General features: G+C 33.1%; 52 protein-coding genes and 1 pseudogene (2 of these 53 cut by a window edge). 14 read left to right on the forward strand and 39 right to left on the reverse strand.

The genetic code is table 11. The features are described from left to right. The 27 genes from IPM51_02660 to IPM51_02790 form a co-directional block, all read right to left on the reverse strand. A protein-coding gene (locus tag IPM51_02660) for an FkbM family methyltransferase (protein ID MBK9283199.1) crosses the window boundary here: on the reverse strand, positions 1–52 show its 5' portion. 590 nt of this gene lie to the left of the window's left edge; 52 of the gene's 642 nt are visible here — the first part of the coding sequence; the start codon lies at positions 50–52; its stop codon lies off the left edge, out of view. Between the two features lie 55 nt (positions 53–107). Next, positions 108–800: an NAD-dependent epimerase/dehydratase family protein gene (locus tag IPM51_02665; GenBank protein ID MBK9283200.1), complete on the reverse strand. Its 693-nt coding sequence runs from the start codon at positions 798–800 to the stop codon at positions 108–110. Continuing rightward, positions 801–1760: a GDP-mannose 4,6-dehydratase gene (locus IPM51_02670; protein ID MBK9283201.1), complete on the reverse strand. Its 960-nt coding sequence runs from the start codon at positions 1758–1760 to the stop codon at positions 801–803. It lies immediately after the preceding gene. Continuing rightward, positions 1757–3400: a hypothetical protein gene (locus IPM51_02675; GenBank protein ID MBK9283202.1), complete on the reverse strand. Its 1644-nt coding sequence runs from the start codon at positions 3398–3400 to the stop codon at positions 1757–1759. Before IPM51_02675 ends, IPM51_02670 begins: the two co-directional genes overlap by 4 nt. Then, the gene (locus tag IPM51_02680) at positions 3397–4272 is read right to left on the reverse strand and encodes a glycosyltransferase family 2 protein (GenBank protein MBK9283203.1); all 876 of its coding nucleotides are present in this window, start codon (positions 4270–4272) and stop codon (positions 3397–3399) included. The genes IPM51_02675 and IPM51_02680 overlap by 4 nt, the downstream gene beginning before the upstream one ends. Before the next feature lies 1 nt (position 4273). Continuing rightward, on the reverse strand, positions 4274–5008 hold the full coding sequence (locus IPM51_02685; GenBank protein MBK9283204.1) for a class I SAM-dependent methyltransferase: 735 nt from the start codon (positions 5006–5008) through the stop codon (positions 4274–4276). Next, positions 5008–5781, reverse strand: coding sequence for a class I SAM-dependent methyltransferase (locus IPM51_02690; GenBank protein ID MBK9283205.1), 774 nt, complete (start codon positions 5779–5781; stop codon positions 5008–5010). The genes IPM51_02685 and IPM51_02690 overlap by 1 nt, the downstream gene beginning before the upstream one ends. Next, positions 5778–7547: an asparagine synthase (glutamine-hydrolyzing) gene (gene asnB, locus IPM51_02695; GenBank protein MBK9283206.1), complete on the reverse strand. Its 1770-nt coding sequence runs from the start codon at positions 7545–7547 to the stop codon at positions 5778–5780. Before asnB (IPM51_02695) ends, IPM51_02690 begins: the two co-directional genes overlap by 4 nt. Before the next feature lie 76 nt (positions 7548–7623). Next, complete coding sequence (locus IPM51_02700; protein MBK9283207.1) at positions 7624–8460, reverse strand: glycosyltransferase family 2 protein; 837 nt, start codon at positions 8458–8460, stop codon at positions 7624–7626. Between the two features lie 4 nt (positions 8461–8464). Continuing rightward, positions 8465–9523: an NAD-dependent epimerase/dehydratase family protein gene (locus tag IPM51_02705; protein MBK9283208.1), complete on the reverse strand. Its 1059-nt coding sequence runs from the start codon at positions 9521–9523 to the stop codon at positions 8465–8467. A 3-nt stretch (positions 9524–9526) separates the two neighbouring features. Next, positions 9527–10465 carry an NAD-dependent epimerase/dehydratase family protein gene (locus IPM51_02710; protein ID MBK9283209.1) on the reverse strand — a complete coding sequence of 313 codons (939 nt, stop codon included), beginning with the start codon at positions 10463–10465 and terminating at the stop codon, positions 9527–9529. Positions 10466–10471: 6 nt separating this feature from the next. Then, positions 10472–11416: an NAD-dependent epimerase/dehydratase family protein gene (locus IPM51_02715; protein ID MBK9283210.1), complete on the reverse strand. Its 945-nt coding sequence runs from the start codon at positions 11414–11416 to the stop codon at positions 10472–10474. Positions 11417–11419: 3 nt separating this feature from the next. Beyond that, positions 11420–12358, reverse strand: a complete 939-nt coding sequence (locus tag IPM51_02720; GenBank protein MBK9283211.1) for an NAD-dependent epimerase/dehydratase family protein — start codon at positions 12356–12358, stop codon at positions 11420–11422. An 11-nt stretch (positions 12359–12369) separates the two neighbouring features. Further along, positions 12370–14286 (reverse strand): asparagine synthase (glutamine-hydrolyzing), encoded by a 1917-nt coding sequence (asnB, locus tag IPM51_02725; protein MBK9283212.1) that lies wholly within the window; start codon positions 14284–14286, stop codon positions 12370–12372. A 4-nt stretch (positions 14287–14290) separates the two neighbouring features. Further along, the gene (locus IPM51_02730) at positions 14291–15598 is read right to left on the reverse strand and encodes a hypothetical protein (protein ID MBK9283213.1); all 1308 of its coding nucleotides are present in this window, start codon (positions 15596–15598) and stop codon (positions 14291–14293) included. Beyond that, a complete protein-coding gene (locus IPM51_02735) occupies positions 15598–16902 on the reverse strand; it encodes a hypothetical protein (GenBank protein ID MBK9283214.1) in 1305 nt (434 codons plus the stop codon). Before IPM51_02735 ends, IPM51_02730 begins: the two co-directional genes overlap by 1 nt. Positions 16903–16936: 34 nt before the next feature. Beyond that, entirely contained in the window at positions 16937–17587 is a 651-nt protein-coding gene (locus tag IPM51_02740) for a hypothetical protein (protein MBK9283215.1), read from the reverse strand. Positions 17588–17608: 21 nt separating this feature from the next. Beyond that, positions 17609–18409, reverse strand: a complete 801-nt coding sequence (locus tag IPM51_02745) for a class I SAM-dependent methyltransferase (GenBank protein ID MBK9283216.1) — start codon at positions 18407–18409, stop codon at positions 17609–17611. Positions 18410–18414: 5 nt separating this feature from the next. Next, the gene (locus IPM51_02750; protein MBK9283217.1) at positions 18415–19743 is read right to left on the reverse strand and encodes a hypothetical protein; all 1329 of its coding nucleotides are present in this window, start codon (positions 19741–19743) and stop codon (positions 18415–18417) included. An 11-nt stretch (positions 19744–19754) separates the two neighbouring features. Next, positions 19755–20519, reverse strand: a complete 765-nt coding sequence (locus IPM51_02755; protein ID MBK9283218.1) for a class I SAM-dependent methyltransferase — start codon at positions 20517–20519, stop codon at positions 19755–19757. Positions 20520–20528: 9 nt separating this feature from the next. After that, positions 20529–21158 (reverse strand): SGNH/GDSL hydrolase family protein, encoded by a 630-nt coding sequence (locus IPM51_02760; GenBank protein ID MBK9283219.1) that lies wholly within the window; start codon positions 21156–21158, stop codon positions 20529–20531. Then, positions 21151–22446: an ABC transporter ATP-binding protein gene (locus tag IPM51_02765; GenBank protein ID MBK9283220.1), complete on the reverse strand. Its 1296-nt coding sequence runs from the start codon at positions 22444–22446 to the stop codon at positions 21151–21153. Before IPM51_02765 ends, IPM51_02760 begins: the two co-directional genes overlap by 8 nt. Continuing rightward, on the reverse strand, positions 22446–23324 hold the full coding sequence (locus IPM51_02770) for an ABC transporter permease (protein ID MBK9283221.1): 879 nt from the start codon (positions 23322–23324) through the stop codon (positions 22446–22448). Before IPM51_02770 ends, IPM51_02765 begins: the two co-directional genes overlap by 1 nt. Further along, positions 23303–24262: an NAD-dependent epimerase/dehydratase family protein gene (locus IPM51_02775; protein MBK9283222.1), complete on the reverse strand. Its 960-nt coding sequence runs from the start codon at positions 24260–24262 to the stop codon at positions 23303–23305. The genes IPM51_02770 and IPM51_02775 overlap by 22 nt, the downstream gene beginning before the upstream one ends. Next, positions 24259–24756, reverse strand: a complete 498-nt coding sequence (locus IPM51_02780; GenBank protein MBK9283223.1) for a UpxY family transcription antiterminator — start codon at positions 24754–24756, stop codon at positions 24259–24261. The genes IPM51_02775 and IPM51_02780 overlap by 4 nt, the downstream gene beginning before the upstream one ends. Before the next feature lie 84 nt (positions 24757–24840). After that, positions 24841–25371 carry an ArsR family transcriptional regulator gene (locus tag IPM51_02785; GenBank protein MBK9283224.1) on the reverse strand — a complete coding sequence of 177 codons (531 nt, stop codon included), beginning with the start codon at positions 25369–25371 and terminating at the stop codon, positions 24841–24843. A gap of 38 nt (positions 25372–25409) precedes the next feature. Next, positions 25410–27803, reverse strand: coding sequence for a polysaccharide biosynthesis tyrosine autokinase (locus IPM51_02790; GenBank protein ID MBK9283225.1), 2394 nt, complete (start codon positions 27801–27803; stop codon positions 25410–25412). A gap of 83 nt (positions 27804–27886) precedes the next feature. On the opposite strand from IPM51_02790, the gene IPM51_02795 reads away from it, so the two are divergent. The 4 genes from IPM51_02795 to IPM51_02810 are packed head-to-tail and all read left to right on the forward strand — an operon-like array spanning position 27887 to position 30420. Further along, on the forward strand, positions 27887–28111 hold the full coding sequence (locus tag IPM51_02795) for a hypothetical protein (GenBank protein ID MBK9283226.1): 225 nt from the start codon (positions 27887–27889) through the stop codon (positions 28109–28111). A 12-nt stretch (positions 28112–28123) separates the two neighbouring features. Then, a complete protein-coding gene (locus tag IPM51_02800) occupies positions 28124–28666 on the forward strand; it encodes a hypothetical protein (protein ID MBK9283227.1) in 543 nt (180 codons plus the stop codon). Next, positions 28653–29150 carry a hypothetical protein gene (locus IPM51_02805; GenBank protein ID MBK9283228.1) on the forward strand — a complete coding sequence of 166 codons (498 nt, stop codon included), beginning with the start codon at positions 28653–28655 and terminating at the stop codon, positions 29148–29150. The genes IPM51_02800 and IPM51_02805 overlap by 14 nt, the downstream gene beginning before the upstream one ends. Continuing rightward, positions 29143–30420 carry a serine hydroxymethyltransferase gene (locus IPM51_02810; GenBank protein MBK9283229.1) on the forward strand — a complete coding sequence of 426 codons (1278 nt, stop codon included), beginning with the start codon at positions 29143–29145 and terminating at the stop codon, positions 30418–30420. Before IPM51_02805 ends, IPM51_02810 begins: the two co-directional genes overlap by 8 nt. Before the next feature lie 9 nt (positions 30421–30429). Here the strand turns inward: IPM51_02810 and IPM51_02815 are convergent, their stop codons facing one another. Continuing rightward, entirely contained in the window at positions 30430–31281 is an 852-nt protein-coding gene (locus IPM51_02815; GenBank protein MBK9283230.1) for a hypothetical protein, read from the reverse strand. A gap of 84 nt (positions 31282–31365) precedes the next feature. Here IPM51_02815 and IPM51_02820 point away from each other — a divergent pair, with 84 nt between their 5' ends. Beyond that, on the forward strand, positions 31366–32598 hold the full coding sequence (locus tag IPM51_02820; protein ID MBK9283231.1) for a NupC/NupG family nucleoside CNT transporter: 1233 nt from the start codon (positions 31366–31368) through the stop codon (positions 32596–32598). A gap of 21 nt (positions 32599–32619) precedes the next feature. Here IPM51_02820 and IPM51_02825 read toward each other — a convergent pair whose 3' ends face one another. Continuing rightward, positions 32620–33213, reverse strand: coding sequence for a hypothetical protein (locus IPM51_02825; GenBank protein MBK9283232.1), 594 nt, complete (start codon positions 33211–33213; stop codon positions 32620–32622). 321 nt (positions 33214–33534) lie between these two features. On the opposite strand from IPM51_02825, the gene IPM51_02830 reads away from it, so the two are divergent. Next, positions 33535–34593, forward strand: coding sequence for a T9SS type A sorting domain-containing protein (locus tag IPM51_02830; protein MBK9283233.1), 1059 nt, complete (start codon positions 33535–33537; stop codon positions 34591–34593). Positions 34594–34595: 2 nt separating this feature from the next. Continuing rightward, on the forward strand, positions 34596–34997 hold the full coding sequence (locus IPM51_02835; GenBank protein ID MBK9283234.1) for a hypothetical protein: 402 nt from the start codon (positions 34596–34598) through the stop codon (positions 34995–34997). Between the two features lie 40 nt (positions 34998–35037). Here IPM51_02835 and queG read toward each other — a convergent pair whose 3' ends face one another. Next, positions 35038–35961: a tRNA epoxyqueuosine(34) reductase QueG gene (gene queG / locus IPM51_02840; protein ID MBK9283235.1), complete on the reverse strand. Its 924-nt coding sequence runs from the start codon at positions 35959–35961 to the stop codon at positions 35038–35040. 252 nt (positions 35962–36213) lie between these two features. Between queG and IPM51_02845 the strand changes: the two genes are divergently transcribed. From IPM51_02845 to phaC, 3 genes are all read left to right on the forward strand, one after another. Next, positions 36214–37569, forward strand: coding sequence for a hypothetical protein (locus IPM51_02845; protein MBK9283236.1), 1356 nt, complete (start codon positions 36214–36216; stop codon positions 37567–37569). Positions 37570–37647: 78 nt separating this feature from the next. Then, positions 37648–39441, forward strand: coding sequence for a hypothetical protein (locus tag IPM51_02850; protein ID MBK9283237.1), 1794 nt, complete (start codon positions 37648–37650; stop codon positions 39439–39441). Between the two features lie 39 nt (positions 39442–39480). Then, positions 39481–40530: a class III poly(R)-hydroxyalkanoic acid synthase subunit PhaC gene (gene phaC, locus IPM51_02855; protein MBK9283238.1), complete on the forward strand. Its 1050-nt coding sequence runs from the start codon at positions 39481–39483 to the stop codon at positions 40528–40530. A gap of 6 nt (positions 40531–40536) precedes the next feature. On the opposite strand, the gene IPM51_02860 is transcribed toward phaC, so the two are convergent. The 8 genes and pseudogenes from IPM51_02860 to secA all read right to left on the reverse strand — a co-directional run bounded on the left by IPM51_02860 (position 40537) and on the right by secA (position 53406). Next, the gene (locus IPM51_02860) at positions 40537–42441 is read right to left on the reverse strand and encodes a glycosyltransferase family 39 protein (GenBank protein MBK9283239.1); all 1905 of its coding nucleotides are present in this window, start codon (positions 42439–42441) and stop codon (positions 40537–40539) included. Between the two features lie 12 nt (positions 42442–42453). Next, positions 42454–43520: pseudogene (locus tag IPM51_02865) on the reverse strand (branched-chain amino acid aminotransferase). A 101-nt stretch (positions 43521–43621) separates the two neighbouring features. Next, positions 43622–44371 carry a UDP-2,3-diacylglucosamine diphosphatase gene (locus IPM51_02870; GenBank protein ID MBK9283240.1) on the reverse strand — a complete coding sequence of 250 codons (750 nt, stop codon included), beginning with the start codon at positions 44369–44371 and terminating at the stop codon, positions 43622–43624. Continuing rightward, the gene (locus IPM51_02875; GenBank protein ID MBK9283241.1) at positions 44368–44940 is read right to left on the reverse strand and encodes a hypothetical protein; all 573 of its coding nucleotides are present in this window, start codon (positions 44938–44940) and stop codon (positions 44368–44370) included. The genes IPM51_02870 and IPM51_02875 overlap by 4 nt, the downstream gene beginning before the upstream one ends. Before the next feature lie 76 nt (positions 44941–45016). Beyond that, the gene (locus IPM51_02880; protein ID MBK9283242.1) at positions 45017–47446 is read right to left on the reverse strand and encodes a M1 family metallopeptidase; all 2430 of its coding nucleotides are present in this window, start codon (positions 47444–47446) and stop codon (positions 45017–45019) included. 33 nt (positions 47447–47479) lie between these two features. Continuing rightward, positions 47480–48319, reverse strand: coding sequence for a TlpA family protein disulfide reductase (locus tag IPM51_02885; GenBank protein MBK9283243.1), 840 nt, complete (start codon positions 48317–48319; stop codon positions 47480–47482). Positions 48320–48637: 318 nt separating this feature from the next. Further along, entirely contained in the window at positions 48638–50095 is a 1458-nt protein-coding gene (gene gatB, locus IPM51_02890; GenBank protein MBK9283244.1) for an Asp-tRNA(Asn)/Glu-tRNA(Gln) amidotransferase subunit GatB, read from the reverse strand. A 23-nt stretch (positions 50096–50118) separates the two neighbouring features. Then, entirely contained in the window at positions 50119–53406 is a 3288-nt protein-coding gene (secA, locus tag IPM51_02895) for a preprotein translocase subunit SecA (protein MBK9283245.1), read from the reverse strand. A 144-nt stretch (positions 53407–53550) separates the two neighbouring features. Between secA and IPM51_02900 the strand changes: the two genes are divergently transcribed. Genes IPM51_02900 through IPM51_02910 form a run of 3 tightly spaced genes read left to right on the forward strand, consistent with a single transcriptional unit; the run spans position 53551 to position 56441 of the window. After that, positions 53551–55302, forward strand: coding sequence for an agmatine deiminase family protein (locus IPM51_02900; GenBank protein ID MBK9283246.1), 1752 nt, complete (start codon positions 53551–53553; stop codon positions 55300–55302). A 57-nt stretch (positions 55303–55359) separates the two neighbouring features. After that, positions 55360–55641 (forward strand): ATP-dependent Clp protease adaptor ClpS, encoded by a 282-nt coding sequence (locus IPM51_02905; GenBank protein ID MBK9283247.1) that lies wholly within the window; start codon positions 55360–55362, stop codon positions 55639–55641. Further along, positions 55638–56441, forward strand: coding sequence for a M48 family metallopeptidase (locus tag IPM51_02910; GenBank protein MBK9283248.1), 804 nt, complete (start codon positions 55638–55640; stop codon positions 56439–56441). Before IPM51_02905 ends, IPM51_02910 begins: the two co-directional genes overlap by 4 nt. Here the strand turns inward: IPM51_02910 and IPM51_02915 are convergent, their stop codons facing one another. Then, positions 56442–57563, reverse strand: coding sequence for an acyloxyacyl hydrolase (locus IPM51_02915; protein MBK9283249.1), 1122 nt, complete (start codon positions 57561–57563; stop codon positions 56442–56444). It lies immediately after the preceding gene. Between the two features lie 88 nt (positions 57564–57651). Between IPM51_02915 and mazG the strand changes: the two genes are divergently transcribed. Then, positions 57652–57671 carry the 5' portion of a nucleoside triphosphate pyrophosphohydrolase gene (gene mazG / locus IPM51_02920; protein ID MBK9283250.1) on the forward strand. It continues 751 nt past the right edge of the window, so only the first 20 of its 771 coding nucleotides appear in the window; it begins with the start codon at positions 57652–57654; the stop codon falls past the right edge of the window.

The following is a 57671-nucleotide window of genomic DNA, read 5'->3' on the forward strand; positions in this document are numbered from 1 at the left end:
CATACCATTTTACTTTATTGATTTCAGAGGGCATGGCATTTTTCAGCTCCATGTCTTTTGCTTTGTTAAAGAAAAAGCGGTGCAGATGATAAAAAAGTGCCGAAAATTTATAAAGTAGCTTCACGATTGTAATATTTTTTTAAAACCTTATTAAAGTATTCCAATGAAGAGCTTTGAAACTCATGAAGTATTTCAAATTCCGATGAATTTTTAATTTCATATTTATTACCTCGGGGAACGATATTATAATTAGCTTTAATTCCTGTTAATTGCTCGAAAATATTGACCAATTCAATAATGGTTAAAGGGTTTGGGAATGTTAATTCATATATTTTATTGGTTAATATATTTCCCTCGATAGCTTTCGTTAAAACATTTACCACGTCTTCTATGTCAATAAAGTATCGAATTGTATTTTGATAAATGTCAAATTTATTTTGTTTTACAATGGCATTAAATATATAATTCGTAAGTGTGTTAGGATTATTAGACGGGCCTATTACATTGGGTAGGCGTATTATGGAGTACTGTTTAAAGTTATTTTTAATGTAAGATTCAATTTCAAGCTTATGATGAATATATAAGGAGTTAGTAAGTTCAGGATCATGTAAGCTGCAAGTACTGAAGTAAATAAACCGAGATGCTGTTTGCTTACAGTTTTCAACCATTTTTCTCTCTCTTTCAAATTCTTTAGAAGCTGTTTCTCGTGAATTGCTCACTCCTGAAGCAAATAGGGTTACAGAATCGTTCTTAGCTAAATTTTTAAAAGCCTGAGCCAACATTCCGTTTCCTACTACCATTTAATTAATTTTGTTTTGCGTTAAATACCACTTATTAAAGCTTTGCAGTCCTTCTTCTATTGCGGTTTTTGGATTATACTTAAGATATTTAGCGGAGTTATTAATATCGGCACATGTTGATCTTACATCTCCTTGTTGTTCCGGCAAGTAATTTAATATGGCTTTTTTGCCAATTATTTTTTCAATGTTTGTAACTAATTCTGCAAGAGAAATTTGTTTATTATTTCCCAGATTAAAGCACATAAAGTTTTCATTAAGTTCTTCAGAAAACAAGGCGCCTATTAGTCCATGTATAATATCATCTATGTACGTGTAATCTCTATATGTTTTACCATCGCCATAAAAATCAATGGCTTGATCATTATAAATTTTATGAAAGAATTTATGGATAGCTAAATCCGGTCTTTGTTTTGGTCCGTATACCGTAAAAAAACGTAAGGCAATAAATTGAATATTATATAAGTGGGCATAAACTTTACCAATAGATTCTGCAGAAATTTTGGAGGCTGCGTAAGGACTAATAGGCATCAATTCCGAATCTTCTTTCCAGGGGGAATTGGGATTTTTACCGTAAACACTACTCGAGGAGGCAAAGATAAAACGTTTAATTTTTTCTCGTTTAGCAAATTCAAGTAATTCAATTGTTCCAATGGCATTGGATTCGTAATATTTGTCAGGTATTTCTAAACTCGGTCTTACGCCGGCTCTTGCGGCTAAGTGTACAACGATATCGATGTGTTTAAATATTTTATTTTTATACAGTTCTTTATTGCAAATATCACCTTCTAGAAATGTGAAATTAGCTGATTGCATTAAATTATGGAGGTTACTTAATTTTGTTTCTTTTTTATAAAACGTATCGAAGTTATCTACTCCAAAAACAGAATGTCCCAATTCAACAAGTTTTTCAGCTAAACTGCTTCCTATAAATCCTGCAACCCCGGTAATTAAAATGTTCATGTTAAGTCTACTTTCACAATTAATTCTTGATCAAAAACTTTAAGTACCTTAAATGCATGTGTATTTAGAAATTTTTTTTCGTTAGGCGATAAATTTTTAGGCATGGTAATAATGAGTGTTACGGGCGATGAGTTTTTAAATTCATTACGCATAATTTTTTCGTAATCATCACAAGGTGTAGCAGCTGAATAATTGGTAACTAAACCTTCGGCTTTTTTATTTTTATGATGAATACTTACAATTTGGGCACTTAGATTTTCGGATTTAATAGTTTGAATTTCACGAAATGTCGCAATGGCTACTTTTTCATTCACCCATTCTGAGCCGCCACCATTTCCTTTTTTGGAAAGGAATTGATAATTGATAAATCCCCAATACAGTATGGCCCATACTAAAAAAATGGAGTAGGTGAGCTTGTACAATTTAAGGCTTTTATTGCCGACATTTTGATTTTCCGAATAGCCAATAAAATATAATACAATAATAATAAAATGCAGGTAAACAAAGTAACGTGTTGCGTAAACGAAAGTCCAAAGTGGTGGCATCCAAGATGGTCCAAAAGAATTATTTTCGGGTCCGGTAGTTAGTGATTGCATAGCAATAAATCCGGTAATTACTGCAAAGCTTACCAAAAATAACAGCGTTAATAAATAGTTTTTATTCGCCATATTTTTTTTGAAATTTTTTATCCAAGCCTTGAATTTAAGATTGGGAATAAAATTATTCAGAATCAAAGCCAGAAAGCCGAAAGAGATTAATAACAGTGAAATTCTATATGTAAGGATTAAAGCGGATAGATGGGGTAAGTGAAATTCAATGGGCCTGGTAAAAAGCAGGGCTTTAATTGGAAACGGATCAAACCATTTTAAGTGATTAAAAAATAAGTTACCATGAATTAGGTTACTTAAAAACCCTGTTCTTTCACTATTAAACGGATATATTTTATAAAAAATAAAAGTGAGAATTACAGAAATAGAAAGAATAGTTACACTTTGCCAAAGATGTTCCTTACGCTTTGAATATAGATAAACTACAAAAAAGAATAGTGGAAGAATAATTAGATTGGGTATACAGGCTAGTCTTACTGTAGCAGTTATAAAAGAAAGAATAGAAATAAGTAGTAAAGCTTTTAATCGAAATTGGGCCGCTCTAACTTCCCAAAAACTATGATAAATAATCCATAGGAAAAGAGAAGCCGTGAATAAATCAGTAGGACCCAAATAATAGAATGGAGAAGGATTGAATGCGAATAAAAGTAAAAATAGATTGATGTGGTAGTCTGAAACAGAGAAGTAGCGTAATAATTTAACAGATGCTATTAAAAATAAAAGTACTCCAATGCATTGAAATAGTATTTGAGAATAAATTAAATTACCGGTAAACCAGTTCAGCAGTACATAAATAAATGATGATCCAACAGGCCAGCCATTCATGGGCTGAGATTGAATTTGAGAAAGATTCTCTGCATTTACCCAATTAAGATTAAATTTTCCGGAGTTGTGGTAATTTTTTGCGGCTTCAAGTTGTATACTATAATCAGAAGTTAATATTGGATTGAAGCTGGCGCTTAAAATTCTTAAGAATATGGCAAGAACAAAAAATAAATAAAAGAATTTCGACTTTTTCAGCAGCTGAATCACGTTTTAAATCTAGAATTAAATAAAATTTGTTTTAACAACACTGATACCATTCCTAATCCAAATAAAATGAAAGTAACTAAAAGGCAGCCAACGCTTAAATAAAACGCACTTTTAATTTGCCAAACAAAACCTATGGCTAAACTTATCATGGATGATAAAAATGTACAAAAGCAAAATATCAAAAATATTTTTATTGGGTTGTAAAATAAAATGGCTTCAATAATATACTGTAATGTTCTGAGTGTATCTTTAAAAAGTTTAACGTGTGATTTTCCTACCCGTTTATGATATTCAATGGGAATGTATTTTACAAATTTTCCGGTCATCATATAAGCGAGTGTTACTGATGTGGTAAAACTAAACGTATCACATAGGGTATCAAAGTAATTCATGATTGTTTGTTTCGAAAATATTCTGAGCCCTGAATTAATGTCGTCGATTTTTCGGCCTGCCGTATATTCAACTAAAAATTTTAAAAGTTTTCTTAGAATTTTTTTCTTAAACGATTCATCATAGTTTTTACCTTGCCTTGCTCCAACCACCATATCAAATCCCTTTAAATATTCCTGATAAAGCTGAGGAATACTTTCGATGGGATAGGTTCCGTCACTATCGGTGATTACAATGATATCGTATTTGGCTGCGCTAATTCCATCTTTTAAGGAACGGCCATAACCGGCGTTATGTGGGTGAGTTAAAACAGTAATGCCTGTGCTTTTTGCAAGCTCGTATGTTTTGTCTTTTGAACAGTCATCAACAACAATTACTTCTCCTTCTGATCCAAAAAGTTCTGCTAAAACTTTTTTACATCTGTCGATTGTTTCGATAATTACATCTTGTTCATTATAAGCCGGAATAACGATGCTAATCATTTTATTTGTTTTTTTGAATGATACAATAGAGTGACTGACCCCAAAATTGTTTAAAGAGCGGATTGAAAAATTTGGAGAAGGGAACAACAAACTTATCGAAGAAAATAACCTGGTTATTTACGTTTTTGGAATTAATATTTTTGTGTTTTTTAAATTTATTAATCCACCAACCAAATGCGCCTACCGGATTGAAGTATTCATTTACTATAATTTTACAGTTGGGATTATCCTGAATTAAATTTTCTACATCTTTTTTAGTATATCTCCTTAAGTGTCCGGCTAATTTGTCCAGATCATTGTATAAATGCATAAATGAAGGAACGTAAAGTAGCAGATGTCCGCCCGGTTTTAATAAATTAATCATATTATTTAAACCGGCTTTATGATCAGGAACATGTTCTAATACATTCACGCAAATTATAGAATCAAAATTGTATTTATTTTTCAATGCTAAAATACTTTGATCTGAAATATCGGCTACTTCATAATGTCCGTTAGGATCTCTTAGTTTAGCCCTTTCAATAACTTTTTCATCAATATCCAGAGAAACATAAGTCTTTACATTTTTCTGCAGATATTTCTTAAAATTTCCTTGGCCTGTTCCTATTTCTAATAAAGTATCACCGGCATAGGGGAGGAATTTGGATAAAACCCAACTGTTGTAGTTGTCTGCAAACTCCATGGAATCGGCCATTGTTTCAAAACCGGAAACTTCTATTTGATTATTTTTAGTCATTATTTTTTTGTTCCGCTTCCTCTCCAGCTAACTCCTTTATAAGCGCTAATATGAATATCCGTAAAATCATTGTCGTTGAACCATTTGGAGATTCTTTCTTTACTGATAAAATCTACTTGAGGTGCATTTAATTTATCAAATACATTTAAGGTATTTCTGTAAAAACTCAATTTTCTAAAATTTTGAAAATATTCATAAAATGGCAGAAACGAAAGAGGAAGCAAATAAATGGTATAAATAGGTAAGTACATACATGCGGTAATTATTTTTGAAAGTAGCAGTAGGCTTTTTCTTGACATATTTACCAGGAATTTCTTACGAATAGGTTCAACAATTTTATCTACCATCCAATTTCCTTCTTTTGAATATACCCAAACCACTGTTTTACCACCGCTTTTTGTGTGTTTCTTCATATTTTCAAACGTGAGATCAGGGCTATCGGTATGATGAACAACACCTATTGAAAAAACAATGTCATATTTTTTATCAAGATTCATTTTAGCTATATCAACTTCCACATAAATAATATTGCTTTTATCTTTATTTCTCTCTTGGGCTAGGTCGGTCGTATTTAAATCAACAGCAGTATGCGTTTTTGCGAATGGAGCAACATAGGCAGTGTGTTGACCCCCGCCGCATCCGCACTCAAGCGAATCTTTTTCTTTAAAATCCTCCAGCGTTAAAGGATAAATCCAGTCTTTGAATAAGAATAATTCGTCATCTTGCAGCATTTTCCACTGCTCATGCCATTCACTTTGTTTTTTTTGAATCATATTTTTTTATCGTAAACAAATTTATTGAACGCCTTAAATTCATCGGTTTCATTATTTTTTATCCATTTTCCAACGGGCGCATTAAATCCGCTTTTCTTTTTGTACAGAACGCTTTCCGGTAGTAGTTTTTCCAGAGCTGATTTGAGTATGTATTTTGTTTTAGCATTTTTAAATTTTAATTCAGCAGGAATGCTTGCTGCGTAGTTTACAAAATTTACATCAAGGTACGGAGCTCTCGCTTCTAATCCGGAATGCATAGTAGTGCGGTCAACTTTAGTTAGTATATCATCCGTTAACCAAGTCATGGCATCTACATACAAATGTTGATCAAGCCAATGTAAATCTTTTACCTCGTTATAATATTTTTTGAAGGTGTGAATTGGATCAGTGGCTTGAACTAATTCTCTATTTTTTTCCCCTAATATTTTAATTCTTTCTTCCGTATTAAAATATAATCGCCAAGAATAGTGTGCCTTTATTTGATCAGAATCAGAACCTGCCAAAAACTGTTTTAATTTATATTTAAAATCAATTTTATTATTGCCGGCCCGTAAATTCCCTGCTAAAGTGGCAAAACCTCTTCGAAAAGCCAAGGGAGTTTTTCTGTAAAAATTAAAATAGTGATCCGCTTTATAAGTAATATAACCCGCAAATATTTCATCAGCCCCATCGCCTGATAATACTACTTTAACTTTTTCGCTGGCCATTTTGGAAACCTGATACATGGGAATTAATGAATTATCCGCAAATGGTTCATCAAAAACGTCAATAGATTGATTAATTAAATCTAAAGTGTCTTCGTTTTGAATAAGGGCTGCGTGATGCGAAGTTTTAAAAATCTGACTTACTTTTAGCGCATCATCGTATTCATTGTATGATTTTTCCTCAAATCCGATATTAAAGGTATGCAGTTGTTTATCTGATAATTTTTTTATTTGTGCAACAATGGAAGAAGAGTCAATACCACCACTCAAAAAAGCGCCAACTTCTACATCTGCAATTAATCGATATCGCACACTTTGTTCGAGGTGATTTAAAATATTTTCTTTTATTTCACTTTCAGATTGTTTTGTTTTTATTCTGAATGAATCGGCATAATTCCAGTAATTAGTTTCTTCAAAGGTTTTACCTTGGTTGGTAATTTTAATAAAGTGACCGGGTTTTAATTTTAAAATATCGGAATAAAAGGATAGGGGAGCTAAAATATAACCCAGCGCCAAATAACAATTTAAGGCTTCTAAGTTTTTTTCTTTGCTAATTGTTTCATCTTCTAAAAGGGCTTTAATTTCAGAGCCAAAAGTAAAACACAAATTTTTGTAAGTGTAATAAAATGGTTTTTTCCCGAATCGATCTCGGGCCGCAAAAAGTTCCTTGTTTTCGTTATCCCAAATGACAAAAGAAAACATACCGTTAAATTTATTTAAACAGGAAGATCCCCATTTGATGTAGGAATTTAAAACTACTTCTGTATCCGATTTGTTTTTAAAAATATAGCCTTCTGCTTCCAGATTTTTTTTTATTTCCAGATAATTATAGATTTCGCCATTAAAAACGATATGATAACGATTAGTTGTTTCCGACATGGGTTGTTTAGCATCGGAAGAAAGATCGATGATAGATAGACGTCTGTGACCCAGTGAAATTTCCCCTAATTCTAATTTTCCTTCATCATCCGGACCCCGATGCGCGATAGCTTTATTCATTTTAGAGATCAGATTGGGATCATAATTTTTGCCCCAATGTAATTTTCCGGTTATGCCGCACATTTTTTAAATTTATTGGAATACTGCTGATTTAGAGAAAAAACATCTTTACTTAATATATTATTGCAAATCAATATACTCAGTAGAAAGAAACAATTTTTAATTTGAAACAAATAAATAGTATGTATGATTTTATAAAAATTAAAAAATTTTTACTTTTTTTCGAGATTTCTATACTCCATTTTAATCTTCTTTCGAATAGATTATTTACGGTATGTCGATTAACTATTTTTTTAACTTCAGGAATAGAAAAGGTTATGGAGAACGATTTTACATAATCAAGGTGAATGGTGACGTTTTCACTACTTGAAGTCCTATAATTAATAACACAACTATCAAAATCACCAAATAGAATAGGGTATTGGCAGGCAATTCTCATCCACAAATTAGTATCTTCAGCATATTTAAGTGTTTCTTCAAATTTATTTTTTTTCAGAATTATCGTTGAAACGCAAATTGCACAAAGGGGTGAAAATTCTTTTAGAAATCTATCTATTGTGGAAGAAAATTTAATTGTATTTGTATTTGTTTTTAAATTTTTATTTTCAACATTAAGAATAGAATTACATCGAACTAAGCAGTCAGGATTACTTTCTTTGATTAAAAAAGAATTCAAATTTGTTAAATAATCTTGTACGTACTTATCATCGCTATCAAGAAAACAAGTATAATTTCCTGCAGCCATTTCAATACCTTTGTTTCTTGCGGCTGATCTTTCTTTGTTTTCTTGATAAAAGTATTTGATTCGTTTATCAAGAAAACTATTTACAATTTTTTTGGTGTGATCATGAGAGCCATCATCAATAATAATTAATTCCCAATTCTGATAATTTTGATTTAAAACACTTTCAATAGCTTGTGAAATTATCTCAGCTCTATTATAAGTTGGTATTATTATTGAAAAATAATTGTTCAAGCTTTTAAAGTGCTTTCAGACTTTTTTCGTGTTTCTTCATTGTGCTTTCAATTCTGCTGATATTCTCTTTAGTCCATTTGATGGTATTAGTGAGCCCTTCTCTGTAATCGATACTTGCTTTGAAACCAATTTCATTTTCGGATTTATCGGTGCTACCAAATCGTTTGCCAGAGTTGTCCCAGTTTCTTTTGGGTAATAATTCAACTTTTGATTTACTTTCAGCAACTTCTACAATCATGTTTGCCCATTCTGCAATCGTAATATCTTTTCCTGTGGCAATATTGTAAACTTCACCGGCTTTGCCGTTAAGTGCGCAGGCAATTAATCCCCTGCAAATGTCATCTACATAAATAAAATCTCTAGAAGCAATTCCTCCGTTTTCTAATGGCAAATCTATTCCTTTAATAGCCTTATAGATAAAAGTAGGTGTTACATTTCGCCAAACAGTGGCCGGTGTACCTCTCCACTGTCCGGCACCCAATACTTCACCGGGGCCATATACATTTTGAAAACGCGCACGAACGGTTGGTAATTGATGTTGATTGAAATAATAAACCGAATAAAACTCGCCTATGATTTTGGAAATAGAGTAGGGCGAATCGTGTTTGATGTTGGTGAATTCTTGTTCAGTGGTAGCCTTGGCTGTATCAAAAGTTTTTTCGGCAACGGAACAACCTGCGGAGGAGTATACTAATTTCTTTAAGTTTTTGAAATTTTTAACCCATTCCATTAAACGCAATGTGGTATAGGTATTATTGGCGTGGTCGGCAAGGGGATTGTGAATGGAACTTTGATTGCCATGATAGGTAGCTAAATGGAAAATATAATCTACATCATCTTTCATTTGATCTAAAATATTTTGATCTGTAATGGAGCCCTGTAAAAATGTTAAGTCCGGATGATCTAATGGTAAATTTTCTTTTTCGGCGCTCATTAAGTTATCAATGGCCACTACTTTATTGTTTTGATTTTGATTTAATATCATTTTACAAAGGTTGCTGCCTACAAATCCGGCTCCGCCTACTACAATGATTTTCGAATTGTTAAATTTTGTTTGTTTCATGTGCTATGATTTAGGTTCTGATAAATGTGAAAAAATATCGGTTACGCCATATTTGTCGTACCATTCTAATTGTCTTTTTATGGTTTGTTTAAAATTATATTTTGGCTTCCATTCAAAAACTTTTTCTGTGTGACTTGGATCCAACACAACTTGCGGAACGTCGTCGGCACCAACCGGAACGATAGGTACTTCCGGAGCCTTTATATTTAAATGGGCAACCACTTCGTCAAACACTTCTTTAATTGAACTGCCAACGCCGGTAGAAATATTATAAGCTCCGGTTGGTATTTCCTTGGTAATAATTACATCCAAAACATTTAAAAAATCCTCCATGTCTATAAAATCTCTAGTGCTGTCACTGCAAAAACAATTTTTTCCGTCTTTCAATCTGGTGTAAAAGGTTGGTATGGGTCCAATGGCTAAACGAGGACCACAAATGTTGGCAAGGCGTAATGAGATCACATTTAATTCTGAACTCAACAAAAATTGTTCTCCGGCGGTTTTTGAAATGCCATAGCTTGTAAATGGTTTTGTTGGAGCAGTTACCGGAATAGGAACTTTATCCGGCCTTCCATAACACAGGGCCGTTTGAAAATTTATTATTTTTTTTATTTGATATTTTATGGCTGATTTAGCAATATTTATGGAGCCTATAACATTAGTCAAAGTATCTTCACTCCAGTTGGAAGGATCTTTGTATGCAGCTGCGCTATTAATAATTAAATCCGGTTTAAATTCAGCAATACAATCGTCTACTAATTTTTCATTAGTAATGCTGCCTTCTATTATTTTTAAATTTTTGTGTTCCGGTAGATTCTGTTTTTTGCCGGTTGCAAAATTGTCTATTATAAGAAGTTGATAATTTTTAGGTAAATAAGCGTCGATAATGCTTGTGCCTAAACAGCCTGCACCACCTGTAATTAGTATTTTTTTTGTACTCATTTTTTTTTAATAAATGTTTTTTAAGTGTGTATAATTTTCGGAAATTTTGTGATTTTTATACCAATTCACGGTAACGTTTATGCCTTGATGAATATCCATTTCCGCCATCCAATTAAAATCTTTTTTTGTCTTACTGATATCTAAGGATATGAAAGAAGTATCATCTGCATTAGGTTCTTTTTCTTCGATTTCAAAATTTTCAATATTTAAAGCTGATTTAATAAAGTTAAAAATTTCAGGAACAGAATATTCGCTTCCGGAACCGGCATGATAAGTTCCGGTGATATCCGGATTTTGTATTGCTAATATTAAAAGCGAAACTAAGTCATCAATAAATAAAAAGTCACGTTTCGAGTTTACCAAAATGCATTTTTGTTTATTTGTTAATCGTTGATAAAAAGTAGGAATTGGTCCGCTTAAATTTCTAGGTCCATAAATATTACTCAATCGAAAAATAAGCAACGGTATTTCGCTCAATTTTAAATAAAGTTCAGCACTAGTTTTTGAAAGCGCGTAAGACGAGCCTGCATCAAATTTTCCTCCAAACAAAGCGTAATTTAATGTTATAGGTTTTTCTGAAGGATTAAGGCCGTAACAAAGTGAAGTTTGCAGATAAATTATTTTTTTGACTTTGTATTTTTGAGCAACATCAATTAAATTAATTGTACCTTCAATATTAGTATGTACATCTTTCATCCAATTGTTAGGATCTTTGTAAGATGCTGCAGCATGAACTACTTGATCGGGTAAAAACTCAGAAAATACCTGATGCATTAGTTTTGAATCTGTAATGGAACCTTGCACCAATTTTAAATTAGGTTGTTCTGAAACATTTAAATTATTTCCTGTTTCAAAATTATCTATTACTAAAACCTGATGATTCAGTAAACAAAGTCGATCAGCGAGCGCTGAGCCAATAAAACCTGCGCCGCCCGTAATTAAAATTTTCAAAATTTATTTACTTTTTTCATGCTTTAAGTGAGTATACTCGCCCAAGGTACCATGAACTTTAAAATAATCGATCGCCGCTTTTACGGTTTCTTCAATAGGAGTGAATTCAATTTTCCCAAAATCCTGAAAAGTTCTGCTCGGATCTAATAATATCGAAGGTGCATCATCGGCCCCTAATTCTTTAATTTCTACTTCCGGATAAGGAGAAATTCCCATGGCTTTCACTACTGCATCATATAATTCAATAATCGCTACATCACTTCCTGAAGAAAAGTGATAAGCACCTTTGCCAATACCATCGCAAGCTTTCACCACATTTTTAGCTAAATCCATAACGTAAACAAAATCTCTTCTGGCTTTGGTAACGAAACATTTTTTTCCGTCTTTGAGTCTTTGGAAAAAGATTGGAAGTGGACCACTCACATTTCTAGGTCCAACAACATTGGCTAAACGGAAAGTAACAAAATCTAATCCTGAAATTTCAAGAAAATCTTCATTGGCTGTTTTGGTAATGGCATAACTACTATTAGCCGGAAATTTAGGGTGATCCAGGCGAATTGGTTGATGAAGTGGTTTTACTCCATAACATAAAGCAGTTTGGAAATAAATAAATCGTTTCACCCCAAATTCTTTTGCGGCATGAATTAAATTACTACCGCCAACGCAATTGGTTAAGGTATCATTATACCAATCATCCGGATCTTTGTAAGAAGCGGCCGTGTGAACAATAGCATCCGGTTTAAATTCTTTTATAGTTTGATCGATTAATTTTTTATCCGAAATGGTGTCGATTATTACTTTAAGATTCGGGTGATCTGTTAAATGTTCTCGGCGGCCGGTGGCCAAATTATCAATGGTAATTACCTGATCGCCTCTTTTTAATAAGAGTTCGGCAACATGGGATCCTATTTGTCCGCAACCGCCTGAGATTAGTACTTTCATGTTTTTTGATTTTAGTTTTTAGTTATTAATTTTTTATATTGATGATGTTTATCTATAAATTGTTTATGCCACAATTCAAGGGATAATAATCCCCATATTTTTCGTCCAAATTTACTTTCTGTTTTTAATCCGTTTAATACTTCATCGCTATTTATATATCCTCTTGTTCTGGCTTTTTCGCTGGTAAAAATATCTCCAATAAATTCTTTTAGTTCATTACCAATCCAATCGTTTAAAGGAACCGGGAAACCCATTTTGTGTTTACGGTTTATAATTTCATCGGGCAGTTCACTTTTCATGGTATTGGTTAAAATCATTTTCAGTGTTCCGTCTTTAAATTTCACATCGGCCGGAATAGTTGCTGCAAATTCTATCAATGGATGATCCAAAAACGGCACTCTGGATTCGAGTCCATGTGCCATGCTCATTCTGTCTTCAACCTGTAAAAGTGCAGGAAGTAAAGTTTTGAAATCAAAATGAGTCATTTTATCAAAGTATGATTCTTTACCTACATTATCACCATTAAATATTTTTGCGAAGGACTCGAAAGGTTTATACCCATCTAATTGGTCCCACTTAATTTCTTTATTTAAATCCGGTGCTCGATTTATTAGTCTAAAATAACGTTTATCAATAGGGTCGAATAATCCGTCTTTAAAAAATTCTTTTAAGAGCGGTTTGTAATTTTGAAGTGAAATCAAATTAGGAATTATGGATTCATAAGTTACTACAAAGTTTCCATTGTGAAGCGTATTGTCAATGGCGCCTTTAATACATTGTTCAAAGTAAGCAATTAAGTATCTGGTGTATCCTCCAAAAATTTCATCTCCGCCTTGTCCGCCTAACACTACTTTACGATGTTGAGCTGCGAGTTTAGAAACGTGATATTGCGGAAAAGAACCTGGCCCGGCAATAGGAAAATCGAGGTGATAAATTACGTTTTCAATGGAGTCAACAAAATCTTTATGGTTGATATCAATTTCGTGCAAGCCGATTTTGGCTTTTTCCGCTAATTTCCTGGCGTAAAAACTTTCGTCGTACATTTCACCATAAGTAAATTTACCGGTGAATCCTAAAAATTCATCTTTATTGGTAGATACTTTTGAAGCTATTGAAGCAATGATGGAAGAATCGATACCACCGCTAATGTAAGCTCCTATTGGCACATCGCTTCTGGTATGAATTTTCACCGATTCGTAAATGAGTTCGTGTAAAGTTTCTTCAAAATAAGAAGCCTTTTTGCCGTGGTTGATGTTGTAATATATTTCCCAATACTTTTTGATTTGAATTTTTCCGTCTTGAATAATTAAAGTATGCGCAGGAGGTAATTCTTTTATGCTTTGTATTAAGGTATGCTCACCGAGGTAAAGTTGAAAATATAAATAATCTTTAAGTGCGGTATTATTTATTTCAATATTATCGATAAAGGGAAGTAGTGTTTTAGCTTCGGATGCGAAATAAAAGTTATTATTTTGAATGGTGTAGTAAAAAGGTTTAATACCAAATCGGTCTCTGGCTATAAACATTTGTTGTGTATTCTCATTCCAAACAGCAAATGCGAACATACCTCTCAAATGGTTAACACAATCGTGTCCCCATTTTTGAAAAGCGGCCAATATCACTTCGGTATCCGATGAAGTTTTGAAAGGATAACCTGTCAATTCTTTTTTAAGTTCCAGGTAATTGTAAATTTCACCGTTGTAACAAATGGTAATGCCATATTCATTGGTCATTGGTTGATCACCTGTACTTAAATCAATGATGCTTAAACGCTGATGTGTGAAACCTATTGAGTGATTTGCATTTTCAAAAAATCCTGAACCGTCCGGTCCACGGTGTTTTTGAATTTGATTCATCACTCTTAATGAGTTATTTAATCCGGGTATTTGTTGTAGATTTAATTGTAATTGTCCTGCTATTCCACACATGATGCTACACGAGTTTAGTTTGAGAAAATTTTGAAATAATAAATTTGTATATTTTTTTAGCAACAATTTCAGGCAAAATGTACAAGCCGATTTTTCCAACGGCATAATATTTTGTCAACTGCTTACTTCTAAGCTCTAAAAAATAAAGTTTTAATGAATTGTTTCTGCTTGTTGCATTTGCTGCATTAATATTGAACCAATCTTTGCAGGTGTTTAAAACATTCTGTGTGTACTTTTGATAAGTGAATTCATTTGACTCAACAATTTTTTGATATGCATTTTCGGTAATTTCTTTTCTTAATTTCTCATCCTTTAATAATAGAAGAACTTCATTTAAGTTCGAAAAATCTTCTTTGAGTTCGATGTAATGGATATTCGGCTTCAGTATTCCATTATATTCGCCCTCAGTTAATACCTGGCAGGTTTTTGTCAAACATGCTTCTAGGTGACGAGGTGAGATGGCCATAAAGTGGATACTACCGTCTTTTCCTTTAAAGCAATGATTTTCTATTTCTTCAAAAGTAGCTTGTGGATTTCGCATTAAAAATTCTGAGCCACATTTCCATATTTGTCCGTCCGGATCATGCAAACATGTTCCGCTTTCAACGCCCAAGGTATATTTGCAATTCAATAAAAAGTCAAACCAATGATTGCCTGTTATAGTATCTTTAGCTTCATTGGATATATCACACATAAAGCCTTTTTTAGGCGCATTATCTTTGAAAATTTCAGCAATCCTTGTTTTCAGAAATCCCTTTTTACCAAACCAGGGCTGTGCTTTGGTTGCTCTGTATCCAATATCAATTGACCGTGTTTCATTTAGATTTAATTTAGAATTCACATAATTTATCACTTCATCATCTAAATATCCGGTAAGCACTTGTTTAAAATGAATCTTTAAGAAATCTACTTGGTGAAATAATTTTTTCCACTCGCTTTCCGGAGAAACAGTAAATACACCCGAAATTTGAAATTCATTAATGAAGAAATTGATTGCATTTGATTGGAACCATTCGTCTTGGGTAAACAGCACTTTTGGTACGTTCACTTTTTTTAAAGCATCTACATTCTTTAAGGTAATATTATGAAAGAAATTGATGTTACCATGAGTCCACCTATCACTTAAAAATAAATGATGAAAAAAAATCAGATCATACCGGTCCGGATTTATACTATTTGGAAATTTGCCGGTTGATGCGTTAAAATAATCTACAGTAGTTTCGTTAAGATATTTTTTGAATGAGTATAAATTATCTCGAAATGCCACACGAATTGGATAACCTGTTTGACCGTATATGATTAGTATCCGCACTAATTTCTAAATTTTTTAAATTGATTATAAACTATTTTGGCACCCAATCCTTTGGCCAGAATTACTGCCCCGTATCTGAGTTTACCTTTATACCTCGCGTAATATCTATACCAGGCATGGGTATACAATTCAGCATAGCGCCAATGTTTTTCATCCTGTTTAATATTTATCAAAAGTTCATCTGGTTTTTCTTCCTTAATGGAAAGGTATTCATGGGAACTGACATCAACACCAATTGCATCATTGATCAAATCTTTTACAGCCTGTTTATACGACCATTTTTCTGAAAGCACAATATCATTATAAGCTCGCTCTGTAATCTCTTTTCTTTTATTGTCATCTTTTACTAGTTGCATTACTTCGTTAACATTGCTATAATCTTCTTTAAGTGGAATATAGTGTAGATTAGCTTTTAAGATTCCATTAAATGTACTTTCAATTAGTATCTGACATGTTTTGGTTGCGCAAGCTTCAAGATGTCTTGGCGAGATGGCTATTAATTTTAGTTTTCCATCTTCATTAGGAAAACATTCCTTTTCAACTTCTTCAAAACTTGCGTTTGGATATTTTGATATGTAAGTTTCACCTTTTTTCCATATATCGCCTTTTGGATCATGCACAGTAGCGCCACCTTCAACACCGATAAAATATTTGCAACTAAGCATAAATTTATACCATTCATCTCCCAGAAATGTATCTTTTGGGTCAATAGAGATATCTACTTTTAAGTTGAATTTGTTAGCTGCATTTTTAATTATACCGGCAATCTCAGTTTTCGCATAACCGTGCTTTCCTAACCAAGGAGGTAAATTTCTTGCGCGATATCCAATATCTATGTTTCTAGTAACGGAATTGGAAAGAGAATTTAGCTTTTTTACGGAATCATCATCCAAGTAACCGGTTAATACCTGGTAAAACCTAACCTTTTTTCTATCGACAGTTGGGTAAAGGATAGGCCATTCAGATTGGGGACTTACCGAGAACAAACAATCAATATTGTATTCATTAATAAACCAACAAATGTCTTCAGAATTTTTATACTCATCCTGTGGCATCACTATTTTTACGGCTTTTGAACCAAAGATCGGCTCAACCTGTTTTACTGCTCTCAGCAAATGTTCTTTACCTGACCATCGTGATGAAATAAAGCCGTAATGAAAAATTATGAGGTTAAAATCAATTTTAAGCAAATATTCAGGGATTGTATCAACAGAATCCAAGCCTAAATAATAACAATGAGAATTGGAGTATTTCTTAAACGAATAGAGATGTTCTTCTATTGTGCTTCGAAGCGGATAACCCAAACATTTGTATATAATTAATATTTTTAGTTTCGATTTAATTAGAAATTTGAGATAGAATTAATAAATGGCTTTGATGATAGTGATTAACAAACTTGCTGTAATTAAGTTTTAACATAAATTTATTATAAAAATTATTTATCGATTTATCTGATTTCAAATATTCAAGCCCAGATAACTGATTGAAAGGGTCAAAATTCTCTAATACACATTTTCCAATTATTTTATTATTAAAACCCCGTGTAAGCAACAATTCTAGTGAACTGATGTCGAATTGATTAACGTGTTTAGGTTTATTCTTTTCGAAATTGGTATTTTTATTTAAATCTTCTTTATTATTAAGAATAAATAAAAGACATGAATCTTCAGATAAGTCACTCTCGAATTGAGAAATTAAATCATTTAATTCAAACACACTTTCTAAAATATTAATACAAATAAACAATTTTTTTCCCGAAGTTTTATTATTGATAATATGTGGAAACGAACCGATATCGCAGTTAAAATCTTTTATTGAATATTTTCTATATATGCGTTCAGTATTTTTAAAATCTGAATCTAATTTTTTTTCAAAATAATTTCCTAATTCAGAGTTCTTTTCCGAAACCACCGATATAGAACAAAATGAATTTATATCAGGAATTAATTTGAGCGAGTTATTTATAATTTGGTCTTGATATTGGGACATTTATTTAATAAATAGGGAATATTAAAGCGTTTTTTGGATTACTAAGTTTATTTCACATTTATAATGCATGTTTTTAAACAGGGTTGGAAAATGTTTTTTAATGAATTTATATTTCCATTGATAAAATTTCCAAAATCTGCCGTAGTATTTTACCTTTTCTATCATGCGGTTTTCACTTATTACATCACCCACCGAATTCCATTCGATAACTTTACAATTAAATTTGTATTTAAATAATATATTTAACTGATGTTCATCAAAGTTTCTTATGTGTACAAAGTAAAAGGGATAATCTTCTTTCAAGTATTGAGAAAGATCTTCCCGATATGGAACCCGCATAATAAAGTGACCACCCGGTTTAAGGATATTTAAAATATTTTTAATAGCGATATTTAAATCAATCATATGTTCAAGAACATCCGTACAGACTATTAAATCAAAATAGTTATTATTATAAGGAAGTTCTTCAATTTTTGCTAAAGCACAATCAATTCCTTTAGATTTTGAAATTTTTAAATAATCTAAGCTAATATCAACTCCGTGTTTTTTTATATTTTGAAAGTGACTTAATGTTCTACCCAATCCTACACCGATATCTAAAGTTTTATCATTTTCTTTAACGTATTTACGAATCAATCTAACCGTACTTAATTCTAGTTCCATCCATTGCGATTCAGGAATAAAGGGATTGTGACCGGTATTGCTCAGTTCAGTAATATGGACCTTAGAAATTTCTTCGTAATTATTAATGTACTTATCTGTCTCCGAAAACACCGGAATTTCATCTACAAACTTTAAAGGAGAATTTTTATACAGATTCATTTAATTTATTTATTCAATAGTAATTTCAATTTATTTAATCCTATTAATTTCCCATATTTGGTAGCCATTGTTATGAAATACCATTTAGTTGGAATACGAGGTTTAATAATGAAAAAATAATAGTCTATTTTCCAAGAAAGCCAATCGGTAAATCTATTATAAATGAATAAATGTAAATCGGTTAATTTAGGTTTATTGATCTTAAAAGCCAGTTCAGCAGATTTATTTGTAACAAATTCTACGAATGTCTTGTAACTGTATTTTCCTGACAAGACTATGTCTTTATAAGCATTATTCACTATTTTCTTTCTGTTAACGTCATTTTTTATCTGCATCATAACTTCATCTAAATTGCTAAAGTCATTTTTAACAGCGATGTAATGTTTCCCTCCGATCAAGATATCATTAAATGTGCTTTCTAACATTACTTGACATGTTTTTGTAACACAACATTCCAAATGTCGGGGCGAAATATTAATTAATTTTAATTTGCCATCCAATCCGGGAAAGCATTCTTGTTCTATTTCTTCAAAACTGCAATTGGGGTTTTGCTTTAAATATTCACTTCCTTTTTTCCATATTTCGCCATATTTATCTAATACAGTTGCACCGCCTTCAACACCTATCATGTATTTGCACTTATGTAAAAACTTCGGCCATTTATTTCCAAACAAAGTGTCTTCTGGTTTAATAGAAATATCATTATTTATACTATACTTGTCACAAGCTTTTTTAAAAACATCGGAGATTTGCGATTTCATGTACCCATGACGTCCTAACCATTGAGGTAGATTACGAGCTCTATAACCAACATCAATAACTCTTTTAATAAATAGAGATCGCAACCTAGAACGAAATATTGATTTAGGATCTATGTAACCGGTTAATACCCGGTGAAATTTAACTTTATTATGATCTACTTCATCAAAAATTTTTAAAGCCTCTTCCATTGTTGCCAAAGTAAACACAACTTGAATATTTAGTTCATTTATTATGTGACTTAGTTCAAATGAGTTTTTATATTCATCTTGTGTTATTAGAGCTTTAACAGCTTTTGATTTTGAAAAATGCCTTACCTGATTTAAAGTTAAATCTAGAAATTCTCTTCCGGCCCATCTTGATGAGGCAAAGCCGTAATGATAAATAATTAAGTCAAAATCAATATTATTTAGATAATCTGGAATTGGTTCAGCTTTATTAAAACTATCAACTCTATGATCTAATTTATAATAATAACATCGTGCATTAGAATAACGTCGGAAAGAATACAAATGCTCATTAACTGTAGTACGAAGTGGAAAGCCAAGGCATTTATAAAGAATGAGAATATTCAAAATTTTGAATTCTATTTTTTGACTAAGACTAACCCCCTTATTCTAGACAGATGTTTGAAGTCATCCGGGTTGAAGGCGCGAGCTAATTGTTCAGATTTTTCGGAAAATGATGTGTTGTGTTTTACGTTATTCTCACCTACCAAAGTTGGATAAACAACTCTGGTTAGATAGTCATATGCGCCTAAGTGAAATTCATCAACTAAACTATAATTTTCTTCAAGCAATGGTTTAATTTCCGAATAGTTAGAATAATAATTAATTTTAGCGGGTACGAGGTCAGAAAGGTTTAATTCCTTTCTTAATTTATTCATTTCATAAAAACCTTCATTAAAACCTTCAACTAAAATTAATTTACCTCCTTTTTTAAGAAGTTTTGTCATGTTGAGTATGGCTGTTTTTTGTTCATTGAAGTTCGCCAAGTTAATTAATACTCTTACACAAGTTATTGCGTCATATTGATTGGTCAGTAATTTAGGTTCTAGAATATTATCATGAATAAATTTATTGTTTTTTTCTCCATAAAGAGTTTTAGCACGATCTATCATATTGGTTTCATAATCAAATGCATCAACCCATTTAACTTTATCACGGAATAAATTGGTGCTTATTCCCATTCCACATCCTACTTCGAGTAAATGCATGGATGGTTCTAAATATTTTATAATATAATCGTATTCTAGATTTCTTTGGAACACATCCATAATGTTTACCTCCAAATCATTTTCTACTGTTTTAGCTCTTTCATTCCAGTAGTTATTTGTTTCTGTTTTTTTCATACTTGATATTTATATAATTTTATGTTTTTTAAAGTAAGGAAATACTATTTTGTAGTACAATTTGTGTCCTTCTTCATTTAAGTGAATCCCATCTTTTAGCAGATAATGGGAAATGGTCTTATTTATTTTATTTAATTCGATTAAGAAGTATCTTTCAATGTCAATCAATTGGACTTTCTTTTCTAAAGCGACTTGTCTTATTATTTGATTATATTTTCTGTTACCAATTTGATGTTCTATTTTTTTATTTTTTACTGTAATTTTTTTATTGGTTGGGTGATTTGTATCAAGAAATATTTTTTTTGCGCCAAATGCTTTTGCACGATCAATTATCTCAATTAAATTAGCTTTAAAGGCAGCTTGGCTTACTCGCTGTAAACCATTATCAGAAGCCCAGTAGTTACTGTCATTAATTCCATATTGGATTAGTATGCTAAATATACCATGCTGTTGTACATCAAAAGGCATTTTTTCTAAAACCATTCGAGTTGTATCGCCGCTATGAGAGGGATTAAATATAATATAATCTGAATCATGCTTGTTTAATTCCACAGATAATTTACTTACCCAAGTTTTATGCGGACTTATAAATTGTCCAAAGCATATTGAATCTCCAAAAAAGAAAATATTTTTACTCATAGTTATTTATATTTGAACTCTTCCAATTTAAAAGTGGCCTTAAATAACCACCAAAATTACCTTTGTAATCGTTAGCGAGTATACCGTCATCAAAAGCTTCAAAACTTATAGGGCTATCAATGCAAAAATGTTGACCATAATTTTCGCAATAACCATTTATAGTTATATAATATTTACCGTTATTAAATGTGTGAGGAGGAATCTCGCATTCTATATTATAATAACCGGATTTATTTCGAATAATTGGATATTTTGGTTCCACATTGCTTATTGAACCAAAAATTAATTCACCGTTGGAATAAAATAGGCCAAATGAAAATATTGGCAATACATTATCAGAAATAGTTTCATATTCAATTACAAGCTTGTAACTACTTGAAATATTTACTATTGAAGGTGTAGTGTTTTTTGAATCTTGTATAGATACTTTATTTATTTTAATTTTTAAATTTCCGGGCCTTTCTTCTTTCAGCCAAGTTTTTCCATAAGTTGAATATGTCTTTTCTCCAAAATAAAGTTCAATGGCCTTGTCAAGATTTCCTTTTGATTTCAACAACCCATTTTCTAAGTATATTCCCGACGTACATAAATTCTTTATAACAGAAACATTATGACTAACAAACAATACTGTTTTCCCCTGACCAGAAACATCTTTCATTTTTCCAAGACATTTCTTTTGAAACTCCATGTCTCCAACAGCTAAAACTTCATCCACAATGAGAATATCAGATTCTAAATGTGCAGCTACAGCAAAAGCTAAACGAACATACATTCCTGAAGAATATCTTTTAACGGGCGTATCTATGTAGCCCCCAACTCCACTAAATTCAACTATTTCATCAAATTTTTTTGCAACTTCTTTTTTTGTCATTCCTAAAATAGCACCATTGAGAAATACGTTATCCCTTCCACTAAGGTCTGGGTGAAATCCTGTTCCAACTTCCAAAAGGCTAGCTATTCTTCCTTTTATTTTATAAGTTCCTCTGGTGGGTGCAGTGGTTCGGGAAATTATCTTAAGCAAAGTAGATTTTCCAGCACCATTTTTACCTAGAATCCCAAGAACTTCCCCCTTTTTTACTTCAAAATTAATATCATTTAATGCCCATATTGATTGAGATTTACTTATTAAAGTCCTGTCATTTTTTTCTGCAATAATTGATAACGGATCTTCTTTACTTTGCAATGACGCCCACCAACGTTTAATATCGTTGCCAAAGGAGCCGCTTCCAACTTCGCCCAATCGATACATTTTACCTAATCCTTCAATTTTTATTGCTATATCACTCATTATATTGTGTCCATAAATGATTTTTCTATTTTATTGAATATCAGAATTCCAAGGAGAAGGGTTATAATGCCAATAGTAATGGAGTAAATTATCCATTTGGGATCAGGCATTTCGGTGGATATCATTATAGCTCTGAATAATTTAACTATATGCGTCAAAGGATTAAGATTAAAAAGCAATTGAAACTTGCCAGCAAATCCATCTAAAGGGAATACAACTGAAGAGAAATAAAGGATAAACTGAAGCATAAATGAAATTAAAAATGAGAGATCTCGGTATTTTGTTGTAAGAGCAGATGCTATTAAACCCAAACCCATTCCATAAAAAGCAAAAATTATTAGTATAAATGGCAATAAAAAAAATAATTTAATATTTGGTTGCCAATTAAAATCTTTAAAATAAGTATAAATAAATAAAAGGCATAATAAAACAATGAATTGAATAATAAAAGAAATAGCATTAGATAAAACAATAGATATTGGCACGGTTAATCTTGGAAAATAAACTTTTCCAAATATTCCAGCATTACTCAAAAAAACTGAAGAGCTTTTGCTAAGTGAAGTTGAAAAGAAATTCCAGATTGTTAAACCCGATAATGTATAAATAGCATAGGGTATTTCTCCGGTTTTAAATTTAGCAAACCAGCCAAAAATTACCGTAAAGAAAACTGTTGATAGAATTGGTTGAATGATTAACCAAAGAGGGCCAAGGATGGTTTGTTTGTACTGGGAAATAATATCACGTTTTGTGAAAAGTAAAATTAGATCTCTATAATTCCATACTTCTCTTAAATTTAATTCAAGCAAGGAGGACTTAGGACTAACAATCAAATCCCAATTATCTTCTTCTTCATTTTTCACAGGGTAGTTTTCATCCATTTAATAGTTTCTCTGATTCCATCGATCAGATTAACTTCCGGTTTGTAATTTAGATATTCCGTTGCAAAATCTATTGATGCAAAGCTGTCTTTAATTTCCCCTTTTCGTGGTGCCAAATAATTAACGGAAGAATTTGATTTTAATTCGTCGGCTATGAACTTGTACAATTCATTTACGCTTTTAGTTGAACCAAATGCTATATTGTATACTTTATTAAATGCATTTGAATTAGTGCTTGAAGCGGCGAGTAAATTAGCATGTACTACATTATCAATAAATGTAAAATCGCGTTGGTTGGTTCCGTCGCCATAAATGTTGCAAGGTTTGCCAGTAAGTAAATTATGAATAAAAATCGGAATAACTGCAGCATACGGACCGTTAGGGTTTTGTTTAGGGCCAAATACATTGAAATACCTTAGGCCTATAATTTCCATTCCGTATAAGTCGGCATATACTTTGGCGTATAATTCATTTGTTTTTTTACTGATGGCATAGGGTGAAAGTGGATTTCCGACTATATCTTCTTTTTTGGGAAGTGTAAGGTCGTCTCCATACACCGATGAAGAAGAGGCGTAAACAAATCTTTTCACTTTATTTATTCGTGCAGCATCGAGCATATTATTAAACCCATTCACGTTTACATGCAGGGTATTCATTGGGAATTCAATGCTTCTGGGCACACTTCCCAACGCAGCCTGATGCAGAATAATTTCTTTGCCCGCGGTAACATTAAGACAAGTTTGGTAATCGGTTATATCTCCTCGTATAAACTCAATTTTATTTTCTTCAATGAATTCCTGTATGTTTTGAATAAATCCGGTTTCTAAGTTATCCAGCACGCTAATATTTTTGTATCCTAAGCTTACTAATTTAGCCACGATATTACTTCCAATAAATCCGGCACCACCAGTGATTAGTATTTTAGAATCTGCATTCATGCTTTTGTTTTAGATAATATTTCAGCCGGTAAATTAACCCGTAAAGAAAAGCCAATACTTTCAAGGGCAATGGTATAAATTTCTTTTCCGGAGTTTCTTTCAATTATCCCCCGCATACCTTTGAATTGTCCGTGTGTAATTAGTGTGCGATCGCCGATTTTGAAATCGGCAAGAGGTCCGGCTTCGGCATAATAACCTTTTTGTTCTATATCTTTTAATATTTGAATTTCAATATCTCGAATAATCGCGTCTTTGCCATTGTATCTTACATATTGAATTACGCCACTGGATTTAAATACCAATTCTCTTTGTTTTTCATTAAGATGCACGAATACATATCCATTTAGCAAAGGCGTGTAAACAGTTTTTTTGCGGTCGCTCCATTGCTTGCGTTCTTTTTTTAAAGGCACATAAGCTTCAATTCCCAATTCGGTTAAACGCAGTTGAATTTTTTTTTCTGCTCTTGATGAAACGTATAATGCCTTCCAGTTCATTTTATTCAAAGCTTCGCCACCTCAGTCACATCCTGAATTTTTAATTGAATAGTGGGAGGAAAAATTCATCCCAGTATTTATGTTTTACTTTTGATAAATCAAAAGCGGGTGCAAACCGGGTTCTGTTATTTTTTCAATTACAAATTCCGATGGCAAGTAGCAGATGAATTTAATTTTTTTATTGAGTTTCTTTTCAGCCTTAGCTATCAATTCTACCAAATAAGGCTTGTTAATATCTCCAACTAATACAATGTCTATTATTTCGCTGTCAATCCCTTCAGCCAATTTACCAACCAGGTAAACCATTTCTAAATTTCCAATGCGTTGCAAAATGTAATCCACCACATATTCTATCCCTACCAATTTGAAGACAATGCGGTGTATATCAGAGAATAAGGGGTGATTGGTGTTGGCTCTAAAATATTTTTTATTACCGTAAGTTTGCGAGGTTAAAAAGCCGGATTGTTCAAATTTATTGAGCTCAAGCCGGATGGAGTTAGTAGATTCATTAAACTCTTCTTCCAATCCTCTTAAATAAGACGTATTATTACTATTGATGAAGAACTTGTAGAGTAGCTTAATTCTTGTTTTTGAGGATATTAGGGTCTCTAACATTGAGTAGTAAAATTACTCAATTTTGTGTAAATCGCCAATTATTTATTTAAATAACCTGAGTTTTTTCCATATCCTTTTCCGTAGCCATAACCATAGCCATAACCGTAACTATATCCGTAACCCCGATAATAATACTTCCGACCCAGGTTTTTGACCCCGTTCAATAATAAATTAATATTTTTAAGGTTATTGTTTTCAATTAGTTCCTCAATAAAAGTGATTACTTTTTTGTTGCTGCTGCGGGTGTTTAATACGAAGATAGAAGCATCCACATATTGAATCATAAATACAGAGTCAGATAATAATCCGGCTGGTGGGGAATCAATAATTACATAATCATAATTATTTTTAGCAAAGGCAATTAATTCCTTGAGCTTTTCCGAAAGGATAAACTCAGATGGATTCGGTGGGATAGGACCCGAAAAAATACAATGTAAATTTTCAATTCTGGTTTCGGTAATAATTTCTTCTAAAGAATTTAATCCGGATATAAATGTAGTAATTCCTTTATCCTGATTCTGTAAATTAAATCTTTTAAAAATGCGGGGTTTGTGTAAATCTAATTCTAATAATACTGTTTTTTTACCGCTTTTAGCAAGGATGGTGGCGAGATTGGTGCTGGTAAATGTTTTACCTTCTCCAGGCAAAAAGGAAGTAATTAAATAGGTTTTCGCGTGTGAATCGACATTGGCGTATTGTAAATTTGTTCTGAAATTCCGAAATGATTCGGAAATTAATGAATTTGGGTTATTATCTACAATAATTCCTTCCGTTTCTTCCTTTTTAATAAAAGGTAAAACACCTAAAAGTGGTAAACTAGTTAATTCTTTTAAATGTTCAACGGATTCAATTCTTGAAAAATAAAACATGCGTATGAATATGATGAATAAGGCTAAAAATAAACCCGCACTAACAAATTGTTTTTGAATTTTAGTAATGCGATCGGGGTCATCGGCTCCTATATAGCGTGGAGACTCCACTATTTTAATATCAGAAATAATACCTGCTCTGGCAATTTTGGTGCTGGCCTTTTTTTCCAATAAAAAGTTATAGAGTTGTTCGCTTACCACTGTTTTACGTTGAATATTTAATAGATCTCTTTGTTTACCCGGAATTTGTCTAGCCTCATTTAAATAGTTTAATATTTCTTTTTCAACATTTTCAATTTGTTGCTTTGTTGCTTTACGACTATTATTGATGTAAACCAATAGGTCTTGTTTGGTTTTTTTAATACTGTTTTTAAGTTCGCTGATTAATGGATTATTCTCTTTCGCAACACTGTACATTCTATTCAAGTCAATTTGTTTATTGTAAAGTTCATTCACTGCTTTTAACATAAAGCCACTTTTTTCGGTAATAAAAACATTGGGCGGTAAAAACTGGGGATCTCTATCCTCAATGATATATCTTTCCAAATCATTTAAGGCTTCAATCTGCATTTTAAAATCAGAACGTTGATTGTCATAACTTCCTATTTTGCTTAAAAAATCACCTTGCTCCCAATTTAAATCAATAATATTTTTGCGCTGTTTGTAATTCTGCATGGTATCTTCCAAACCTTTTAAGGAAAACGTAATTTCACTCAACTGTCTGTCGATATACTCAATAGTTCTTTCGTTTAAATCAAATTTGGATTTTAACTTACCCATCGCATAAACCGTATTCATGGTGTCTAAAATCAATACGGCTCTTTCCGGTAAAATATCCACTAAATCAACTTTAAGGATATTGGTATAGGTAATGTTTTCAGCAGTTAAATTACTTCTGATTTTATTGATTAAAAATTCTTTGGTGTGAATGGTGAATTGATAGAGCATGGATTGAAAATCCTTTTCTTTGTTTTTTGTAAACAGATCAATTCTACTAACATTAATTATTAAATCGGTATCAATTAAATCGGTATTAAATTTTCCGCTTAATGTTTTTATGTTAGAACCTTCACCAATCGATATTTGATAATTATCAAAGTCAACAACACGTATATCAATAGGAACTTCATAATAACCCGGGTTTATTTGCTTAACAGTTACTTTAAACGGCATTCCGTTAAACTGTTCGGTGGTTCTTACTTTCCCTACAATAAAATAAGAAACCTGTAATCGATCCATTAATTTTTCTACTACTTTACTAGCCAGGTCATAAGATTGTATAATTCTGATTTCATTGAGATTGTCAACATAACCCCCGTAATTGTAAAAGTTAGCATCACTTAAAACGTTGCTTTGATAATAAGTATCGTTATTTTTAAGTAAAAACTCTGTAGAAGCCTTGTAGCTAACGGTTAGCCGATATACATAAAAAGACCCTATAGCATATGCCAAGGGAAGTATAATCAAAGGAATCCACCAATTGGCCTTAATTACTCTATAAATAAGACTTAGATCTTTGGCTGAAACAAGAGATTGTTTTTTATTAACGCCGGAGGTAGCCACTTGTATTGCAAATATATGATTTTAAAGCCAATTGTTGTTTTATAATTGATTTTTTTATACTTTTATACACTATATTTGCCTCAATGACAACACTTAGGTTCTTAATCATTTTCATCCTTGTTTTAATTGGAAGTCAATATATGTTTGGAGCGCCCCCTCCACCTCCACCGCCGGTGGGAACGCCCTCCTGTTGGCCCCCTCCTTGCATTCCTATTGATGGAGGAATCTCTTTTTTAGTTGCAGCCGGGGCAGCTTATGGTGCTAAAAAGTTGTATAAAGCACACAAAAAAAAGTCATCTATTCAATAATATTAAACGCTAATGAAGGCATCCTTTAAACAAAACGCCTTTGTTCAGTTTATTTTCAAAGCCGGAATTATTTACTTAGTTCTTTTTCTGCTTTATCAGTTTATTGTTAAACGATATACTTATTATGATCAGAAGTTTATAGGAAGTATTATTTCCGCCGCTGATTTTATTGTGCAATTATTCGGTTATAAAACATTCAAAAGCTTACAAGATATAGATATGCAGGTGATAGGATTGGATGGTTCAACAGGGGTTTGGATAGGTTCAAACTGTAATGCGATAACCTTATTTACCCTTTTCAGTGTCTTTATTTTTGCTTATCCCGGTAATCAAAAAGATAAATGGTGGTATATTTTAGCCGGAAATTTAGCTATTCATGTATTGAATATTTTTAGGGTGGTAGCTTTAATGTTTATCAATCTGAAATTTCCAAGTTATCTGGATTTTAATCATACTTACACTTTTACGTTTTTGGTGTATGCGTTTATTTTTTGGTTGTGGATTATTTGGGTTAATAAGTTAGCAGATAAAAATAGGCAAAGTGAAAAAACGTAAATACTTTTTATTGCTTAGTATATTGGTATTCGGAGTTCTGGGCTATTTCCGGGAAAGGTTTTTCGAACATTTAAATATTATTTTGGCCAGTGTTTACAGAGGAACAAATGAGTACGAAATTGTGCACCAGGAAATGCCGCAAATTTTAGCTCCTTTAATGTCATGGTCATATATTAATTTATATTATTCAAAGTACGCGTTTACTCTTGGCTGGACTTTTATATTTTATGCATGCAGTTATGTTTCATTAAAATTGCTTTTAACGGAGGCGGGTTTATTATTGAAATATTTAACCCGAGCATACCTGCTCATACTAATTTTAGCCGCTATTTCGATGATTTTTGGGTATTTTATTAACGGAAACTTGAAAAATGATGAGTACACTTTTAGCCGTTGGTTATTGGGTATTGGACAATCACCTATAATTTGCTTAATTTTACTTGCATCAGAAAAATTAAACCTCAAATCTATATCACATGATTAGTAAAGATTCAACAGTATTTAAACTCATCAAAGAAGAATTACATCGCCAAACAAACGGGATAGAATTAATTGCCAGTGAAAATTATGTAAGTGATCAGGTAATGAAAGCAATGGGCAGTGTGTTAACAAACAAATATGCCGAAGGATTGCCATTTAAAAGATATTATGGGGGATGTGAGGTAGTTGACCAGGTAGAACAATTAGCCATTGACAGAGCTAAACAACTATACGGTGCGGCTTGGGTAAATGTGCAACCGCATTCCGGAGCGCAGGCTAATGCCGCCGTAATTTTAGCCTGTTTAAAACCAGGCGATACGATATTAGGACTAGATTTATCTCACGGCGGACATTTAACACATGGTTCACCGGTAAATTTTTCGGGAAAAACATATCGGGCTACATTTTATGGGGTAGATAGAGAAAGTGGAAAGATTGATTGTGAAAATGTAGCAGAAATAGCCAGAAGAGAAAAACCTAAAATGATTATTTGCGGAGCAAGTGCCTATTCTCGCGATTTTGATTATAAGCGATTGAGAGAAATTGCTGATGAGGTAAATGCTATTTTATTGGCCGATATTTCTCACCCCAGTGGTTTAATTGCTAAAGGAATTCTGAATGACCCTTTACCGCATTGTCACGTTATCACATCAACCACGCATAAAACATTAAGAGGACCAAGAGGGGGCATGATTATGATGGGCCAAGATTTTGAAAATCCGTTTGGAGAGCGAACACCTAAAGGTGAATTAAAAATGATGAGCAACGTGTTGGATATGGCTGTATTCCCTGGTACTCAGGGCGGTCCGCTGGAGCACGTTATAGCTGCAAAGGCAGTGGCTTATCACGAGGCTTTATCGGATGATTATTTAAAGTATTGTATACAAGTTGTAAAAAATGCGGCTACTATGTCAAATGCATTTAAAGAATTGGGTTACAATATTGTTTCCAAAGGAACAGACAATCATATGTTTTTAATCGACTTAAGAAATAAAAATTTAACCGGTAAAGACGGCTTAGCTGCATTGGAAAAAGTAAATATTACAGTGAATAAAAACATGGTTCCGTTTGATGATAAGTCGGCTTTTGTGACTTCCGGAATTAGAATTGGGTCAGCTGCTATAACCACTCGCGGTTTAAAAGAAAAAGATTGCATTAAAATTGTGGAATTACTTGATCAAGTACTAATGAAACGAGATAATGATACCGAATTAGCAAAAATTAAAAAGAAGGTAAATACCATGATGGTTAAATACCCTCTTTTTAAAGCTTGATTTTAGTTTTCAAATCTCAAAACTTTTTTGAACCACTTGTTCGCCATTTTCTGTTTTAAGTTCAATGGTATATTTGCCTTTAGCCATCCCTTTTACCGGAAGCTTTAAGTCATAAATTGTATTTGACTTTAAACTCCATTGTCTGATTATTTTACAAACTTCCCGCCCTTTTTTATCAAACACATGCAAGGTGGTGTAGCTATCTTTTGGAATGATATAATTAAACTGACCGCTTAATTCAGTTGCAAAATTTTGCATCACTCCACTTTGATAAACCAAAGTTTTAGTTTCTAAAGAATACCAGGGCAACTCTTCACCTTTTAAGGTACAAACCAGATTTCTTAATTTTTTAACGAGCGTATCCACTTTAGAATAGACTTGCGCACTGGGTTGTTGATCGCTTAAGGCCCATATCGCCTGTTGTGTAACATTATTATCAAATTGATTTGAATTAAGAAATCTGGCCAGGGTTACCAAACTGCTATCTCCTAAATTATTTAAGCCGTATTTGGCATTTTTCTTAGGACAATGATTACTGGCCTGGCAACAATATCCATAAACCGGAACCCATTTTTGTTCTTTCTTTTTAAGTACAATAATTTCCTGGCGGGTGATTAAGATATCCTGATCCTTTTCTTCGAGTGAATTTAATCTACGTCCTGCTTCAATTAAAATAAATAAGGAATCCGAACTCATATTAATCAAATTCATTTGAATGCAAAAGCCCTGGTATCCGCCTAAACTATTAGCGCTTGCTTTAATGTAGTGTTCATCCAAAGCTTTCTGTAATTTCATTTTTAAATGTTTTGCATTAGCCAATGCCGAACAAATCATTAGTGTTATTAAAATTGCTTTTTTCATTTTTCCTCCTCTTTTACAAATAACTTAGGTTTTAAACTTTGGTTACAAAAATTAATTTTTGTAATTTTCTAATCTTATCTAAGCATGGAAAGATTCACAGGTATTATCGGTATAGTTGTCATTTTTGCAATAGCATTTTTGATGTCTAATAATAAAAAGGCCATTAATTTGCGATTGGTATTTAGTGGTCTTGCCCTACAAATATTAATTGCCATATTGGTTTTAAAAGTTCCTTTTATCACAAACTTCTTTGCTTTATTGGGAAGGGGGATGGCTAAAATTGAGCAATTTGCCACCCAAGGTGCAGCTTTCGTTTACGGGGGAATAATGGTAGACACGCATGATGGGGGAGCGGCTGCATTTGGAATGAAACACACCTTTGTTTTTGCGTTTAGTGTTACGGCAACAATTATTTTAGTTTGTGTTTTGGTAGCAATATTATATCATATTGGCATTATGCAACGAGTAGTTGCTGTTATTGCCCGAGCTATGAATTTTGTGATGCGGGCAAGTGGGGCAGAAGCGCTAAGTAATATTGCCAGTGCTTTTGTTGGACAAGTAGAAGCACAAGTGATGATACGTCCTTATTTACCCACAATGACTAAAAGTGAATTACTTTCATCGATGGCCGGCAGTATGGCTTGCATTGCCGGAGGAATATTAATTGTGTATGTGAATATGGGTGCCAAGGCTGAGTATTTACTCACGGCAAGTTTAATGGCAGCTCCCGCCGCTTTGGTTATTTCCAAAATAATTTATCCCGAAACGGAAGAGCCGGTGACAAAAGGAAGAGTGAAACTTGAAGTAAAAAAAGAACATACCAATTTAATAGATGCGATTTCGCACGGAGCATCCGATGGTATGAAGATTGCTATAAATGTAATTGCTATGTTAATTGGATTTATTGCTTTGATTGCATTTATCAATTATGGTTTAGGGAAAATTTACCCCGAACTTTCCTTAGACTATATTTTCGGAAAATTATTTTATCCATTAGCTTGGTCGATGGGAGTACCTTTGGATGATGTACAGCAAGTAGCTACTTTAATGGGACAAAAAATCACCATCAATGAATTTGTGGCCTTTGATACTATGACTCATCATTTGGCAAAACCGTTAAGTGAAAAAGGATTGATTATTGCCAGTTTTGCCATTTGCGGTTTTGCAAATTTTGCTTCCGTGGGCATGCAAATTGGGGGTATAGGAGCGCTTGTTCCGGAGCGCAGAGCAGATTTGGCCAAACTAGGCATTCGAGCCTTAATCAGTGGCACGCTGGCCAGTTATTTATCGGCTACGATTGCGGGAATGCTGATCTGAATTTTACCAAAACAAATCTTTTTATTGCTTGGACAAAGATTCTATAAACAAAGAATTTATTTTGTACATTTTATTTAGCGAGTCGTAAGCATTGATGTTTCTGTTGTTGATTTGGGTATCCATTAATTTATGAAAGGTCTTATTCGTGGGATATGCTTTCTTAAGATTAGATACATTTAATGGTTTTATTACGCTACCCGGCTCCGTGCTAAAAAAGAATGCATCACTGGAGCTACCCGCCTTTTCAGTAAACATAAGTTGCTCTTGGAAATACAAATAAATTTTACCTGCTTCTACTAATTGAAATTCCATATTCTCATAAAAACGAAATGTGCGATCGTGACAATCTTTAAAACCGTAAACCTGATTTTTTTGTAATCGAAATTTCTCTCCCTGATAGTAAACATCAAAATAAGGCTTGGTGAAAAAATTAAATAGTTTTATTTTTTGTTTCTCTGTTGAACAATCAATGTCATACATGAGTTTTCCTTTTTTAAAATCATCCGTGGTTAAGTAAACTCCTCCCATGGTTTCTGAAGTATCTTTTTGAGAGAAAATTGGATTATTGAAACAGGATAAAATAACTATCCAATAAATAAAATGTTGCTTAATCATAATTAAATTTCAAGTAAAAGTATATAGATTTCGCTCAAATCAAAATGATGTGCTGCAGGCCTTGAGTTGACTTTCGTCATCCATTATGTTAGAATAAATAAAACCTCAGGGTTGTGGAACTGATCTGCCAAATTAGATTTTCGGGTATCAATTAGTGACACCTTATGTGGTTATATCGGCTAAAATTGTGGGGATATTCGTTTCATTCAAGAGCCATAAATCAAAGCTGGCGCTTTATTTTGAATATTTATGTGCTCTTAGGCTAATACTGTCATTAATTTACCTAATTTTATGTTGGTTAGATTAATAACCAATTGGTTTATGAAATTCATTTTAATATTCATAGTTTTTCTTTCATTGAATGCTTATACTCAAACTTGTAATCTTGGGAATTACCTTACTGCCTACAGAATTCCGGTTGCCGCGTACCCTTATTTCAGTGTAGGTTCCGGAATAACGGTGTCTGTTCAAACCAACTGTGGTACTTTAAGTAACACCTCTTATAATTGCGGAGGTAGTTTATATGCTGGATCTAGTCCGGCTTGGTGGTTGAATTCTGCTGCCCAGTATATTCGCTTCACTTTTTCTGCTCCGGTAAGTTATTTTACCATTTTAGTAAATGGTACCAATAACACTGAAGTTTTTTATTTTGCTGCTGCTACAGGTGCAATAACTATTTCCGATTATTGCACTCCTGACTTTACATCGGTTGGGGCAACAGTTACAGATAATGCAATTCCTGCGAATGGTTCAATTTTTACTTCCAACAATATTGTAGGATCTACCACATATACCATTACGCATAATGGATTGGGGTCTGGTTCTCGCGTAACATTATTAGATTGTTTTGTACCTACTATTTTACCTATTGAATTAATTTCGTTTTCCGCTGAATGTGTTGCAAAAAATGTTGTAAATCTGAAATGGGAAACAGCAAGTGAAAATGCTAATAAGTTTTTTACTGTAGAGCGGAGTTTTGACGCTGAGATTTGGGAAGAAATTCAAAATATAAAATCAGAAGGTAACAGCAGTCAACGACAAATTTATTCTTATATAGATTCCCCACATGATGCCACAAATTTGTATTATCGATTGCGACAAACCGATTTGGACGGGAATTACAAACATTTTGCACCGGTGAGTGTGGTTAATTGTTTTAACAAAGATATTGTTTCTATTTATCCCAATCCGGCTAATGACGAAATTACAATTACAGGCGAGAATCTTAACGAAATAAAAATTTATAACGGGTTAGGCTTTGAAATTAAAAGAATTTTGACTCATGCGGAAAAATCAACAAAGATTAATATTAAAGATTTGCCTAAGGGATTTTATTATATAAACATCGGTGAAAAAAGTTATAAGCTTACAAAAGAATAAAAATGAAAAATAAATTATATATATATTTCAGATTTTTAACCTTGAAGTTTTTTGTTCTTTCAGTATTTTTCATAAAACTGAATGAGTGTAATGCGCAGAGTTTAAATGCAACGTTTAAATATTCCCGAGCAGAGTATCAGCATACGGAAAAACTTATTCGTTTAAGTTTTAAAGATGAAACAGGTGAGGTTTTTTATTTTCATATTTTGAAAAACGAAAATATAGATGGAAAAGAAAATTTGTATAATATTATTACTCCTATTGACACTAACCTAATTTCTATAAATGTAACAAATCAAAATTTGATTGGTAAAATGATTCGGATTAAATACGATCCAATAAATGAGATAGATCCGGCAAACCCTTATTGTTGCTACAAAATCCGCTCATTTAAAATACTTTGAAAAGTTAACTGAAAATTAAGTTTAATGTATTTTTTAGAAATTACTTTTGTGTAATAAATTTCAAATTCCGTTTCAAGCCCTTGTGTTTAGTTCGTTTTACCGCTGAATTTTTAAATATTACTTGAAAAGTTTCTTCTGTTATTTCCTCCCACTGCTCTTTAGTAAATGAAAGTAAGTTTCTAGAGTCGTTGAACAAAGGCTCGTGATGAGTTGTTGAAAAACGATTCCATGGACAAACATCCTGGCATACATCGCAACCAAAAACCCAATTATCCATTTTGTTTTTGAATTCTTGCGGAATTTCGTTTTTTAATTCTATCGTTAAATAGGAAATACATTTGCTTCCGTCAACCAAATAGGGTTCTATAATTGCCTCGGTGGGACAAGCATCTATACATTTTGTACAGGTGCCGCAATAATCTTTGATAGGCTGATCATATTCGAGTTGTAAATCAACCAGGATTTCAGCAATGAAAAAAAATGATCCGTTTTCTTTTGTAATTAAATTAGAATTTTTTCCTATCCAACCTAATCCACTTTTGGCTGCCCAAACTTTGTCCATTACCGGAGCACTGTCTACAAAAACTCTTCCGTTAAAATCGCCAATCTGATCTTTAAGTTTAGTTAGTAATTCTTTCAATTTGTTTTTAATAATTTCATGGTAGTCTTCTCCATAAGCATATTTTGAAATTTTAGGTGAGCCTTCAATTTGTTTTTCTTCGGGAAAATAGTTGTATAGTAATGAAATTACAGATTTGCAGTTTTCTACTAAAAGAGCGGGATTGGTTCTTTTATCAAAATAATTCTCCATGTACTTCATTTCACCATGCCGATTATTTTTTAACCACGTTTCTAATTGAGCAGCTTCCTTCTCCAGAAAAACAGATTTGCTAATGCCACAAAAATCAAAACCGGCTAGTTTCGCTTCTTTTTTAATTAATTGTGTTAGTTTTTCTCTATCCATTTGTCTGAATTCGTGTAATATTAATTATTATTGAGAGAATGGGTTACTTTTTTAATTTATTGGTATGAATGGTGAATATGAATTATTTTCGGACTCTAAATCGTTTAAATTAATGTATTTAACAATTATTTAATCGACCAAATACCTAAAAATAACGATTAATAAGTAAATTTGCACCGGAATTCTGAATTTGATATAAATAACTGAATTTCATTAAATTACTGTAAAAACATAAAATTAAAACAAGATAAAATGACAAAGACAGAAAATCCACTAATTGACAGCATCGTTGAAACTCAAACTAATTTCATAAATAATTGGGTTGATTCAGCTAAAAAATTTCAATCTGCTTTTAGCAACGGAAACATGAACGGACAAGGACAATCTATTTACAATGATTGGTTGGAAAAGCAAATGCAAATTTTAAATGGCATGAAAGAAAGTTCAAATAATTTATTTAACTCTACTTCAAATTCTAATCCGCAAGATTTTTTCAAAAATTGGTTTAACCAACAAGCTGATTTTTCAAAACAAATGGCTGATTTTAATCAAAGTATTTTTAACAGCTACTCTAATTTTGGTAAACCAGCGCAAGATTATATGAGCAATTTTGGTAATGCCAATAATGCATTCACCAATATTTACAATTCATGGGTTCAAACTTTGAATTCAACTTATGATGTAATGAGCAAGAACATGAACGGTGCGTTTAACAAAGACGTTTTCAGTAATTTTGTTCAAGGCAATCAATTGTATACTAAAATGCAAGCATTCTTTCAGCCGATGATTGATGCTGCTAAAAACGGGCAATTTAATTTTGAATCTTTCAAATCTTATTTTACTCCTGAAAATTATCAGAACCTTTCTAAGCAATTGTTTAGCAATTTATATCAAGGGCCGGATTTAAAAGAAGTTTATGACAATGGTATTAACCAATTGCAAAAGTTTTTCACTTCAAATCATAATTTAAGCAAAGAGTACTTTGAACAAATTTCAAAAATGAAGAATGAATTCCCTCAATTATTTTCAGGGAATTTTGAAAAGGTAAAAGAATTATACGGTCAGGTAAATAATGTGTTTGGTAAAACATTTGAACCTTTATTGAAAGTAGTAAGTCCGGGTAAAGAAAAAGAAAATATTGAAGCTACCATTACTTTAATGGATAAATTAGCTGAGTATACTATCAAACAATCAGAATTACAAGCCTTATTACATAGCACTACACAAGCCAGTATCGAAAAAGTGGCTAAGGATTTTGCTGAGAAATTTAAAACGCCTGAATCTTTAACAAAGATGCCAAATACGCAGGAATTATATAACGAGTGGATTAGCGTGAATGAGAAATTATTTACAGATCTTTTTGCAAGTGATGAATTTAGCAAAGTAAAAGGTGCAGCATTAAATTTAAGTATGGATGTTAAAAAACAATTTCAAACTCAGTTTGAGCAGGTTTTTGAAAATTTCCCGGTTGTTTTTAAATCAGAAACAGAGGAATTACACAAAAGTATTTATGACTTAAAGAAGCAAGTAAAAGAACTTCAGAATAAATTAGCTATTGCAACTAATGATTCTGACGAGGAGAAATCTTCAAAAACTCGTAAAAAATAGTACTTATAGCTAGAACCCTAAAGGCCGTCCATTGTGTTTGTTGGACGGCCTTTTTTTATTTTTAAATTTGAAACAAACATGTTAAAGCAGTATCAATCGCATAAGATTGTTTTCATTTCCTTTTTGGCTTCTGTCATTTTAGTTTTTTTTTATGTCAGACCCTTAAATTCTCCCTTCTCTCCAATTATTTCAGGAGATGGATTTGGATATTATGCGTATTTACCGGCAAAATACATATATAATGACACCGATTTGAAATTTGATTGGTTTAATGAGGTGTACGGTAAGCATTATCTAACCAAATTTGAGCGAGCCGATGATAATTTTTTAGTTGTTTATAAGGGTAAAAAGATAAACAAGTATTATCCCGGTTTATCTATGCTATGGCTTCCGTTTTTTAAAACCGCACACTTGTTGGCAGAACCTTTAGGTTATAAAGCAGATGGTTTTTCATTTCCCTATCAGGCTGCTATTGCATTGGCAAGCTTAATTTATTTACTAATTGGTTTATTTTATTTACGGAAATTGCTTTTGTTAGTGGAGCCTCAACAATACTGGTTGAGCGCTTTAATTCCCATTTTTTTATTTTATGGCAGCTGGTTATATAAATACGCCACGGTGTTTAATTCATTAACTCACGTTTATTCATTTTCGATTATAACCTTATTTATTTATCATGCTTTAAAATTTATTTTAAAGGAAAAAGAATTTCATGTTTTAATTTATTCAGTTTTATTTCTTGTTATAGCAGTGTCCATCCGTCCATTAAACCTTATTTCGGCTTTTGTAATTGTTCCTTTTATTAAATCAGATTATTTAAAGATTAAAACAGTATTCCGGAATTTTCAAATTAAACATATTAGTGCATTGTTACTCATTTTACTGTTTTTTTATAATCATTTTAATACACAGTTTACCCAAACAAATTCATTCTTTGCCGATTCCTATTCAAACGAACGATTTTATTTAAGTAATCCCAAATTGCTGGAGGTTTTATTTAGTTTTAATGCCGGCTTATTTATTTATTGTCCGCTCTTTATTTTTGTAATTCTATTTCTTTTAAATAAGGGCAAGAGAAAAACCGGATTGTTCTTAATTCTTTTTTTGCTGGGCATAATATATCTATACGCTTCCTGGTGGTATTGGCCAATTACTACAAGAGCCTTGATTGATTATTATTCCGTTTTTTCAATACTGATATTATATGGTGTAGTGGAATTATCTAAAAGAATACAATTATTTACATTATTTGTTTCTCTAATTTTTGCAGCACATTTCCAACTTAAAAACTATCAATTAAGTCATGAAATTTTGGATGGCAACTTAACCTATTTTGAGTTATTCAAAAAAAATTATTTTCAAATAAAAAAGGTAAACCAATATGTTGTACCACCTCAAACCATATTGGATAGCGTTGCTTTTCTCGAAAATTTGGAAAGTTATCCCCCAACCTTAAAAGTTACGAATCCGTATTCAGGTAAGGTTTCCGGCCTGTTAGATAGTGTTATTAATTTCACAAAAGCCCTTCATTTTCAACCCCCCTTATTTTTAAAGAAAAGCGGTATAAAAAAGGTGCGCATTTCATTTATGGGAAATTTTAAAGATTCGGCACAATTTGCTCAATTATATCTTTATCTGTATGATAAAGAAAACAAAGAAGTGTCGGCTTATCCATTTTACATCAACGATGCGGTAGTTGCTAATTCATGGACCTTATACGAATTTGGACATGAATTTACAGAGGAAGAGTTGTTAAAAACAGATCATATAACTTGGTTTATTTGGAAAAATGGCGGTTTGGGAGAAATTTGGTTTGACGATTTAAAAACTGAATTTTTACTGTGCGATAAAAGCTATGAAATTGTAAAGTAAATAAAATAATATCGTAAATTTGAATTAAGAAAAATCAGTATGCAGAATAATTTATTTGAAGAATTTAATAATATAAATTCTAAGGTTTTAAAAAGTTATACGACGTTAAATGAGATTAGTAAAGTTGAAATTGCTACCAGTCCTAAAACAGCCGTATACGCTGAAGATAAATTAACGCTTTACAGGTATGATAGAGATACAGAAGCTACTTATAAAACTCCGGTTTTAATTGTTTATGCTTTAGTAAATACCTATAAAATGCTAGACTTGCAGCCGGATAGAAGTTATATCAAAAACTTATTAAATGCCGGATTGGATGTTTATTTGATAGATTGGGGTTATCCCACCAAAGGCGACCGTTATTTGAGTATAGATGATTATGTGAACGGTTATATTAATAATTGTGTTGATCACATTAGAAAAAAGCATCGTGCTGATAAAATCAACATTATGAGTATCTGTCAGGGCGGAACATTAAGCGTTATTTACGCTTCACTATATCCAAACAAAGTGAAGAACCTGGTAACTCATGTCACTCCAATAGATTTTAGTAATAATGATGGTTTACTTTTTAAATGGAGTAAAGACATGGATTTTGATAAATTGGTAGAAGCCAATAATGGTTTAATTCCCGGGGAATTTTTAAATCAGGGATTCGATTTGTTAAAACCCATGATGAAAGCGCAAAAGCAACTGGCTTTAACGGCAAGTTTGGAGGATAAAGATAAATTGATGAATTTTTTAAGAATGGAAAAATGGATTTCAGAAAGTCCGGCGCAAACCGGTGAATGTTTTCGTCAGTTCATGAAAGATTTGTATCAACAAAATAAATTAGTAAAAGGAGATTTAGTGGTTGGAAACAAGAAAGTAAATTTAAAAAATCTTACTGCTCCCCTTTTAAATATCTATGCAACTGAAGATCATTTGGTGCCACCTGCAGCAACAATTCCATTGAATGAACTTGTGGGAAGTATAGACAAAGAATTATACAGTTTTAAAGGCGGACATATTGGTGTTTTTGTTGGTGGAAAATCTCAGAAAGAATTGGCGCCTGCAGTTACATCCTGGTTAAAGAAGAGAGATAAATAATAGCATTTAGTTCCAGAAATTCCATTTATTTTTCCAGTAATCTATTGTTTTAATATTTAGAGCTTGTATCTCAAAATTTTCTTTGGATATATTCCAGAAAAAGAAAGTTACACGGGCGTCTTCCCTGATTTTATTAAATTCAGTACCCATAAAGGCCTGAGCAAAAAGTTTTAACGTTGAATCCTTATTCAATTTAAAATCAGAAATTTTTGTAGAAGTGAAAAAGTAAGTTGAATCTCCTTTGCTGTTCATAATGGAGATACACAATTGCGCGTTTAACGCTACTTTGTTTTTCATTTTTATTTGACCTTCTGCCAAAACCACTTGTCCTTCAGTTGTTGCAATTTCGTTTAGCGGAATTCTTGCTGCAAAGGGAAATTCCGTAATACTATCTACTTCCAAAGCGAATGAATTATTTTTTTTCTGGAGTTTGATGGGATCGTCATAAATCACAGAACCCGGCGAATGGAATGTACTATGAAAAATTTCTTCATCTATCTTACAAAATGCAGCTTTTTCTTTGCCAAATATTTTATAATTAACACCTTGTGTTTGTTTATTCTGAATTAAGTATGGGAAATATTGTACGGCGATTTCAGAATAAATAGGCTCAGCAGTTCCTAATATTAAATAGGGCGTGTGAAGTTCAGAAACATATTCGGTAAAGTTAGTTAGGTATTGTGCGGCCGAGTCTTTAGTAATTTTACAATTCAAGTTAGTTTGGCTTAATTCCTGCATTAATGTATCCGCATCAAAAAAAACTATACCTGCTTCGGTATTATTTTCTTTCAAAAATTGAGCACTTTGATCGAATTGATATTCATAAGTGTTTTGTACACTTTCACTCAAGTAATTTTTTTTGAGATAAGTTTTATAAAGAAGTAATCCGCTTATACTAATTACGATGAGCAAATTTATAGAGACAAATTTTGTATGTAAGAATGTTGAAATAAATAAAATAAAAGCTGTTCCGGAAAATAACATAACCGAGTATTGAAAAACAGGCGCTCGGTAAACGGAATAAAAGTAGATTACAAAATAGTTTAGCAGAAATAGAAATAAAAGCAAGTATCGTTTTTTAGATAATTGTATGGTTCGATTTAAGAACATGCAAAGGATGAGAAGGAGTAAAACAATTAACCAAGATTTTCCTGTTCCCAATATTACTTTTAAAAACTGAAAAAGCGCACCGGGTTCCGGTTCCGGCAACCATCCGCCTTGTTGAAACCCAACCCCTCCAATTTTTAATTGATATAAGGTAATTGGAAGGTGGGGTAAATAGAGTACCGCAGTTACAATGCAGGTAATTAAATATTTGAATTTATTTTCTTTGTTTAAGAAAATAAAGCCTGTTGCTGCAAGCGTGAGCGCAAATAAGGCATTGACATGTTGATTGAGCCCTGATAAAAGTGCGAATAATCCAAAGAGAATAAAATGTTTAATGGAATTATTTTTATTGAATATTATTTCATAAAAATGAAAGAGTAGGGCTGTGCTGAAAAATACTCCGGGAATATACATTCGGGCAATGGGTGCATAATAAACAAAGATCAAAGAAAAGGAATAAAATACAGTAGCTACAAGTCCGCTTTGTTTTGAGAAATTTCGGATTCCGAACAAGTAAGCATAAAAAATACTTGTCAGGCTAAAAATCAGAAAAGGCAACTTGATTATCCAGTTTGTAAAACCAAAAATTTTAACTGTAAAATACAAGAGGGCTTGTACAAACGCAGGATGCGCATCAATCTTTACGCCATGTTCAAGTAAATCCGAAAAGTTATCAAACCGTGTCCTGCCTAAACCACTCCATTCATCTAAGGTAAACTGGTAGTCAAAAAGGGGAAATAAGCGTAATAAAACCGTAATGGATACAAGGAAAATAAATATTATATGTTCCTTAAAAAATTTCAAAAATAAGGTTCATTAATTCACTTTCATCATCCAGCCGAACTTATCTTCTGCTTTGCCTTTACGGATTTTGCGTAAAGTATCATCTACCTTTGTAGAAAATTTACGTTCATTAACAGGCGGAGATTAAAATCTTTGCCTTCAAATCCAATGGTAACTATTTGTGCAATTGTTGCGGCGGTACCACAACCAAAAGCTTCTTTAAGTGTACCATTGTTATGTGCAGTTATAATTTCTCTGATGCTAATTTTGCGCTCTTCAACTTTTAATCCCCAATCTTTAGCAAGGGTTAGCACAGAGTTTCTGGTGATACCTGATAATATTGTGTCTCCTAATTCCGGAGTTAATAAAGTATCTCCTATTAAGAACATCACATTCATAGTTCCGCTTTCTTCAACATATTGATGTGTTACACTATCTGTCCAAATTACTTGCTGATATCCTTTTTGTTGAGCCAATTTGGTTGGATATAAACTTCTACCATAATTACCTGCTGCTTTTACATATCCAACTCCTCCATGAACAGCTCTGAAATAGCTTGTTTCAACTAGTACTTTTATGGGTTCTGCATAATATTTACCTGCAGGACATGTAATAATTATAAATTTATAAGATTCACTGGCTTTAACTCCAATGGCCTCGTCTGTTGCAATGATGAATGGACGAATATATAAACTTCCATTTTCGGCTGTGGGCACCCAGGCTGCATCTAATTTCAATAATTCAAAAAGTCCCCCCATAAAAATTTCTTCCGGTACTTCAGGCATGGCCATTCTCACCGCACTTTTATTTAATCTGTTTTGATTTTCTAAAGGTCTGAATAAAGAAACCTCACCGTTATCGTTTTTGTACGCTTTCATTCCTTCAAAAATAGCTTGTCCATAGTGCAAAGCGCTTGTTGCGTAACTCATGGGTACATCTTTATAAGGCTCAATATAAGCCTTTTGCCATTTACCATCGGCATATTCTGCCACGAACATGTGATCGCTAAAACATTTTCCAAATGGAACGTTATTTACATCATATTCTCCAACTCTACTTTTAGCAATTTTTTGCACTGAAATATCTATAGTACCTGTCATAACTGATTGTTTGTTTATCCAAATAACTACATTTTTTTTGAATTTGCAAATAAATTGGCCTAAAAATAAGCTTGTTTGTCGATGAGAGTGAAAATTGAGAATTAATGTTTGAAATTAATCAATTTCATAGCGGTGCCGTCAAATTCAGCATAGGATTTGTAATTAATCCATTCCCCCAAATTATAGTAAGTAGATTTTTCGTTAATCTTCATTTCCAAAGGTAAATGCCGGTGTCCAAATACAAAATAATCAATTGGTTCTTTTTTTAAATAATCTTTTGAATATAAAAACAACCATTCATTTTCTTCTCCTAAAAATTTCTCATCACTATCCGCTGTAATTATTCTACTTCTTTTACTGGCCTTTTTGGCAAGATAAAAGGCTAAATTCGGATGTAAACGACTATAAAGCCACTGACAAACTTTACTCGTAAAAATTAATTTTAATAATTTATAGCCTTTATCGCCTGGCCCCATACCGTCGCCATGGCCAATATAAAATTTCTTCCCATTAAATTCCCGGATTATAGGTTCGTGATAAACGCTAACGCCTAATTCTTCGGTAAAGTAATTCTTCATCCACAAATCATGATTACCGGTAAAAAAAGAAATTTTAATTCCTGCATCACTTAATTCAGCTATTTTCCCTAAAAATCGCGTTGTTCCCTTTGGAATGGTGTAAATATATTCATACCAAAAATCAAATATATCGCCTACTAAAAAAATTTCGGAGGCATCTGTTTTAATCTGATCAAGCCAGCGGCAAATGGCCTTTTCCCTAATTAGGCTCAATTCATGTGTTGGCACACCTAAATGAAAATCGGAAGCGAAGTATATTTTTTTTACACTCAAAACAGTAAATTTTCTTTTATTATCTTTTTAGGTACTAATTTATGTAAATTCAATGTAAATCGAATTCTGTTCCAAAAATCAATATTATTTAAATCTAATGTTTTTTGGATATCTTCAGAGTAAATGGCCGGTATATAGATATCTACAATATCTTTCCAAATAGTAATATTAGCCCCTGCACACCAAAGAATTTTTTCATCGTTCATGCTTCTCCCGTCGGTACTTACCACATCAGCAAATATTTTAATTGGTAAAATGAAAAGCTTCGGACTTTTGATATTTATTGCGCTTATCCATTCAGTAGTTTGTCCTAAAGGCGTCCATATTTTCATAGCGCCATCTTGTTCGGCAAATTGACTAAATCCAAATCCGTTTCTTTCATTGCGAGCTACAAAATTATGGGTGAAAGAGTAATCCTGATAGCCATTTAACCCACTGCTTCTGAAAGCAAACATGCCTTTGTCGAAGGTAGAGCCCATCACAAACGCTCCGGCAAATAAACGAATGCTAAGCGTGTGTTTTTTGGTGAATGTTATATGTTGAATATACTCCCCCGAAATTTTTGCCATTTTATCGGTGTGTTCTAAAGCAAATGAAGTGGAAAATGGATTGATTGCTTTTTTTGAACTTAAGCTATATCTTAATTCATTGATAAAATAATTTTGTATTTTTTTCTTGGGCCCTGTATTTGGCAAAAGTTAGATAAGTGTCCGCGTCTATGTCCTGCACTTCTTTAAACATGTTGTGATTAAAATAAGAAATGGTTTGAGTACGGTTAGAATTTGCGTCTTTATTTTTTATTTCGAAAATGATGAAGGGAGAAATTTTGTAATAATTTAAATTTAATGATTTATAATTTGTACCAAAAGTTTCATTAAAGGCTTGGGCACGATAGAGATCATATCCATAAGATTTTGCTTCCACGCCAATATTAATTTGCCGGAAAATATTTTTTGGTAAAAAATTGTAATTAAATTCAGCGTAACCACAAGGCGTATTGGATTTAAATCCAAAGAACGGGTTGATGTAATATTCGAATTTTTTTTGATATAGTGCGTAATTATGAAAAATCAATCCGGCCATGGCTCCATTGTAAAAATTAACTCCGCCCATTGGAATAATATACAATTGACGTTTATATGGATTTTCCATACCGGTGAATAAATTTATTCTTAAGCCATTAGTTTTTTTAAATAATCCGGATGTTCTTATGGAATTATTTTTTCGATTTATTTCGGGTAAACTTTGAATTCCGTCAATCACAAATTTGTCAGCATCAATGGGTGGAAAACCAACTTGCTTTTTGTTTTCAAAACCATGCGACCAAACCAATCCTTTAATTTTATCTTCCTTATAAGCATATATAGCAAAAGGAACTGCTGTTCGCGTTTTATTTTTCACAAGAATATTGTAACTGCCATCACTAAGTTTATCTATAGCTTTTACTTTATAATCAATTTTTTTATTGCTGTTTATTAAATCATTGAAAAACCAATCGAGTTCAGCGCCATTAAAGTGTGTTAGCGTTTTTTTTAAGTCAGCTTCCGTAGGATGAGTGAATTTAAACTTATCGTAATAAAACTGCATGGCTTTATCAAAATTATCTTCACCCATATAATTCATCAAATAATCAAAAACAATTGCGGTTTTAGCATACACTATACTTCCGTAATTAAAACTCGAAAATTCTTCTGAGGTTAAACCAATGGGCTGATCATTATTGGAGCGGGCGCTGAATAAATAGGCTGTTTCTTTATCTTTCCAATAGGGCGTTTTGTTTAGTCCTAGTATTTTAGAGGTGGAATCCATGCCAAGAAATGCAGATAATTTCCTTTTAGGGTATTTTGCTCTTACATACCGCAACTCATATAAGGAATTAAGTCCCTCGTCCATCCAAGGTTTGTCTCTTTCATTGCTGCCTAAAATTCCATAAAACCAATTATGACCAACTTCGTGCGTAATGGTAACATCTAATTCAAAAGGATCAGACGCATCGCCAATAACCGTTATGTTGGGGTATTCCATTCCTCCGCCGGCCATTATGGTACCATCAACAGCTGTGATGTGGTTATAAGGATAATCGCCTAATAAATAAGAGTAAAAAAAGGCTGATTCATTGATGTAATTGATGGCATCTTTCCATAAGTGAAAATTTTTATTGGTAAAGAAAACCCACGAATCAACTATTCTTTTGGTATTGGGCAGTTCAAATTGATCATGAAGTACATTAAATCTTTTGTCGGCAAACCAGGCAAAGTCATGCACTCGAAACTGTTTAAATACAATCGTTTTGAATTCTTTAGCACTTGGAGGAAATCCCATATCGTATTCCTTATAATCACCTAATTCTAATCGAGCAATGGTTTTTTCAACATTTTCATTTAAAAAATTATCTTCTTCAATGGCATTGACTCTATCGCCTGTTGATGCTAATAAATAATTTTTGGGTAATGTGATAGCCACTTCAAAAGATCCGTATTCACTAAAAAATTCTCCTTGATCAAGATAGGGCATGGCGTGCCACCCTTCTTTATCATACACAGCAGGTTTTGGAAACCATTGGGTGATAAAATAGGCCTGTCCCATGTGTCCTAAACGAGAAAATTTAGCAGATGGAATTTTAACGTAGAACGGAGTTTTTAGAATTAAGGTATCCTTACTTTTTAACGGTGCATCTAAAAATACTTTGCAAATATCAATATGTATTGAATCGTATTCCCATTTTAAACTTTTACCATTAACTGTAAAATTTAAACTATCAATATATCCTTTTTCCTGAGGAGTAGAGTAGAATAACGCAGTTTTTCCGGATTTCAACAATTGTTTGCCAAGTGCGGTTTGATTATTCTTATAGGCATTGGGATAAAGATGGAAATAAATATAATTTAATTCGTTATCGGAATTATTAATATAAACTATTTCTTCACGTGCTGAAAGGGCATGCTGTTCATCATTTAATGTAACTTGAATTTTATAATTTACTTCTTGTTGAAAATAAACTTTTTGTTCTTGTGCGAAGTTAGCGGTAAATTTTGTACAGCTTAACAGAATTAAACAAAACGTTTTTTTATTCATTGAATACAGAAGCTTTTTCAATGTTAGCGAGTTTTAGTTGGGCATTGTTTTACCTTCAATTGCTGCTGTAATTGCTGTTTCCAGTTCAGGTCCTCTTAATCCTTTAGCTAAAATATTCCCTTCTTTATCTAATAAAACAGTATATGGAATTCCGGTAACTGCGTATAATTTAGCAGCTTCACTTTCCCAAAATCTCAAATCACTTACCTGTGGCCAGGTTATACCTTCGTCGGCAATGGCAGCAACCCATTTGTCTTTATCTTGATCTAAGGATACACCAAAAATTTCAAAACCTTTATCCTTATATTTTTTGTATAAACTCACAACAAAAGGCATTTCTTTTCTGCACGGACCACACCAACTTGCCCAAAAATCAATTAATACAATTTTACCTTTTAAACTTGATAGCGCTAATTTTTTGCCATCCGGAGTATCTAAATTAATTTCAGGGGCCGGGCTCCCAATAGCAAGCGCTAATTCATGACTAATAGATTCGTGCATGGCATTAACCGTTTTATCATTAGGATATTTTTTCATCATGGCTTTATCCACTTCTTGAAATAATTCCGAATTTTTCGCAGGATCTAGCCCTTGAAGCCACAAAAAAGAGGCATACATGCTTACATTTTGTTTGATTTTTTCAGAAAGTTGTCTTTGAAATTTAGCCATAATTTCGTCATACACAGGCTGGAAAATATTACTTAGTGAATCCATCTTTAATGAATCCATTTTTAATGAACCCATAACCGTTTGAAATGCGATGTTTAACGAGTCGCTTTGTTTGCTATTGGCTGCGCCAATTTTATTGAATTCTTGAAACAATACAGTTTCCGGTGAGCCGGTTACGGTGTATGTATTTCCTAAATCCTTCATATCCCCGGTTATATTTACCCGGTCAGCGCTATCTAAAATCAAAACAGCGAAATTTTGCGGACTGGTTTTGATGCGGTAAAATCCAATTTTGGGTGTATAATTTGAAAAGGCGAAATTTCCGTTTTCATCCACACTTGTGCTATCAACCAATACCGGTTTCGGATTCATTAGTTTTTCTAAATAGATAGTTTCTCCATTTGAATTGCTCAAGGTTCCTTTTAATTCAAATAAACTTTCTTTGGTTGAATCGCAGGCAAATAGTGCAAATAGAACAAAAGATAATAGGGTTAATTTATTCATGAGATTTAATTTAAATTTTTATTTTTCGAGATAATTTTTTACAAGATTATTTAAAACTTTTGGGTCGGCTTTTCCTTTGCTCAATTTCATTACTTCTCCAACAAATAAACCCAGTAGTCCGGTTTTCCCATTTTTATATTCTGTAATTTTTTCGGGATATTTTTCCATAGCTTGATTGACTAGTTTTTGTAAATCATCGCTATTGCTGTTTTGAATAAGGTCAAGTTCTTTTGCTAAGATTTCGGCCGATTTATTTTTTTCAGCAATAAGTTTTGGAAATAAAATTTGTGATGCTGAAGTACTGCTTACAATGCCTGAATCAATTAGATGAACAATATCTGCAATTTTTTTAGGTTGTACATTTTCTTTGAATTCACTCAAACTAACTGCATTTTCGTTGAGGTAAGATTTAACCGGTCCCATTAGCCAATTAGCAATTCCTTTGTAGTTTTTATTCTCTAAAACAATAGCGTCGTAATAAGCAGCTAACTCTTTACTTTCGGTAATTTGTTGGGCATCGTATTCACTCAGTTTAAATTTTCCGGTATATCGTTTAAATAACACATCGGGTAAAACCGGCATGGCATTTTTTATTTTTTCGATATAGTCTTTGGTGATGAAAACCGGTTGTAAATCGGGTTCCGGAAAATAACGGTAATCGTTTGCGCTTTCTTTGCTTCGTAGTGAGAATGTAATGCCTTTCACGGCGTCGAAGCTTCGGGTTTCAACAGCTATGTTTTTTCCTTCTTCAATGAGGTCAATTTGTCTTTTAATTTCGAAATCAATGGCACGTTGAACATTCCTAAAGGAGTTCATGTTTTTCACTTCTACTTTTTTACCAAAAGGTTCAGTGCCTTTTAAACGAACAGAAATATTGGCATCACAGCGAAGCGAACCTTCTTCCATGTTACCATCACAAATATCAAGGTATCGAACTAATTTTCTAATTTCAGTGAGATAGGCGTAAGCTTCTTCACCGCTTCTGAAATCCGGTTCAGTTACAATTTCCAAGAGTGGAGTTCCGGCTCTGTTTAAATCTACTAATGTTTCAAACGGGTCGATATCATGCAAACTTTTACCCGCATCTTCTTCCATGTGAATTCTGGTGAGATTTATTTTTTTCTCACTACCATCTTTTAACTTGGCAATTACATAACCGTTATTGCATATTGGAGTTTTATCTTGAGTGATTTGATATCCTTTAGGTAAATCGGCATAAAAATAATTTTTACGTGCAAATTGATTTTCTTCTCTTATGTCGGCATGTACAGCTATGCCTAATTTAACAGCAAATTCAATGGCCTTTGCATTTAAAACGGGTAATGTGCCGGGATGCCCTAAAGTTACCACACTCACATTTGTATTGGGTAAAGCACCATATTCAGCAACATCACTGCTGTACATTTTGGTTTTAGTAAGTAACTGAACGTGGCATTCTAATCCAATTACTGCTTCATATTTATCGTAAACACTCATCTGTAGAAGTGATCATTTTGCGTTTAAGAACCCTGTCCGTGACAGCTTTTATATTTTTTACCGCTACCGCAAGGACAAGGATCGTTTCTTCCGATTTTTTGTTCGGCCCTTATGGGTTGCGCTTTTGGTTTTTGTCCCTGATTCTGTTCTTCAACAATATTTTCATTTCGGCTTTCTACCAATTTTTCCTTTTTTTGGTTGGGTTGTTCTTGTGTAAATCGGGCTTTGGGTTGTTGATTTTCTTCTCGTGGTAAATTACCACGCATTAAAAATGAAATACTTTCTTTGTTTGTTTTAATAATCATGTCTTTAAACAAATTGAAAGATTCCAATTTATAAATGACCAATGGATCTTTTTGTTCGAGAGAAGCATTTTGAACGGCTTGTTTTAAATCATCCAATTCACGCAAATGTTCTTTCCATGAATCATCAATCATGGCAAGCACAACTGCTTTTTCAAAACCAAGTAACAATTCTTTCCCTTTGGTTTCGTATGATTTTTTAAGATTTGCTAATACCTGTACTCCGCGAATTCCGTCACTAAAAGGCGTAACAATATTTTCGAAAGTGTTGTTTGGATTAGTGTACACTTCTTTGATTACCGGAAAAGCCTGCTCACAAATGTTGATTGATTTTTCGTGATATCTTTTTTGTACAGACTGGAACAATAATTCTATTAATTCTTCTTCTCTGCCACCGTTAAACTTTTGTTCGTTGAATGGGCTTTCAATTCCGAAAATACGGATACATTCAAAATTAAAACCATCAAAATCTGAAGAGTCTTTATATTCTTCCACCATGCTGGTTGCTATTTCAAACATCATGTTGGCAATATCAATACTTAATTTATCTCCGTATAAAGCATTTTTTCTGCGCTTGTAAATTACATCACGCTGAGCGTTCATTACATCATCATATTCAATCAAACGTTTACGTGTACCAAAATGATTTTCTTCAACTTTCTTTTGTGCTCTTTCAATGGATTTGGTAATCATACTGTGTTGAATTACCTCTCCCTCTTTTAAACCCATTCTGTCCATGAGCGAAGCAATACGCTCGCTTCCGAACAATCGCATTAAATTATCTTCCAGGGAAACAAAAAATTGAGATGATCCGGGGTCACCTTGTCTACCGGCACGACCACGTAACTGTCTGTCAACTCTTCGGCTTTCATGTCGTTCTGTTCCAATGATAGCTAAGCCACCGGCTTCTTTAACACCTGGACCCAATTTAATATCAGTACCCCTTCCGGCCATGTTTGTGGCTATCGTTATTGTTCCGGCAAACCCTGCTTCGGCTACAATATCCGCTTCTTTGGCATGCAATTTCGCATTTAACACGTTGTGTTTTAATCCGCGTAACTTAAGCATGCGACTTAATAATTCAGATATTTCTACCGTGGTGGTACCAATCAGAACCGGACGGCCTGCTGCAACTAGTTTTACAACTTCCTCAATTACGGCATTGTATTTTTCGCGCTTTGTTTTGTAAACTAAATCTTGCTCATCTTTTCTGGTAATAACTCGATTAGTAGGAATTTCAATTACATCCAACTTGTATATATCCCAAAATTCCTGCGCTTCGGTAGTTGCGGTACCGGTCATACCTGCAAGTTTGTTATACATACGGAAATAATTCTGTAATGTTATAGTGGCGTAAGTTTGAGTAGCTGCTTCAATTTTTACATTTTCTTTCGCCTCAATGGCTTGGTGAAGCCCGTCGCTGTATCTTCTTCCCTCCATGATACGGCCGGTTTGTTCATCAACAATTTTAACCTGACCTCCGTCTATCACATACTCCTGATCTTTTTCAAATACAGTATAAGCTTTGAGTAATTGATTCACGGTGTGAATTCTTTCGCTCTTCACGCTAAACTCCTGCATTATTCTTTCTTTCGCTGCCGTTTTTTCTTTACCATCCGTGATATTTTTTTCTAATTCGGCAATCTCATCCCCCACATTTGGAATCACAAAAAATTTAGGATCATCGGAATTTCCGGTTAAAAAGTCAATTCCTTTTTCGGTTAATTCAACATGATTATTTTTTTCATCAATTGTAAAATACAATTCAACATCAATTTTATGCATTTCCTTATTTTGGTCCTGCATGTAAAAGTTTTCTGTTTTTTGTAAGAGAGCACGTACACCTTGTTCACTTAAAAATTTGATTAAAGCGGAGTTTTTCGGAAGTCCTCTGAACGCACGGAGTAAGGGAATACCGGCTTCTTTCTCTTTTCCTTCAGCTACTAATTTTTTCGCCTCTGTAATACAAGTTTGAATGTATTGTTTTTGAACGTTTACAATTTTTTCAACTCGCGGTTTGTATTCGGTAAATTCGTGTTTATCACCTTGTGGTGTAGGTCCACTAATAATTAAAGGAGTTCTGGCATCATCGATTAATACAGAGTCAACCTCATCAACAATGGCATAATTGTGTTTACGTTGCACCAAGTCATCCACACTTCTAGCCATGTTATCGCGTAAATAATCAAAACCAAATTCGTTATTGGTTCCATAAGTGATGTCGCAATTGTAGGCGTTTCTACGCTCGTCAGTATTTGGTTCATGTTTATCAATACAATCAACACTTAAGCCGTGAAAATAGAAAAGCGGTGCATTCCATTCGCTGTCACGTTTAGCCAAATAATTATTTACAGTAACTACATGAACTCCTCGACCGGTAAGGGCATTTAAAAATACCGGCAAGGTTGAAACTAAAGTTTTTCCTTCACCCGTAGCCATTTCAGAAATCTTACCCTGATGCAATACCATACCACCGATTAATTGAACATCATAATGCACCATGTTCCAGGTTATTTCATTCCCTGCAGCGAGCCAGGTGTTTTTGTAAATTGCCTTATCTCCTTTAATCTCTATATTTTTATGCTTAGCAGAAAATGATTTATCTGTTTCGTTGGCGGTAACTTCCAGTTCCGTGTTTTTTGTAAAACGGTTTGCTGTTTCTTTCAAAATGGCAAATGCTTCGGGCAATACCTCTTCCAATACCTCTTCCAGCTTGTCGGTTATTTCTTTCTCAATTTCATCAATTTGTTTATACAAATCTTCCTTTTCATTCACATCCATTTCGGTATTAGATCCGATATTGGACTTTATAGCATTAATTTTATCATTCTCAGGACGAACGGCATCCTGTAATTTTTGTTTTATTTGAAGGGTACGTTTACGCAAATCATCGTGTGAAACCGATGCGAGACTGCTGTATATGGTATTAATTTCAGAAACTTTGCCTTCCAGGTTTTTGACATCTTTCTCACTTTTTGTACCTAATAATTTCTTAAGAAAATCGAACATATGCTGTAATAAAATATAAGGGAGTAAATATAGCAATATTTAGAGACCGACAATTGGTAAAATCGGTTAAAAAACAGCTTTATTTTATGCTTTTAATCTTGAAAGTCTATAGCCTTTTAACTATATTTGGTTAACTCTTTTTAAATGAAATATTTTTTAAAACTATTATTCCTGTTTATTGGGATAATGCAGCTAAGGGCACAGGATTTACCTAAGGGATTTGCGCCCGGCGAAGAACTTTTAATGGATAATTACCTCAATCAAAAATATCAGCAAAAAAGCGCTGCCCTTATTAATACACCTCCCCAATATAGTAATTTAAGAAATGCCGCAGAGTGGGAGGAAATTCAAACATTAATGATTACCTGGACATCGTATACCCCAATTCACCGGCAAATAATTTTGGCAGCACAAAATGAAACTAAAATTACCATAGTTTGTTCCGATTCTAATGCAGTAAAGAGTAATTTAAATTCAAATTCGGTTCCGCTTACCAATTTAAGATTTGTTGTTGCCCCTTTTAATTCTGTTTGGATAAGGGATTATTTTGGAAACTCTGTTTATGGTAAATATGTTGATTCATTGATATTAGTAGATTGGATTTATAACAGGCCTCGTCCATTGGATGATGTAATACCTACTGTTATTGGAAGCAATTTAAACATTCCCGTTTATGAAACCACGCAAAGTCCGAATTGGAATTTGATTCATACCGGAGGAAATTACATGAGTGATGGATTGGGTACCGCCTTTTCATCCACTTTAACTGATCAGGAAAATCCAACTAAAACGGTTGCTATGATTGATACCATTATGAAAAAATTCATGGGTATTAACCGATACATACGTATGCCCACCTTACCATACGATGGAATTCATCACATTGACATGCACATGAAATTACTGGATGAGGAAACTTTATTGGTGGGTGAATATCCTACCGGTGTTGCTGATGGTCCTCAAATCGAAGCCAATTTAGCTTGGATTTTAGCTAACTACAATTCAGTTTTTGGCACACCTTATAAAGTTATTCGAATACCAATGCCTAAAGATAAAAACAACAAATGGCCAAATCAATCCGGGGGTTGGTATTGTACTTTTACTAATGGCGTTTTTGTGAACAAGAGTTATATTTTCCCTACTTTTTATCAGCAATACGATACCACTGCCTTTCGAATATTAAAGGCTAGTTTACCGGGATATAAAATTACCGGGATAGATTGTGATGAACCTTCATCTCCCATAATATCTGCCAGTGGAGCCATTCATTGTATTACACATGCTGTACATGTAAATGACCCTTTATTGATAACACATCAGCGACTTTCCGACAAATGTCAGAATGAAAGCAGTTATGCCGTGAGCGCCAAAGTGTTTCATAAAACAGGTTTAAATAATGTAACGTTGTATTGGACTAATGATACTTTAATGGGTTTTACACCACTCAACATGACATTAGTGAATCCCAATACCGGTGAGTACGCCGCCAATATTCCGCAGCAAAATGTAGGTCAAACTATTTATTATTATATCAGTGCCAATGCAGTGAGTGGCAAAACTATTACCAGACCTATTACGGCTCCATTGGGAAGGTGGACTTTTAAAGTTCAGAGTTGTATTACCGGAATTCAAAAATTTAATAAAGATGAAATGAAACCGGTGTATCCAAATCCCGCCGGCTCCATTACATGTATACCATTACATGTAAATGGATTGAAAAAGGTGAATGTAACTCTGTTGAATGCCTTAGGGCAAGAAGTTGCTGAACTGTATTCGGGTATGTGTGAAGGTGATAAAAATGTGTTTTTACATGCTGAAAATTATTCCAAAGGCGTATATTTTATTCGTTTCCAGAGCAATGAAAGTGTGTATACACAAAAACTAATCATTAAATGATTTTAAAATTTTTTGAAAAGCAAATGATGTTTTAATTATTTTTGTAGCATGAAAATGATGAAGTCGCCGGAAATTATAGAAGAGGAAGTTATTGAAATTATTCTCAAAGAAGAAGCTGTTAAAGCTTTAGTTCTTTATAATGATGATGTAAATACGTTTGACTGGGTAATTCAATGTCTGGTAAAAGTATGTGGCCATAATAGTTTACAAGCCGAACAATGTGCATTTATTGTTCACAACAATGGAAAATGCGTTGTGAAAAACGGAACTTTTAATAAGTTAAAACCCTTATGCGAAAGTTTATTAGAAAAAGGCTTAAACGCAAAAATCGAAAAATGAAATTCACCAAAGTTCTATTGTGTCTGCTTTTAGCGGGTGTTTTTTTGTATGCCTGCCATAAAAATGCAGTGACCGGAAAGCGTTCAATGACCTTGATTCCCGAGAATGAATTAATTGTTATGAGTACGGCAGAATATGCTAAGTTTTTAGCTGAACATCCTCCGTTGCCGGAAAGTAACAGTAATGTGCAATTAGTGAGAAATTGTGGAATTAGAATTCAAAAAGCAGTGGAAAAATATCATGCAGACAAAGGTGCAAGTAATGATTTAAAGAGTTTTCAGTGGGAATTTAATGTTGTAGACGAAAATACTATTAATGCCTGGTGTATGCCCGGCGGGAAAGTAGTTGTTTACACCGGAATTTTACCCGTTACTCAAGATGAAAAAGGTTTGGCCATAGTGATGGGACATGAAATTGCGCACGCCATTGCTCGTCATGGTAATCAACGCATGAGTCAGGGTATGTTGGTGCAATTTGGAGGAGCAGCATTATCTATTGCGCTTTCACAAAAACCTCAGTTAACCCAGCAATTATTCTTACAAGCTTTTGGCGTTTCTACCGGACTTGGAGTGTTAAGTCATAGTCGTAAACACGAAACCGAAGCAGACAAAATGGGAATTATTTTTGCGGCCATGGCGGGTTACGATCCGGAGGCAGCGGTAAGTTTTTGGGAAAGAATGGCTGCCGGAGGAGGGCAAAAGCCACCTGAGTTTTTAAGTACTCATCCAAGTGATGAAAGAAGAATAAATGATTTGAAAGCTTTTATGCCGGAAGCAAAAAAATATTACAAGCCTCAGTAATTATTTCTTTTTTTGTAAGAAAAATCGATAGCCAAGTCCGTATTCAAAATTATAAGCTACAGCAAAGTGAGTTCTTAAACCTAAATTAAAAACCAATCCGCTTCTGCTATAATATTTCATACCTATTCGGCTTACAATGTCGCCATCAGGTTTAGTTTTGTGAAAAACATAATAACCTACATCAATTGGAAAGCTAACCCGGCCAATGTTATACGAGTAACAAAATTTAAGTGCAATTCGAGTGTTTTCAATTCCTGTTGCGCTCTTATTAAATTCTTGTTTATAATCTGCTAAATAATTCTGATCGATAAAAACATCAATTCCACCTCCAAATTTATGCGTATTTCTTTTGTTGCGATGATATTCCATAGAAAGTAAACCGCAATACAAATATTCACCATCTACTTCTCGCTGGTTATAACCAAAAGCGCTGTAAATTAAAAGTTCGTTACGCGACAAAACTCTGCATAAGGAGTCTACATTTCTTATTTCTTTTGGTTTATTTGTAGGAATGGTGTAATTAAATCCGGCATTTAGGGTTACCACATTTAATCCAAGATTTGGTACTTCAGCCCTGGCATTGCTTGCATGACTAAATGAAAAACCGGGTTCAAAACGCAAATTTTTGGATAATTGCAAATGCCAATACCATTTAAATTGCACAAAGGAATTTAAATGACTTCCTATAGCTACGTTTTTTGGATTTGAATGTATATCAAACGATTTAGTTAAATAGGTTAATCCCCAACAAAGCCGCATAATTACTCTTGCTTTTTTATTTTCGGTATTTAAAGGAATATCCGCAAAAGGTGCAAGCGCATAGGCGTATCCTAATTGCGATGGGTTTCGGAAGTCAATAAAAAAAGCGGCAACTCCAATGTCGGGCAGATTATTTTCACAATGCCATAATTTATGTCCCATCGTTTTACTGCCTATTGCTATTTCAGCCATAAAAGGATAACCTTTAACCAGATGTCCAATATTACTGCGATGTTCTAAAATAAATCCGTGATTGTAAGCCGGTTTAATAAACCACTCGTGATTATCGGTTACGCCGTTTTGTGAAAATGAAATTATACTAGAGAGAAGTAAGAATAAACAATATTGGTGCCTTTTTTTCACTTCGAAATTTAGGCTAAAATAATTAAAATTAGTTAACATTGCTTCAGTATAAATTTATACAAAGCATATATTGTTAATTTTGTGGGGTATGGATGCTAAAGCACAATC

The organism is Sphingobacteriaceae bacterium, assembly GCA_016715905.1.
Lineage (GTDB): Bacteria > Bacteroidota > Bacteroidia > B-17B0 > Aurantibacillaceae > Aurantibacillus.

Bases quoted from the DNA above. Each gene is read 5' to 3' on its own strand.
- IPM51_02665 (MBK9283200.1), bottom strand. From the start codon at position 800: ATGGTAGTAGGAAACGGAATGTTGGCTCAGGCTTTTAAAAATTTAGCT.
- IPM51_02670 (MBK9283201.1), bottom strand. From the start codon at position 1,760: ATGAACATTTTAATTACCGGGGTTGCAGGATTTATAGGAAGCAGTTTA.
- IPM51_02680 (MBK9283203.1), bottom strand. From the start codon at position 4,272: ATGATTAGCATCGTTATTCCGGCTTATAATGAACAAGATGTAATTATC.
- IPM51_02685 (MBK9283204.1), bottom strand. From the start codon at position 5,008: ATGACTAAAAATAATCAAATAGAAGTTTCCGGTTTTGAAACAATGGCC.
- IPM51_02690 (MBK9283205.1), bottom strand. From the start codon at position 5,781: ATGATTCAAAAAAAACAAAGTGAATGGCATGAGCAGTGGAAAATGCTG.
- asnB (MBK9283206.1), bottom strand. From the start codon at position 7,547: ATGTGCGGCATAACCGGAAAATTACATTGGGGCAAAAATTATGATCCC.
- IPM51_02705 (MBK9283208.1), bottom strand. From the start codon at position 9,523: ATGAAACAAACAAAATTTAACAATTCGAAAATCATTGTAGTAGGCGGA.
- IPM51_02710 (MBK9283209.1), bottom strand. From the start codon at position 10,465: ATGAGTACAAAAAAAATACTAATTACAGGTGGTGCAGGCTGTTTAGGC.
- IPM51_02720 (MBK9283211.1), bottom strand. From the start codon at position 12,358: ATGAAAGTACTAATCTCAGGCGGTTGCGGACAAATAGGATCCCATGTT.
- asnB (MBK9283212.1), bottom strand. From the start codon at position 14,286: ATGTGTGGAATAGCAGGACAATTACAATTAAATCTACAACAAATACCC.
- IPM51_02740 (MBK9283215.1), bottom strand. From the start codon at position 17,587: ATGTCCCAATATCAAGACCAAATTATAAATAACTCGCTCAAATTAATT.
- IPM51_02745 (MBK9283216.1), bottom strand. From the start codon at position 18,409: ATGAATCTGTATAAAAATTCTCCTTTAAAGTTTGTAGATGAAATTCCG.
- IPM51_02755 (MBK9283218.1), bottom strand. From the start codon at position 20,519: ATGAAAAAAACAGAAACAAATAACTACTGGAATGAAAGAGCTAAAACA.
- IPM51_02760 (MBK9283219.1), bottom strand. From the start codon at position 21,158: ATGAGTAAAAATATTTTCTTTTTTGGAGATTCAATATGCTTTGGACAA.
- IPM51_02765 (MBK9283220.1), bottom strand. From the start codon at position 22,446: ATGAGTGATATAGCAATAAAAATTGAAGGATTAGGTAAAATGTATCGA.
- IPM51_02770 (MBK9283221.1), bottom strand. From the start codon at position 23,324: ATGGATGAAAACTACCCTGTGAAAAATGAAGAAGAAGATAATTGGGAT.
- IPM51_02775 (MBK9283222.1), bottom strand. From the start codon at position 24,262: ATGAATGCAGATTCTAAAATACTAATCACTGGTGGTGCCGGATTTATT.
- IPM51_02780 (MBK9283223.1), bottom strand. From the start codon at position 24,756: ATGAACTGGAAGGCATTATACGTTTCATCAAGAGCAGAAAAAAAAATT.
- IPM51_02785 (MBK9283224.1), bottom strand. From the start codon at position 25,371: ATGTTAGAGACCCTAATATCCTCAAAAACAAGAATTAAGCTACTCTAC.
- IPM51_02795 (MBK9283226.1), top strand. From the start codon at position 27,887: ATGACAACACTTAGGTTCTTAATCATTTTCATCCTTGTTTTAATTGGA.
- IPM51_02800 (MBK9283227.1), top strand. From the start codon at position 28,124: ATGAAGGCATCCTTTAAACAAAACGCCTTTGTTCAGTTTATTTTCAAA.
- IPM51_02810 (MBK9283229.1), top strand. From the start codon at position 29,143: ATGATTAGTAAAGATTCAACAGTATTTAAACTCATCAAAGAAGAATTA.
- IPM51_02815 (MBK9283230.1), bottom strand. From the start codon at position 31,281: ATGAAAAAAGCAATTTTAATAACACTAATGATTTGTTCGGCATTGGCT.
- IPM51_02820 (MBK9283231.1), top strand. From the start codon at position 31,366: ATGGAAAGATTCACAGGTATTATCGGTATAGTTGTCATTTTTGCAATA.
- IPM51_02825 (MBK9283232.1), bottom strand. From the start codon at position 33,213: ATGATTAAGCAACATTTTATTTATTGGATAGTTATTTTATCCTGTTTC.
- IPM51_02830 (MBK9283233.1), top strand. From the start codon at position 33,535: ATGAAATTCATTTTAATATTCATAGTTTTTCTTTCATTGAATGCTTAT.
- IPM51_02835 (MBK9283234.1), top strand. From the start codon at position 34,596: ATGAAAAATAAATTATATATATATTTCAGATTTTTAACCTTGAAGTTT.
- queG (MBK9283235.1), bottom strand. From the start codon at position 35,961: ATGGATAGAGAAAAACTAACACAATTAATTAAAAAAGAAGCGAAACTA.
- IPM51_02845 (MBK9283236.1), top strand. From the start codon at position 36,214: ATGACAAAGACAGAAAATCCACTAATTGACAGCATCGTTGAAACTCAA.
- IPM51_02850 (MBK9283237.1), top strand. From the start codon at position 37,648: ATGTTAAAGCAGTATCAATCGCATAAGATTGTTTTCATTTCCTTTTTG.
- phaC (MBK9283238.1), top strand. From the start codon at position 39,481: ATGCAGAATAATTTATTTGAAGAATTTAATAATATAAATTCTAAGGTT.
- IPM51_02875 (MBK9283241.1), bottom strand. From the start codon at position 44,940: ATGGCAAAAATTTCGGGGGAGTATATTCAACATATAACATTCACCAAA.
- IPM51_02880 (MBK9283242.1), bottom strand. From the start codon at position 47,446: ATGAATAAAAAAACGTTTTGTTTAATTCTGTTAAGCTGTACAAAATTT.
- IPM51_02885 (MBK9283243.1), bottom strand. From the start codon at position 48,319: ATGAAGGATTTAGGAAATACATACACCGTAACCGGCTCACCGGAAACT.
- gatB (MBK9283244.1), bottom strand. From the start codon at position 50,095: ATGAGTGTTTACGATAAATATGAAGCAGTAATTGGATTAGAATGCCAC.
- secA (MBK9283245.1), bottom strand. From the start codon at position 53,406: ATGTTCGATTTTCTTAAGAAATTATTAGGTACAAAAAGTGAGAAAGAT.
- IPM51_02900 (MBK9283246.1), top strand. From the start codon at position 53,551: ATGAAATATTTTTTAAAACTATTATTCCTGTTTATTGGGATAATGCAG.
- IPM51_02905 (MBK9283247.1), top strand. From the start codon at position 55,360: ATGAAGTCGCCGGAAATTATAGAAGAGGAAGTTATTGAAATTATTCTC.
- IPM51_02910 (MBK9283248.1), top strand. From the start codon at position 55,638: ATGAAATTCACCAAAGTTCTATTGTGTCTGCTTTTAGCGGGTGTTTTT.